This window comes from Paenarthrobacter sp. AB444 (genome assembly GCF_028736865.1).
GTDB lineage: Bacteria > Actinomycetota > Actinomycetes > Actinomycetales > Micrococcaceae > Arthrobacter > Arthrobacter nicotinovorans_B.
In genome coordinates, this window is sequence record NZ_JAQZBY010000002.1 from 56,494 (window position 1) to 112,765 (window position 56,272).

Consider the following 56,272-nt stretch of genomic DNA (forward strand, 5'->3'; position numbering starts at 1 on the left):
CCAGCCTTCCGGGGTGCCGAGCTTCGCGCCGCTGCACTGCACGGACAGGCTGCGGAGGCGGTCGCCGTGCTTGATGCCGAGCTGCAGGCCGGTGGCCCCGCCCAGTGAAACGCCCGCGTAATGGAACCTTGCGCCGGGGCTTACGGAATCGACAAGATCGACGACGGCGTCCGCCAGTTCCGCGACATCAAAACCTTCCGTGGCGGCCGGCGAGATGCCGTGGCCGGGCAGGTCCCAGCCGATGACGTCGTACTCGTCGCCGAGGAGGGCGGCGGTTTCGGACCACAGCACCGTGGAGGTACCCAGAGACGGGCCCACCACCAGGAGCGGCTTGGCTCCGAGTTCGCGCTGCGGGGACAGCAGCACAGCCTTGACGGTTGGCTTAGCCACGATGGGCTCCCTTCGTTGAAGCGGTGAATTCGGGGTAAGCGGCGAGTATGCGACGGCTTATTTCCGCGGCCTCGCCGAGGTAGCTCGCGGGGTCCAGCAGGGCGTCGAGTTCACGGTCGGAGAGGGTTTCGTCCGGGACGGCCTCGCGCAGGAGCTTGCTGTACGTGTCCGCCTGCTCAGCTGCCGGAGCTGCCAGGGTTTGATCGACGACGGCCTGCAGCTTCTGCTCTCCGTCCTCGCCGAGGAGAGGTGCGAGGGCGGCCGCCACACCTTCGCTAAGGAGCAGCGGACCCGAGATCTCCAGGTTCCGGCGCATGGCCTCGGGGAACACCCGGAGTCCTTCTGTGAGTTCCCGGAGTTGGAGCGCGGCACCCAGAGCCAACGCAAGCAGCCGACGCAACGCGGGCCACTCCGTGTGCCAGGCACCGTCCGGCCGCTCGTCGTTGAAGCTCGCAGCGGCCAGGTGGAGCTGGGAAGCAAGACCCGGCGCCTGGAGTGCCGCACTGCGGATGAGCACGGACAGCACGGGGTTCTGCTTCTGCGGCATGGCCGAGGAAACCCCGCGTCCGGCAGCCAGGGGTTCCCCGAGTTCGCCAACTTCCGGGCGGCTCAGGAACACCAGGTCCGAGGCGATCTTGCCGAAGGCATCCAGCAGGGATGCCAGGGAATCGCCCAGGGACGTGACGGCCAGTCGGTTGGTGTGCCACGGAGCCGGAGCCGCAGCCAAGCCGAGCTTGGAAGCCAGCGCATCCGCCAGCGTGAACGGCGTGGAGTCAGAGCCTGCAGTCAGTTTGGACCCGGAGGCCAACGTTCCACTGGCACCGCCGAACTGGACCGGCAACTCAACTGACTCCAGACGCGCGGCAGAAGCAGCCACTCCTTGGAACCATTGCGCGGCCTTGAGCCCGAAGGTGTACGGAAGGGCATGCTGCGTCAGGCTCCTGCCCACGCACAGCGTGTCCGCATGCTGTTCGGCCAAGCCGGCGAGCGCCGTCGTCGTGCTCTTCACTTCAGTGAGCAACGCCGAAACCGTGCGGCCGGCCAGCAGCATGAGCGCGGAGTCCAGGACATCCTGGCTGGTGAGAGAGGTGTGGACGGCTTTGCCCGCGCCGATCCCGGTTGCATCCAGGCTGCGCACGCGGGCCCGGAGTTCACCGAGCAGCGGGATCACCGGGTTGGCGCCGCCTTGGGCGCGTTCGGCGATGACGGCGAGGTCGTAGTGACCGGGGTCGGCGGCTTCGGCCACCACAGCGGCAGCCCCTTGGGGGGCCAGCCCGGCTTCCTCGAGGACGGCCGCCCAGGCGGCTTCGACGTCGAGGATCGCCGCGATCACGGCACGGTCGCCCGTCAGTGCGGTCACCTTAGGTGAGGCAGTAACGGGGCTGAGGAGGCCGAAGTCGCCGTCGGTCATGATGCTGCCGACTCCTCGGACGCCAGATCCAGCGAACCGTCCTGCTGGAAGTCCAGGAACACGGTCTCGTCCTGACCTTGGAGGCGAATGTCCCAGGTGAGTCCGCCGTCGGGATCGCGGCGTGCGATCAGGGTCTTGCGGCGCTCGGGGTCGAGGGAGCTGAGCAAAGGATCGTTGGCCAGCGCTTCCTCGTTTTCGGGCAGGTACACGCGGGTGAAGAGGCGGTTCATGAGGCCACGGGCGAAGACTGCCACGGAGATGAACGGCGCCGCTCCAGCCTTGAGCGGTCCCGGGTTCACCGTGGTGAAGGTGTAGACGCCCGAGTTGCCCACGGCGCCACGGCCCCAACCGGTGAAGGTGTAGCCGTCGCGGACCAGGGAGCCGGTGCGCTGGACGATGTTGCCCTCGGAGTCCGGCTGCCAGATTTCCAGGATCGCGTCCGGGATGGTGTGGCCCGCGCCGTCGTACACCGTGCCCTGGAGGCGGATGCTTCCGGGGCTGCCCGGTGCCAGGAGCTCGTTGTCCTTGTTAAAGGGGAGGGCGTAGCCGTAGAAGGGTCCGACGGTCTGGCCCGGTGTGGGTGTCAGCTTGCTCATGTGCTTACTCCTCGTCCCCGGCGTCGCCGAATGCTTCGTTCTCGGTCCAGGTCCTCTTGGAGCCGGTCAGGATGATGTCCCACTTGTAGCCGAGGGCCCATTCGGGGCTGGTCAGCTCGTGGTCGTACTGCGCCACCAGGCGGTCGCGGGCGTCCTGGTCCACGATCGACTGGTAGATGGGGTCCAGCGGGAAGAGCTGGTCGCCCGGGAAGTACATCTGGGTGACGATGCGCTGGGTGAACTCCGAGCCGAACATGGAGAAGTGGATGTGGGCCGGGCGCCAGGCGTTGAGGTGGTTCTTCCACGGGTACGCGCCCGGCTTGATGGTGGTGAAGGAGTAGGAGCCGTCGGCGCCCGTGATGCAGCGTCCGACGCCGGTGAAGTTCGGGTCGAGCGGTGCGGGGTGCTGGTCGCGCTTGTGGATGTATCGTCCGGAGGCGTTGGCCTGCCAGATTTCCACGAGCTGCCCGGCAACCGGACGACCGTCACCATCAAGGACGCGCCCGGAGACGATGATGCGTTCACCCTGGGGCTCGCCGTTGTGCTGGATGGTCAAGTCCGATTCCAGTGCGTGCACGTCCTGGTGCCCGAATGCCGGCGAGTAGAGCTCGATGGTTTCCGGGTCCGCGTGGTGCAGGCTCTTGGTGGGGTGGCGCAGGATGGAGCTGCGGTAGGGCGCGTAGTCCAGGCGCGGCATGGTTTCCGGTGCCTTGCCGTTCTTCAGTGCCTCGGCATAACGGTCGCCGATCGCCTTGATCTCTGCGCTGAGGTCCGCCTGCGTTTCCACTTTCTTGGACTCATGCGCGGCGTGCGGCTCAGCTGGCGGCACGAGTTCCTCGGATTCGAGAGCTTGTGCGGTGTTATCTTGCGGCACAACCGGCTCCTTTCTATGGATTCTTCTACTGGATCGGGCGGCTATGCCCGGTGGAGTGAGTCGTATTGGACGGCGTGGCGGACGGGTGCGTTCGGGGCTCCGTAGCCGTCGTAGTTGCCGCGGCGCTCCACCATTTCGAAGAACACACTGCCGACTGTGGCGGTGTAGAAGTGGAGGAATTCGCCTTTGGCGTCCCGGTCATACAGGAGGTTGAGCTCCTGGAGAGTGTCCAGGAAGCCGGGTTCAAGATCGAACCGCGCATCCAGGTCCTCGTAGTAGTTGGCCGGAATCTGCAGGAACTCGAGGCCACGCTCCTGTGCTGACCGGGCTGTTGCCACGAGGTCGTCCACTGCGAACGCGATGTGTTCCTGGTACGTTTTGCGTGCCTTTTCGGCCTGCTGCGCCGGAGCGAGGTTCAGCACCAGCCGGACTGCGCCGTTGCTGGTCTGCATGACCTGCGAGCGCACCAGGCCGCTGGGGCTGGGCACCTCGGCGAACGGCTGCGGTTCCAGGGCCAGCGCGCTGGTGTAGAAGAGGACGGCTTCGTCGAAGTGCTGCCATGGCTGGGCGAGGTTCACATGGTCGATGACGGCGTTCTGCTGTGCGCGCGGGTGCTCCAGCCCTTCGCCGAATTCGTGCGTCCAGGCAGCCGTGCCGTCCGGATTTCCCTGGCAGAGGAAAATCTCGGTGGAGTCCGGCGCGGAAATGCCCTGGAACACTTCCTCGTCCGCCTGCACCTTGCGGGCGACCACGGGGGCCTTGAGCTGCTGGGCGCGGGCGGAGGCAATTGCTGGAGAGTCGACGTCGAACCCCAAAGCGGCAATAGCCGGTTCCGTGTGCGAGGCCGCTTGCTCGTTGATGATCACTCGTGCCTGGCCCATGGTCCACAGCTGGACGTCCTTGGTGCGGTGCCGGCCTTCGAATTCGAAGCCGAGCTGACCAAGGAGCTTCTCCAGCTGGACCGTGTCATCGGCCTTGACCTCGGCGAAGTTGAACCCGGCGGGCTCGTTCACCTTGGGCAGCGTGGCCAGTTCCATGGGATAACGACGGCGGGAGTTCTGTTGGGTCTCGGCCGTGCCTGCCGCCGGGCTGCTGGCCAGCCATTTGGCGCTCTGTTCTTCCAGCCAGATGAGCGAACGCATCGCATCCACGGCCGTCCGCTCCACGTCCGACTGGCGGAACACATCATTGAAGACCTCCAAGGAGACGGGTCCGGTGTAGCCTGCGCGGACCACGTGCCCCATGAACTTGGCGAGCTCGAACTGGCCCTCCCCGGGGAAAACCCGGTAGTGGCGGCTCCAAGACAGCACGTCCATGCTCAGCTTGGGGGCGTCGGCTACCTGGACGAAGAAGATCTTCTCCGCGTTGATATCCTCGATCGGCGCCGTGTCCCAGTCGCGGGAGAGGATGTGGAACGAGTCCAGGCACGTCCCCAGGTTTGGGTGGTCCACCATCTCCACCAGGCGGTAAGCGTGCTCGTAGTCGTTGACGTACTTGCCCCAGGCCAAAGCCTCATAGGCAACCTTGACGCCGTGGTCCCCGGCCAGTTCGGCGAGTTCGGCCAGCTGTGCGGCCCGAAGCTCATCATCATCGATAGTGGCCGTGGCAACGTTGGAACAAACCAGGATGGTGTCCATGCCCAGGCGGGCCATGAGCTTGAACTTGGCTTCCGCGCGCTTGAGGTTGGCTTTCAGCAGGTCCGGTGTGACGCCGTCGAAATCGCGGAACGGCTGGTACAGATCAAGGCCGAGACCCAGGTCCGCCGCCATCTTGCGAACGTCTTCCGGGCTGAGCGGAGACGTGACGAGGTCCTGTTCGAAGATCTCGATGCCGTCGAAGCCCGCGATGGCGCAGGCCTGCATCTTCTCCCTCAGGGTTCCGGACAGGCAGACGGTGGCGATTCCGGTACGCATCAGTGGGCCGCCTTTTCGAGGGGGCCGGCGGTGAGCGAGGCTGCGGCTTCTTCCAGTGCGATCAGCTCCAGGAAGTGCGTGCGCATGCGGTCCCGGTCGGCGTTGCTTCCGGTGAAGAGCTTGAAGGCGTCGGCCGCCTGGCCAACTGCCATCCGGCCGCCGTCGAGCACTGCGCAACCCTTGGCGCGCGCTTCGCGGACCAGTTGAGTCTCGATGGGACGGTAGACGATGTCCGCCACCCAATGGCGGGTTTCCAGGAGTCCGATATCGAGGGGGAGGCCAGGGTGCGCGGCCATGCCGACCGGCGTGCAGTGCACCAGTCCGTCGGCAAGGGGCATCAGCTCCGGCAACTCCCCCAGGCCCCGCGGCGTGACGGCAGTGTCAGGGAAGAGACTTGAAAGTTCCGCGGCCCGTTCACTCGCCCGGTCGGCGTCCATGTCAACGAGGTCGAGATGTTTGGTGCCCGCCTTGAGCAGCGCGTAGGCGACGGCGGAACCCGCACCTCCTGCACCCAGCTGGACGACGCGATCGAGTTTGACTCCGGGCAGGCCGTCGGCGAGCGCCGAACCGAAGCCGGAAAAGTCTGTGTTGTGGCCGATGAAGCGGCCGTCCTGGATCAGGACCGTGTTCACGGCACCCAGGCGGGCGGCGTCGTCGGAAATTTCGTCAAGGTGCCCCAGCACCAACTGCTTGCAGGGGTGCGTGATGTTGAGGCCGTTGAAGCCCATCCGCTGGGCTGCTGTGAGGAGATCCCCGACGGCGGTGGCCGGCAATGCGAGTTCCAGCAGGTCGATGGGGCGGTACAGCAAGCGAAGGCCCTGCACATCGGCCTCGCGTTCATGCATGGGCGGAGTGAGCGAGGGCATGACGCCTTCACCAATCAGGCCCACCAGAACGGATTCGGCTCGGTTGCTCATCCTCAAGCTCCTTTTACTTCAGTCCCGCGGGTGGCGTTTCAGGGACGCTTCGCCCGCGGTGTTATCCAGATTACTACAGTTGTTCATATTCCGCACGCTTGTTCTTATCGCGAACATTTGGCGCACACCCCCTACCCAACCAGGGGACAGCAAACGCTCCAATGGGCGCCCATTGCGACACCTGCTGTCCCCTAGTTGGGTCAGCGCTGGGGCAGGCGGGCCGCGAGTTCAGCCGCGGCTTCCTGGAGCGTGGGCACATGGGCAACGAGTTCCTCCATGGTCAGGCGGAACACCGGCACCGCCGTCGCGAGCGAGGCGAAGGCATGGCCCTGCGAGTTGAGGACCGGCACGGCGACGGCGCGCATGCCGATCTCGTTTTCCTCGTCCATCACGGCATACCCCTGGCGACGGACTTGCTCGATCTCCTCGCGGAACTTGTCACGGTCCGTGATGGAGTGCTCGGTCAGAGCGTCGAGGGGAAGTTCCTCAAGGAGCCGCTTGCGCTCCAGCTCGGTTTCGAATGCCACGATCGCCTTGCCCACCGACGTTGTGTGCAAGGCACCAAGATGCCCGGGGTCACTGGTCACGCGGAAGGTCTTGGGGCCATCCACCTTGTTGACCGTTAGGTGATGGTCGCCGTCGCGGACCGAGAGAATGGTTGCCTCATGAGTACGCTCCGTGACCCGCTGCAATACCGGGAGAGCCGTGGCAGCGAAGCCGTGGTGATTGGAAACCCTCTGACCGAGCTGGAAAACCCGCAAACCCAGGTGGTAGCGCCGGCCATCAGGCTCGTAATCCACGAAGCCATCGCGGGTCAGTGAACCCAGCAGGCGATAGGTGGTACTGAAAGGCAAGTTCGCGCTGCGGGCGAGGTCGGCCGCACTTGCCCCCTTTGGCTCGTTGCCGAGCAGCACCAACAGACTCAGGGCTTTGCCGACCATGTCGGTCTTTGTGTCCTCTTTCACACTCATGCTTCGATGCTCTCACATGGTGAGAGCTATTTCTAGATGGTGGCGACAAGTATTGACAAGTGACCCCTCTCACAGCCACTATTGCTGTATTGCACAAGTAACTCTCACCATGTGGTTACTTTCGGAGTAGGCCAGCCGCACCTCGCTCGCCACTCCCTCCAGCTTCACCCGCGACACCGTTGTCACAGAAGGAACCCTCCCATGAGCCAAACAATGCCGTCAGCGACGCCCGGCACTGCATCAACAACGGGTACTCCCAAGAAAGCCGCCTTGGCCAGCTTCCTTGGCAGCGCCGTTGAGTACTACGACTTCTTCATCTTCGGATCCGCCGCAGCGCTGATCTTCCCGCACGTCTTCTTCCCGGACGCAGACGCCAACGCAGCCATCATGTCGTTCGCGACCTTCGGCTTCGCCTATGTCGCACGTCCCGTGGGCGCCATCATCCTGGGCCACTTCGGTGACCGGATCGGGCGCCAAAAGGTCCTCATGTTCACCCTGGTGCTCATGGGTGCAGCCACCTTCGTCATCGGCTGCCTGCCGGACTTCAAGACCATCGGCTGGTGGGCTCCGGTCCTGCTGGTCCTCGCCCGCCTGGCGCAGGGTCTCTCCGCCGCCGGCGAGCAAGCCGGCGCGTCGTCGATGACGCTGGAGCACGCTCCGGACAACCGCCGCTCCTTCTTTACTTCCTGGACACTGACCGGCACCCAGGGCGGTCAGATCCTGGCCGCGCTTGTCTTCATCCCGGTAGTGGCACTGCCCGACGAGATCAAGTACGGCATCGGCTGGCGTATCCCGTTCTGGCTGAGCGCGGTAGTGGTCATGGTGGCGTACTTCATCCGCCGCACCCTGCACGAGCCGCCGGCATTCGCCGAGGCCAAGAAGAACAACCAGATCGCCAAGCTTCCCATCGCCGATCTCCTGAAGCTGCACTGGCGCGACGTTCTCCGTGTTGTCTGCTGTGCTTTCATCGCGGCCGTCAGTACCGTCTTCGGCACCCTGGCCATCAAGTACGCCCAGGATGTAGCCCACGTCAACAGCACCATCACCCTGTGGTTGGTCGTTGTAGCCAACGTTGTGGCCCTCGGCACCCAGCCCCTGTTCGGCATGCTCGCGGACAGGATCGGCCGCAAGCCCGTCTTCATCTACGGAGCCGTGGCCAGCGCCATCATGACACCGGTGTTCCTGCTGACCCTTGAAGGCGGCAACGTGCCGCTGATGTTCCTGGTCTCGGTAGTGTTCTTCTCCTTCGGCTACGCAGCGGCCAACGCCGTCTGGCCTTCCTTCTACGGTGAAATGTTCAGCACCAAGGTCCGTTTCTCCGGTCTGGCCATCGGCACGCAGCTGGGCTTCCTGATGGCAGGCTTCGCACCGGCCATCGTCACGGCGATGGGTGGCACGAAGGCCGGAGGCTGGGTCCAGATCTCCATCTTCAGCGGAGTGATCTGCCTGATCGCGGCGATCTCTGCCCTGACCGCCCGCGAGTCGGCCAAGATCCCGACGGCAGAGCTCGGCCTGCACAAGTAGGCCTGGGTTTCACGAAGAGGAGCGCTCCTTCCCGGTTCCTGGAGCGCACACCTTCCCAGGGCACCCTGGTGACGACAAACGGAAAGCCCGGCATGTTCCCCGACATGCCGGGCTTTCCGCTGCCCATGGGTTCTTCCGGTCAGTAGCTGCCTACCGAGGATCCAGCACCACGGACTGGAAACTTCCCTGGCCCGTTCCCGTGTACAGGAGGAGCACCCCGTTGCCGGCAACACCCACCACCGACGGATTGCCCGTTCCAGTGAAGGCGTTACCCAAAGCCGCGAACGAGCTGAGGGTGTTCCACCCGCTTCCCAGGGCCACCCGTGCCAGGAAGCCGCCACTGCCGTTGCCCGGGTAGAGCCACAACGTCCCGTCAGTTCCCCGGGCCATGATGTCCTCCCGGCCGTCGCCATTGAAGTCCCCGCCCTGGACAACGGAATCGAAGATGTCCCACCCCGTGCCGATCTGCTTCCACGGAAGGAACCCACCCGAACCGTTACCCGGATAGATCCACAAGCTGCCATTGGCCGCCCGGGCCACGAGGTCGGCTTTCCCGTCACCATTGAAGTCACCCGGAGCGAGCAACTCATTGAACCCCTGCCAACCCACACCGATCTGCTTCCGCGGCAGGAACTGGCCGTGGCCGTCGGTCGGATACATCCACAGCACCCCGTCGGCCGTCCTCGCGACAAGATCCGGGTGACCATCGCCGTCGAAATCCCCGGCGCTCAGGACGGTGTTAAAGGCATTCCAGCCCGTTCCGACCAGAACGCGCGGGCGGAAGCCGCCCGAACCGTTCCCCGGATAAAGCCACAACGCGCCATCGGTGCCACGGGCCAGAATGTCCGCGACAGCATCGCCGTCGAAATCCCCTGCTTCCCAGACCTGGCTGAACTGGTTCCAGCCGGCGCCGATGGCCAAGCGGTCGGCAAAGCCGGAGCCGTTGCCTGGGTAGAGGCGCATGGTTCCGGTCGACGTCACTGTCAGGACGTCGGATTTCTTGTCGCCCGTGAAGTCTTGTCCGCTGACGATGTCGCCCACCGTGTTCCAACCGCTTCCGAGTGTGGTGCGAGGCACGAAGCCGCCCCAACCGTTGCCGGGGTATTGGTAGAGGGTGCCGTCGCTTGTCCGCGCAAGGAGCCCGAAGGAGCCATCGGACGTGATGCTGGTGAAGCCGTTCCACCCCGAGCCGATCTGCGACCATGCACGGAAGCCGCCCTGGCCATCGCCCGGGTACAGCCAGAGGCTGCCATCGGACTTGGTCGCCATAACGTCGAGTCGCGCGTCGCCGTCGAAATCGCCGACGGCGATGATGTTCGTGAAGCTCTGCCAGCCGGATCCGATTTGCCGTTTGGCGAGGAAACCGCCGTTGCCGTCGCCCGGGTACAGCCACAAGACGCCGTCGCTGGTGCGGGCCAAGATGTCACTTCGTCCGTCTCCATCGAAGTCCGAAAAGCCGGTGATGGCGTCGAAGATGTTCCAGCCGGAGCCCACCTGACGGGGGTTGTCGAGCCTGTTGCCCGGCAAGCCGGAGTACAGCATCAAGGAGCCGTCGGGTTCACGGGAGAGGACGTCGGAGAGCCCGTCGCCGTCGAAGTCGCCCGCCGAAAAACGGATCTTGGCTGTGAGCCGCGCGTCCGCAGTAATGGTGACGGTGGCCGACGTCGACGACACCGCATTAATGGTCACCTGCGTGCCGGTGTAGGTGGTGAAGGTGCTGCCCGCCTGCCACGCGTGGTTGCTGGCGTACCAAGGCTCCGGAAACGGCTTGGTAGACGGCATCAGGATCAAGGAAGAAGCAATGGTGGCGCCGCCGCGCTGGGCAATTTTGACCCCCATGTTGCCCGGCTTGCCGGCAGTGCCCAGGTAATTGTCGTAGCCGGCCGGTTCCCGCAGCTCCAGGTAATAGACCTCTTTGCTGACGGGATCGGTGAATTTGACCGCGCGCTGCGCTTCGGTGCCGCCCCACGGCTTGAGTGTGTAACTCTTGGAGCCTGTCGCGACCCCCACATCACGGATCTCATCGCCCCGGCCAAGTCCCGCGTAGTCCCAGAACGTGGAGCTGACAACGGGCAAGGAATACTGGGCGGCACCCATGATGTCGGTAGTGTCGCCGTACTCACGGATATAGCAGGACGGATCCGTGAATTGGCCATTGCTGTTGACCCCGACGTCGGACACCCCGCTGCCGCACTGAAGCGCATCCGCGTGCATCAAACCGATGACGTGCCCGAACTCGTGGGCCATCACGTTGTTCGTGAAGTTGCTGACCTGCGGCAGGAGGACGCGACCGCTGTAGCTGCCGCTGCTGTATCCCGCGCCGAGCGCGTTGCCCGACAGAGTGGACGTCGGAATGAAGATGACCAACGCCGTGTACGGGCTGGCTGACCAGTTCAGCTCGCTCGTGATGGTGGAGATGATGGTGCTGTAGCTGTCCGAGGAGCGGGCTTTCGACTGGTGGCCGGCGACTTCGCTGGTCACGGTCATGGACAGCTTGCCGGCCGTCATCGCGTTCCAGTAGTTGCTGGTGGACGCTACAGCTTTCTCGGCGTCCGTCATGGAAACCGGGTTGGTATTGTCCGCCAGCTTCGCAGTGACCAACCGGACGCTGATATTGCCGCCGGGGCCGGCTGCCGCAGCCCCGTCACGGAGCAGGGAATCGACGCCGGCCTCACCCTTGGTGGGTTGCTTGGCTTCCGGAAGGGGTGTCTCGAAGACATGCTCCGAGTGCGGAGTGCCCTCAACGAATTGGACGTTCGGATTATCGGGCCCGGGAAGGGGTACGGCTGTTGCCGGGGCTTGGACAAAAAACAGGCCGGTGGCGAAGACCACCAAGCCTGTGGACAGCGCAACGGATCGCTGCAATACACCCATTGGATCTCCTGGGAGGACGGAGCCTATGGTCGCTGGGCTCTCAACAACCGAGATCAGGCTACAGCCGTGAGGGCACTGGCCTACGGAAACACGCGACACAGCGCCCATGGAAGAAACGCAAGCATCCCGGAATGCTAACCGGACCCTAACCACTGCGAAATACCGTGGCAACATTGCCGCGCCACACTGGAATGGCCGGCAAGTGCAGGCACCAGCTCCAGCCAGGAGGACACAATGTTGAAGGAAGTTACCACTCACACCACACGAATACGCGCGATCAGCCAGCTCCACCGCGGAGACGAAATCGAAGCTCGCCTCTCAGTGGGACCCGACTACGACGACGTGGTGATACGCCGCGGACGCGTCCAGGAAACGGCCCCGGGTATCGGAGTCGTCTGGATCATGGATTACGCCTCCGGGATGAGAAAAGCCATCAATACCGACGAATGCACTGTGTGGCGCGTCGCCTGAAGCAGGATTTCCCTGGATCACGGCTGGACGCCCGCCGCCCCTCAGCCGCCGGCTACGGACTGGACAATCAAAACCTCCTGGCCCGCTGCAACCTCCGTATCAAGACCATTCAAACGCCGGACCTCGTCGCCGTTCACGTAAATATTCACGAAACGGCGGAGTGCTCCGGTTTCATCACGCAAACGCCTGGCCAGCACCGGATAATCTCCGGTCACCGAGTCCAACAACTGTCCAACGGTCACAGCGCCGTCGGCGGACGCAGTCAGATAGGACTGTCCGCCGACGAGCGGCTGCAGGACACCAGGCAACAGGACCGTAAAGTCAGCCACAACGGGCCTAACCAGGTACCGGGGCGCTGGCTGCCGCGGGCTCTGCGGTCGCGCTTCCGCCCACGCTGCCAACCACGACGGCGGCGCGCACGCAGAGCACGTCCGGCAAATGCGAGGCCACTTCCGTGAAGGTCCCGCCTTCGTCGGCGCTGGCGTAGACGGAACCGCTGCGGGTTCCGAAGTACACCCCCACCGGCTCGGCAGTATCTACGGATGCTGCATCCCGGAGAACGGCGTTGTATTCGTGATCCGGCAGGCCCGCGTGCAGTTCCGTCCAGCTATTTCCGGCGTCACCGGTCCGGTGGACGCTCAGTCGGCTGCCCGGAGGGATGCGTTCACCGTCAGCCTTCAACGGAATGACCCAAGCCGTCCCTTCACGGCGCGGATGGGTCAGCATGACGAACCCGAAATCGGCAGGCAGACCCTCCGCGATGGAATCCCAGTTCTCCCCGTCATCGTCCGTACGGTACACGCCGTGATGGTTCTGCGCGTACAAACGGCCTTCGACGGCGGCATCGGCCGCAATCTTGTGGACGCACTGGCCGAACTCCGGGTTGGGATCGGGCATGAAGTAGGCCGAAATTCCTTTGTTGCGGGGCTCCCAGGAGGTACCGCCGTCGAGAGATCTGTAGACGCCACCCGTGCTCATGGCGATGTGGACTTTCTCGCCGGACTCATCCACCACGATCGAGTGCGCCGCCGCGCCGCCGTAGCCGGCACCCCACTCACTGCGGTGGGGGTGGTCCCACAATCCGCGGTTCAACTCAAAGTGCTCGCCGCCGTCGGTCGATTTCCAGACAGAAATGGGCTCGCAGCCTGCCCAAACCACGCCGGGGCGGGACTCGGCGTCGGGATGGATCTGCCAGACCCGTTCCAGGGCGGCATCGGTGCCATCCGGAAACTTGATGGCTCCTTGCTCGGGCTCGGTCCACGTCGAGCCAAGGTCGTCTGAATGCGCCACAGTGGGTCCCCAGTGCTCTGACCGTACCCCCACCATGATCCGTGTTTTGCCGTCCCGTGTATCTATCCCGATGCTGGGTATTTCACTCATCAGGAAGTGCGGGCCGGAGAGGGACCAATCTTTTCGGTCCGGGCTGGTTGCCAGCCACAGGCCTTTCTTGGTCCCGATCGCCAGGACATAACTTTCTGCGGTTGCCATGTGACCCATCGAACCATCGCCGGGTGGGCGGGGCAATGGGTTTTGTGGCGTATGTGGAAAGCATCCGCGACACCGCCATCCGGTGCCGCGGATGCTGCAGCCTCTTACGCCTCCAGAGTTACAGTCGTCGCTCCCGGTTCCCGGGCGGCCTGCAGCTCCAGCAGTTCAGTGCGGAGCTGTGGGTCCAATGCAGCGTCCAGCACCGTCAAGGCAATCACCAACGCACCGTCCACCACGGCGTCGTCGGCTTCGGGCGTGATGGCGTCGGCCGTGAAGTCCGGGTGGTGCGGGACGGCCGTGCTGTTGCGGACCACCACCATGCCGTGGACGGAAGGGAGCACCTGCGACACATTCCCCATGTCCGAGGAGCCGCCACCGAAGACCGGCGTGTGGTCAACCGGACGTCCGAGGCTTTCCATGTTGGCGTCCCACAGGCCGCCGAGTCCGGCGTGGGTGTCGATCGGAGCATAGGGGTGTTCGGTCTGGCGGTGCGTCCAGGTGCATCCCGTGGCGATCGCCGCGCCTTCGAAGCATGCGAGGACCCGGCGCTTGAGGTTCCGCCACACGTCGACGTCCCCTGCACGCACTTCCACCTGCACCGTGGAGTCTCCGGCAATGACGTTGGTTGCCCCGCCTCCGTGCGAAATGAAGGCATTGATATTCGCATTTTCCGGAAGGTGCTGACGCAGAACGGCCAGGTTCATCAATGCCAGGCTTGCGGCGGCACCGGCGTTGATGGCCTTGTCCGGGGCGCCGGCGGCGTGGGCTTCACTTCCTTTGTAGTTCACCTCGAACCGCTCCACGGCGGCCATGCTGAACGCCGTGGCACTGCGCTCCGTCCCGGTCATGCCATGCACCATCAGCGAAAAGGCGGCGTCCTCCCACGCACCGGCCTGCAGGAGGGAGACCTTGCCCCCACCGTGCTCTTCGGCTGGGGTACCCAGCACCTTGATACGCAGCCCGGCGGCATCGGCCACGGGTTTGAGCGCCAAGGCTGCTCCGACGCCCGCCGCCGCGATGATGTTGTGCCCACAAGCGTGCCCTACCTCAGGAAGGGCGTCGTATTCGGCGCAGATCACAACGGTCAATTCGCCGGAACCGTACGTGGCCTCGATCGCCGTCGGAATTCCGTAAGCACGTTCGGTGACGTCGAAACCGCCGTCACGCAGGACAACGGCCACGGCCGCCGCGGACTCGTGTTCCTCCCAGGAGATCTCGGCCAGCGCGTGCACTTTGTGGCTAAGTTCCAGGATGGAGGGCACGACGGCGGACGCGGCCTCGCGTACGGCGTCGCGCAAGGTTTCCCTGGACGTGATGTCGATGGATATGGTCATGGTTTTTCCTTCTTTGGTGGTCGTAGGGATTCAGAAGCTGAGGGTGTTCACTGGACTGGTTCGAGTGCGGCGTCGGCCACGGGGTCCTCGCGGTCCAGGGCGGGTGTTTCCGGCGCAGCTTTTGCCTGCCGGATGAAAAGCACCACCACGGCGAAGAGGACACAGAGGCCGGCGCAAATCCACCAGACCGCGTGGAAGGAGGACTGCGTGGAAACGCGGGTTCCCGATGCCGCAGGGGTGGACAGGGCGGACATCAACAGGGCAAAGAGTGCACCGGCCACTCCCCCTGCGGCGGTTCGGGCCGTGTTGTACAGGCCGGAAGCGATGCCGACGGAGTCGGAGGCCGCACGCTGCACCACCAGGGTGGGAAGGGTTCCGCTGACCACACCTGTGCCGAGACCGGCCACTACCAACCACACCGTGAAAGTCACCAGGCTGCCGGGTGCCAGAATCATGAGCACGTAGGCCACGGCTCCGAGGAGGCCGCCGAAGGCAACGGTTCGTGTGCCGCCCAGGATGCGGGATACCCGGTCCGCGAACGTTGCTCCAAGGAAGGCCGCCAGCGCCATGATGCTGAGCAGGATTCCCGCAGCGGACGCAGCCGCGCCGAAACCAAATCCAAGGGTCGCTGGGTCCGAACGGAGGTAGACGGAAATGGGTGCCTGCGCACCAAACAATTGGGCACCGAACAGGAAGGCAACAAGGATGGGCAGGCCGATACCGCCCCGAAGCAGCATGGTGAGGTCCACCAGCGGGTGCTCCACCCGGCGCGCGGAGACCACCCAGGCCACGAGCAGGACCGCACCCACCAGCATTGACGCACCCACGGCCAGCGGAGGCCACGTGGCGAGGTTGGACGCGCCGCCAAGAACCGCTACCAAGCCGCCGCCTAGCAGGACAGCTCCAAGGTAATCCACCTTTCCCTTGCTGCGGATCGGGGATTCCTTGACGAAGACGGCGATGCCCGGGATGCACAGTCCCATGAAGATTGCGGGGAGCAACAGGGTCAAGGACAGGCTGCCGACGGCGTCCAGGACAATACCGGACAGGAGACCGCCGATCGTGGCGCCGAGGGTCAGGGCAGCCACAAGCCTGCCGATGCTCCTGCCCGAACGCGCGGAGTCGCGCTGGTGGACGATGGCAAATTCAAGCGGCAGGAAGACGGCAAGGGGAGCCTGGATGGCCCTGCCCACCAGGAACAGTTCGTAGTTCGGCGCGAAAGCAACCAGGACGGACGCCGCTGCAACGATTGCGGTGGCGATCATAAGGACGCGTTTGTGGCCGTGGATATCACCGAGCTTGGACAGGAGGGGGACAACCAAGACCGTCGCCAGCAAGTACGCGGCGCTGATCCAGTTGAGCGAGGCTGCCGAGACACCATGGTGTTCGCCGATCGAGGAAAACAAGGGACTCAACCAGCCCTGCAGGATGCCGCTGCCAAGCTCCATGACGACCAGGAATCCAACGGCTCCGGCAGCTGTGGATTTCTGCGCAGTTGTACGCATGTGCGCTCCGATGTGATGAGAAGTGAACGGGATCACACCATGATCAAAGCGCCATGTTTCTATTAGATGAAATTGAAGCTTTCCATGGATTATCTTGCTCCTATGCAGGAAAACGTGCTGGATCCCCTTGAAGAGCGGATCATCCATGCTTTGCAGATCGAGGGCCGGGCATCGTGGGCCGAGCTCGCACCCCTCCTGGGTGCGGATGCCGTGACGCTTTCCCGACGCTGGGAATCCCTCCGCGAACGGGGAGTGGCCTGGGTCACCGGGATTTTCACCGAAGGGGCCAGCGCCTTGGTGGATATCACCTGCATGCCCCAGCACACCGCGAAAGTGGCACAGGAGCTCACCAAAATCCCGGCTGTCATGACGCTCGACCATACTTCGGGCGGACGGGACCTGCTGGCCACCGTACTCGCCGAGAACCCACTGGCGATTTGGGATGTGGTGACCAACCGGATCGGTGCCCTTGATGGCGTCCGGAACACGCAGACACATCTGGTTACCGAAATGATCATGGAAGCATCGGCTTGGAGGTTGCGTGCACTCACCCCCGCTGAAGCCGCCAAGGTGGCCAAGCCCAAGGCGCCGCGGGCCAGGGCGCCCCGAACCGTCCATCCCGACGTCGAACACGCACTCCGGCACTGTCTGTTGGAGGACGGACGCCGGCCCGTCAGCCGCATCGCCGCTGAACATGGGCTCAGTGAACAACGGGTCGCGGACGGACTGGCCAGGATGCGGGCAGACGGGCGGCTGCGACTACGCACAGACGTGGCGCGCAGTGTCACGGGATGGCCCGTCTACGCTTGGTACTTTGTGCGCACCGCAGCCAAGCACATCCAGCAAATGCGCGGGCTCATGGCCCAAATTCCCGAGGCCCGGACAGCCCTTGCCGTCGCCAGTCAGTACAACCTTGTTGTGGCGGTCTGGCTGCGCGAGATGACCGACGTCATGCGCTTTGAGGCAGCGCTTGAAGCTGCCGTTCCGAGCGCCAGGATCGTCGACCGGAGCGTCGTTTTCCGGATGAGCAAGCATCTGGGCCACGTCATCGACGACCAAGGCCGGGCGACCCTCGGCTTCGTCCACCCCTTCTCCCCCTAACGGGTTGTGCGGTTAAGTAGAGCTAAACCGAAGGGAGCAGCCCGTGCTGGACATACGCCGCTTGCATATCCTCAAGACCCTAGAGCTTGAGGGCACCATGACAGCAGCTGCAGCCAAGCTTCACATGACCACCTCTGCTGTCAGCCAGCAGCTGGCGGTGTTGGAAAGGGAGGCTGGGCTGGCCCTGCTGGTGCGGACCGGCCGGAAGGTCCGGCTGACCGAAGCGGGTGCGTTGCTGGTGGAGCATTTCGCCCGCATCGCCTCTGAGGTTGAAGCCGCTGAAGCCACCTTGAAGAAGTTCCAGACGGACGTCCGCGGACGATTGGCGATCAGCGCCTTCCCGAGCTTTTGCAGCATGGTCCTTCCATCGGCTGCCATGTCGCTCCAAGCCACCTACCCCGGGCTGGACCTCACGGTATCGGATCTTGAACCATTCGAGAGCGTGGCCCAACTCCGGGCCGGAAACATTGATATCGCGGTGGTCGATGACCTCCACGAAATCCAGGACGAGGGCTTGGTGAAGACCGTCCTGGCGCGGGATGAGATCATTTTGGTCCTCCCCCGCGACCGTGCCGCACCGGAGCCTGGTACCCCTGTAAAGCTCACCGGCTACGCCCACGATAGTTGGGTCCTGGACCAGGAAGGCAGTGTCTTTGAACAGTTCGTGCTTCAGACCTGCCGCGAGGCGGGCTTCACCCCCAAGGTCATCGCCCATTGCCGGAACCTGATGGCCACCTTGGGCTTGGTCCGCGGTGGGCTAGGGGTTGCCCTGATGAGCGAACTCAATCTTGGCCGGGAAACGGAGGACCTCCTGGTACGCCGCGTTGATCCCAGCTGCGGCCGCAACATCATCGTCCTGTACCGTGCCGCGAGCCAGGCCTCGCCGGCCATTGCCGCCGTCCTCGAGGAACTCAGGATAGCCACCAACGCGCGGCCGACGGCGTAATCGTTAAGCCCAGCTTGAAGGTCCCTTCACTTATTTCCGATGGACGCGAGCGCCGACGGCCCCCAGAGTTGAAAGGGAACCCGCCCCCTGCTCCCTTGGAGGATCCCATGGCATTGAGCGCCCTCGACCTGTTTTCCATCGGCATCGGCCCGTCGTCGTCCCACACCGTGGGACCCATGCGCGCGGCCCACACCTTCGTCCAGGGACTGGAGCAGGAGGGAAAGCTCGACGCCGTTGATCGCGTTTACGCCGGATTGTTCGGTTCGTTGGGGGCTACTGGAAAGGGACACGGATCGGACAAGGCCGTGATCCTTGGATTCATGGGTGAGCTCCCGGAGAGCGTGGACCCCATGGCTACCGACGACATGGTTGCCGAGGCTACGGGGGCGAAGAAGATCCTCTTGGGCGGGCGCCGGATGGTTTCCTTCAATCGGGCAAAAGACGTGGTGCTGCATATGCGCCAATCGCTTCCCGCTCACCCCAATGGCATGCGCTTCCAGGCCTTCGACGGGGAAGGAAACCTCCTCTCCGAGCGCGTGTTCTACTCCGTGGGCGGCGGTTTCGTGGTGGATGAGGGCGCCGTGGGAAAGGCGGACCAGGACACGGTCAGCCTGCGCTACCCCTTCAGCAATGCCGAAGAGCTGCTTGCGCACTGTGACCGCGAGGGCTTGTCCATCAGCGACATCATGCTCGCCAACGAGAACGCCTGGCGCAGCGAAGAGGTCACCCGGGCTGAACTGCTCCGCATTTGGGAGACGATGAAGGAGTGCGTCTCGCGCGGCTGCAGCCGCACGGAAGAGCACCTGCCCGGCAACCTGATGGTCCGCCGTCGTGCTCCCCGCCTGTATGCCGACCTGCAAACCAAAGACGACGCGAACGATCCTTTGCGCGCCGTGGACTGGGTGAATCTGTTCGCGTTGGCCGTGAACGAAGAGAACGCCACGGGCGGGCGCATTGTCACCGCACCCACCAACGGTGCTGCCGGAATCATCCCCGCGGTCCTTCACTACTACATGAAGTTCACGCCGGGTGCCTCTGAAGAGCAGGTCGTCCGGTTCTTGCTGACGGCGGCAGCCATCGGTGTCCTCTTCAAGACGAACGCCTCGATCTCGGGTGCCGAGGTGGGCTGCCAGGGTGAGGTCGGGTCCGCGTGCTCCATGGCCGCCGGGGCACTGTGCGAAATCCTGGGCGGAACACCGCAGCAGGTTGAAAACGCCGCCGAAATCGGGATCGAGCACAACCTCGGCCTGACGTGCGACCCCGTGGGCGGACTGGTCCAAATCCCCTGCATCGAACGCAACGCCATGGCCAGCAACAAGGCCATCAACGCCGCACGGATCAGCCTTCGCGGAGACGGAATCCATCACGTCTCGTTGGACACCGCCATCAAGACCATGCGGGAGACCGGCGCTGACATGAAGAGCAAGTACAAGGAAACCTCCCGCGGCGGCCTGGCGGTCAACGTCATCGCGTGCTGAGGCAGCCCGGCGACGGGACGGTTCAGGCGTGTGCCGTCTCCGGATCCAGGGGGCTTGCTGCAATAAACGCGCGGTTCCGTCCGGCTGCCTTGGCTTGGTACAGAGCGCCGTCAGCGGTGTAAATCAGCTGTGCCAGCGCATGTCCCGCAATCGGGGTGGATGAGATTCCGTAACTGACGGTGGGGAAGGCAAGTCCATCCGGGGCTTGCGCAGCTGCCAGCCGAGTGCTGATCTCGGTGGTGATGGTCTCGGCGCTGACTTCGTCGGCGCCGGGAAGGAGGATGACAAATTCCTCCCCGCCGTATCTGGCCACCAAATCGGTCTTGCGCAGGGTCCCCTTGCACGCAGCCGCGAAGGCCCTGATTGCTGCGTCCCCCGCGGCGTGGCCGTGGGTATCGTTGACCGCCTTGAAATGATCAAGATCAGCCAGGATTACGGCGGCAGACAACCCTGCCCTGTGCAGCCCTGCGAGTTCCCGCTCGGCCAACTCCATGAACGCTTGGCGATTCAGCAAACCGGTCATTCCGTCGCGCATTGCCCGCTCGTTGAGCACCGTAATGAGCTGATGGTTATTGAGCGCAGTCATGCTGAATGAAACCAGGACCAACAGCATGATCAGCAGCAAGCACGTCACCGCCGGGGCAAAGAGCGTGCTGAGGATTTCGCTGTCCGGCCCCTCAACGGCGTATGCCACAATCCGGCAACCGAAGTAAGCCACAAGGGCGACCGCGACGACCAACAATGGTTTGTGGGCTTGGGAAGCCTGTGACTTCAACAGCGCGAGTTCGCGCGCGGCCAGCGCCATCCCGACCCCCATCATGGCGAAGTAGACCAGCACGCCCCGCCACTCGCCGTCGGGGTTCACCTCAGAGAAAGCTGCGACGGCGGTGACCGCCGGGGCGGCCAAAAGCAGCCACAGCGGCGACTTCAAACTTCTGAGGGATCGGAACCCCGCCCACACGCCAAATGCTCCCGCCACCAACAATGCGTTGCCGAAAGGGACGGCCGCCCTGCTCCATTCGGTTTCCTTTAACAAGTACGCCCCAATGCCGGCCAGCCAACATCCGAGGGCCGCAGACCAGTAGGAACTGTAAAGAGAGCGGGTTCTCCGGTACGACCCCAAGAAAAGCACCCACAATGTCAGCGTGACCACGGCCAACGCCAATTTCAAGCTAAATAAATCCAACATGGATCCCCCCATTCATCGGCCAGCCTAAAGGCCAAGTGAAGAATGGGCGAAACACGACGCGGCGGAAAGTCGGACCAATCGTTTGCCTTTTTGAATCCACACGTTAACCGGACCCGGACGACCGCCCTTGCGCTCGTGGAGTTGCCGTTTGAGTAGAATGCGCCCATGGCACAGGTCATTGTCTATGGACACAGAAGCTCAATCGAACAACGCCGCGAGGCCCTTTCCTCTGCGATTCATGGGGCAATAGTGACGACCCTCGACTATCCACCTGAAAAGAAGTTTCAACGTTTCATTTCACTCTCGGACGTTGACTTCATCCACCCCGACGACCGGGGCGGAGACTACACAATCATCGAGATCTCCATGTTCGAGGGCAGAACAGAGCAGGCAAAACGCAACCTCATCGCGGACCTGTTCGCACGGATCGAATCCGAAGCAGGAATCAAGCCGCACAGCGTGGAGATAACCATCACGGAGACTCCGCGGGTGAACTGGGGGATCCGTGGTGTCAATGCCGCGGAGCTGTCGCTCAATTACCAGGTCAACGTTTAGCAGGCCCTCCGCTCAGCCCATGTAGTCCTCATCAGAGACGTGCTCGAGCCAGGTGACGACGTCGCCGTTCTTGTCCGCTTCCTGCATCGCGACGTGTGCCATGAACCGGTCAGGGGTGGCACCGTGCCAGTGCTCCTCGCCGGGTTCGATGTAGACCACATCGCCGGGACGGATCTGTTGAATCCCGCCGTCCCGCGTAGCCACCAGCCCTATGCCGTCGGTGACGTACAGCGTCTGGCCTTTGGGGTGATGATGCCAGGCAGTCCGGGCGCCCGGAGCGAACCGGACGTGGGCGCAACCCACAGCTGATTGCTCATCCGGGGTCCTGATGCTGTCGATCTGCACAGTTCCGGTGAACCATTCCCCGGGTCCAGCGGCTGTCTGGCCACCGCTTTTCGTGTACTTCATGATTGCTCCTTAGCGGGTGCTGGCCTTTTCGACGACATTCTCCGTGGCTGCCCATGACGCCAGCAGCTTCAGGCCTTCTTCGCTGGCACTTCCGGGAACTGCCGGGTAGACGGTGACGTGAAGTCCGGTGTCCTCGTCGAGTTCAAGTTGTTGATACGTCAGTTCCAGGGGACCGACCACGGGGTGGTGGAAGTTCTTCATCCCCGATCTGTGGCGCCTGACGTTGTGCGCGGCCCACAAAGTGCGGAACTCCTCGCTCCGCATGGACAATTCGCCCACGAGCTCGGTGATGGCTTTGTCGTGTGGGAAGCGGCCTGCGTTGCGGCGAAGGATCTCCACATTGGTGTTGGCTGCGCGGTTCCAATCCGGGTAGAACTCCCGCCCCCTGGGATCCAGGAAGATGAACCGGGAATGGTTCGCCGGCCCGGCACTGCTCCGGAAAAGGTCGAAGTACATGGCATAACCCAAGGCGTTCGCCGCGACCACATCCATACGGTGGTTCGAAATAAGAGCCGGCGCGCCCGTGATGGAGTCCAAAAAGTACTGCAGCGCAGGATCGACAGTGTGGACGGCCTTCTTCACCTTGGTCCGGGCTCCCCTGTTCGCTGTCCGGGCAAGGTCATAAAGGTGCTCGGTCTCCGCACGGTCCAGCTGCAACGCCCCGGCGATGGCATCCAACACGCTGTCCGAAACACCGGAGAGGTTTCCCCGTTCCAGGCGGATGTAGTAGTCGACGCTGACGCCAGCCAGACGTGCCGCTTCATCACGGCGAAGGCCCGTGACCCGGCGCCGGATCCCGAAAACTTCGATGCCTGCCTGCTCAGGGGTGATGCGTGCGCGGCGGGACATCAGGAACTCCCGCACTTCCGACCGATTGTCCATGCCCACCACGTTACGACGTCGCCGACCCGTGGTGAGAGGTTCTGTTGGAACCTGTATAACCGGAGCCTCCCACCTGTCCCCAAGGCCATGGTCCGATGAATCCAGTCGTTCACCTGAGAGGCCAATCCATGTCAGCAGATACACCCACGGTGGTGCCCGTAGAAGTGCCCGGAAACCCCGTAAGCAATAACCCGGTGAGCCGTTGGGGAGGTGTTTTCGCCATGTCCTTCGGGGCCTTCGCCGTCGTCGCCTCCGAATTCATGCCCGTCAGCCTCCTGACTCCCATGGCCCGGGATCTTCAGGTTTCCGAAGGGCTGGTGGGACAGGGAATCGCGATATCGGGCCTGTTCGCCGTCCTCACAAGTCTTTCGATTTCCACGCTGACCGGAAGGATGAACCGGCGCACGCTGCTGATCGGCCTGGCCGCCCTGATGGGTGCCTCGGGAGCCCTGATAGCGCTGGCGCCAGGCTACTTGCCCTTCATGGTGGGCCGGGCAGCCATTGGGGTGGTCATCGGCGGATTCTGGTCAATGTCCGCGGCCACGGCGATACGGGTGGTGGCTCCGTCGCGGGTTCCCCGTGCTCTGGCGATAGTCAACGGAGGCAACGCCCTGGCCACCGTTCTGGCAGCGCCTCTTGGCAGCTACTTGGGCTCCTTCATCGGATGGCGGGGAGCGTTTCTCTGTCTCGTGCCAGTCTCCGCGGCATGTGTGGTGTGGCTCTGGATGTCCCTGCCGTCCTTGGAAGCACCGACCACCAGGACCAAAGCCCGCGACACCCTCGCGATCTTCAACGCTTTCAAGAACCGGACTGTCGCGTGGGGCATGGCCGCCTGCGGGACTTTCTTCATGGGGCAGTTCATCCTGTTCACCTACATCAGGCCCTTCCTGGAAACCGTCACCCATGTGGAAGTGGCCGTTGTTTCCATTGTTCTCCTCGTCATGGGTGTGTCCGGATTTGCCGGGACACTCCTCATCGGCCGTTTCCTGGGACCCGGGCTGCAGCGGACGCTCATGGTGATTCCCGCCGTCATGGCCCTCATTGCGGTTGCCCTCGTACCGCTGGGTGCGGTGTTCGCCGTCGTCGTTCTTTTGCTGGCCCTTTGGGGCCTGTTGGGTACCTCGGCTCCGGTGGGCTGGTGGAGCTGGGTAGCGCAAGCGATGCCCCACAACGCCGAACAAGGCGGCGGGCTCATGGTGGCCGTGGTCCAGACCTGCATCGCCCTGGGTTCCACTCTTGGCGGGATCCTGTTCGACTCGCTCGGCTTTGAAAGCACATTCCTTGCCAGTGCCGTGGTGCTGGTGGTGGCGGCGTTCCTTGCGTCTAGGCTGAACATGGCACCAACTCCCAACCGAGGATGACGGAGACAACCATGACAGAAGCAAGCATCGAAGCCCGCGCGGAACAACTGAAGGCCCTTCATGAGGCACCTGAAATCCTGAGTGTCGTTAATGTTTGGGACGCCGTCAGTGCAACCGCCGTGGCCGCGCTCCCCCAGACAAAGGCCATTGCCACGGCAGGACACTCCATCGCTGCCGCCTTTGGATACAAGGATGGAACCATGCCGTTGGATGTGGCGCTGAGCGGTGTGGAGAGGATCGTCAACGCTGTTGACCTCCCGGTCACTGCAGATCTCGACGACGGATATGAGGACCCGGCGGAAACCATCCGTCGCGCTATTGGCATCGGAGTGGTGGGCGCCAATGTCGAGGACCGCCTGCGGCCGTTCGACGAAGCAGTTGCCCGCGTGAAGGCGATCATTGACGCCGCCAACGCCGAGGGCATTGCCTTCCAGCTGAACGCCCGGACTGACGCCATCGTCCGCGGCGGTGACCGTCCGGTCAAGGAAAGCATCGACGACGCCATCGCGCGGGGCCGGGCCTTCCTCGACGCCGGTGCCGCTCTGGTTTTCGTCCCCGGCGCACTGAACCGTGAGACCATCGAGCCCCTCGTTGAAGGCCTCGGCCGCGGCAAGCTCTCGGTGATCGGCGCTCCCGGAGCGTTGCCCGGAGCCGAACTTCAAGAACTCGGCGTAGCGCGTGTGTCCTACGGGCCGTTCACGCAGCGGGTCGCCCTGCGCGCCCTCCAGGACCTCGCCACCAACCTGTACGGTTCCGGCGTCATCCCGAAGGACACCCCTGCGCTGAACTAGGGCAAAGCGTCCCGGCCCACTCGCAGCGGGTGGGCCGGGACTGCCCTCCAACAAGGTCTTTCAGTGCTGCCGGAGTGATCCTAAAATTGTTGTGCTGATGGCAGCAGAACCTGGCGGAAGGGGCGTGGTTGCCATGACCAAGGGTCCATTCCGGCACGACAAACCGGATCACCAAAGTGAAAGCAAAGAACACAGAACCCGCTTCGGGGAGTGGCTCAGGCGCGAAGACTCAGGCGTGGAAGGAACCGCCAGCAGTATCTTCATCCGCCGCCATGATGATCACCACCCGCCGGAACGCACATGCATCCAGGGGCATGAGATCGCGCCGGGGGAAACGCACTGCTCCCATGGACACCCAGTAGGCTGACAGTCCCAGGGGACCCGTCACGAAGTCGACCTCGTATCAAAGGCCGCCGCCGATTCCCGCAGGAGGCGGGCCACGGTGTCCAAGGGAAGGCTTGTTGGCCGCCGTCGGTCGAACCGGCGAAGGGCAATGTGCCTGGTCCCCAGTCCCGGGACATCCAGAATGTCCACCTGATCCTGGACCACGCCCGTCAGAGCCAAGGTGGGAACGATCGCAACGCCCTCGCCCGCGGCTACCAACGCCAGGGCGGTAAGCGTGTCCTGGTACTGGTGAATCGTCTCGATCTGGACTCCTGTGGAATGGCGGAGGCGCCCGAGGACGGCAATGTTGGCCGCTGATGGCTCGACCCCCAGCCACGGGAGGGGCAAACGGCTGAGGTCCAGGTTGTCGGTGGTCAGCAGCGACCCTGCCGGAACCACCAGCTTCCATGGCTCATCCAGCAGGGGTTCTTCCACCATTCCAGCGGCAAGGGGACGCTGGTTCGAGGTGGTGGAATCGTGTTCGACCACCACTGCATCCAGCTGGCGTTGACGGAACAGCCGCATAAGCGCCGGGAAGGCGTCCTCAACCAGCTGGATCTGGAGCTGGGGGTACTGGATGCGCCATTCGGGAAGCCGCGGGATCACCACAGTCCGCATGAAGCTGGTGAATCCGCCCACCCGCACCACGCCGGCAACCTCAGCCTGTCCCTGCACGCGGGACCGCGCCACATTCAGTGCGCGCTCTATCTCCTCCCCTGCCTCTGCCATCGCCAGCCCGGCGGGCGTCAGGACCGAGCCTTTGGGCGTTCGGAGAAGCAGCGCCTGGCCTGCTTCGCTCTCCAATTTGGTGAGTTGCTGCGACACCGCCGACGGCGTAATCCGCAGCTCATCGGCAGCCGCGAGGACCCCGCCGGTACGGGCGACGGCGAGGAGAACCAGCAGGCGACGAGGGTCCATTTCCATGTTCAGCGATTCTAAATACGGCCTTCAGAATAATGCAATTGAACTAAAGGTAGCTTTCCCTCAGAATTTAGGCATAGCCGCTCTTCGCTCTGAGGATACGGTCTCTGTAAACAGCAGAAAACACCCCTGAAGTTATTCGTCATTCGGCCTGCCTCCGAGCTGGCTGCCTGGACATGAGAGAGGACACCCGATGGAGCTGCTCTGGGAAATTACCGGTTGGGCCGGTGCTGCAGCGATGCTTTGCGCCTACATGACGGTGTCCATGGGCTGGATCAAGCCGGGCACCACGTTCCAGGCCGCGAACCTTTTTGGCTCCTGCGCCTTCATCATCAACGGCACGCTCCACGGAGCCTGGCCCTCGGTGGCCACCAACGTGGCGTGGTTCCTCATCTCGGCGGTCGCCCTGCTGAGGATGCGCAACCAGCAACCTGACGCAGTCGTCGAGGCGGAACCGATCGTCGTCCCGGCCTACGTCACGACGGACACGGGCACGCCGCCTGTCATCCCGCACCCCGCTCCTGTCGCCAACTGCGCGTAACCTGCTCGTCCAGGGGCGCGGCGAACACACAAGGTAACCTCCCGCCGTCGTCGTAAGAACCAGCGCATAGGCTGGGCCTTAAGCGCCGCCCGACAGAGAAGGAAGCCATGCCTACCCCAGACCGCCCGCTCCGCAAGCTTGGATTCCTTACCATCGGGCTGTTTGACCCGGCGGATCCTGCTGCGGGCCACCGCTCAACCTTGGACATTATTGAACTCGGCGAGCGCCTGGGATTCGACAGTGCCTGGTTGCGCCACCGCCACCTGCAGTTCGGCATCTCGTCGCCCGTCGCGGTGATGGCGGCGGCCAGCCAGCGGACGTCCCGGATTGAACTGGGCACGGCAGTAACGCCGTTGGGCTGGGAAAACCCTTTGCGGCTTGCCGAAGACCTGGCCACGGTGGACCTGCTCAGCGGGGGTCGGGTCAACCCGGGCGTCAGCGTAGGTGAACCGATGCACTATGACACCGTCAAACACGAGCTGTATCCGGATTCGGCAGATACCGAGGACTTCAGTTACGCGCGCGTGGACCGCTTTGCCCGGCTGGTCGCGGGCGAAAAAGTTCGGGAGTTTTCGGGTAAGCAGGGCGTTGTGGAGGAGTTCTCAAACCGCGTGGAACCGCACTCTGCCGGGTTGCGGGAACGGCTCTGGTACGGAGCAGCGAGCCTGAAGTCTGCAACGTGGGCCGGAGAGAACGGCTTCAACCTGCTCTCCAGCAGCGTCGTCTTCCCCGGACCGGATGAAGAACCGGACTTCGCCGCCGTACAGCAACGCCAGATCCGGGCGTTCAGGGACGCCGCAGCAACGGCGGGCCGCAGCCCGGCCCGGGTTTCACAGGGCCTGGTGGTGATCCCCACGGATTCGGCATCAAGCACTCAGCGGGAAAAGTACCAGCGTTACGTTGACGAGCGAACACCCCGCACCAGCGCACCTCAGGGACCAAAACGCATGATGTTCGCTCAGGACCTCATCGGCAGCAGCGAAGAAATCGCCGGGCAACTCTACGCGCACCTGGGCTTCCAGGAGGTGGACGAGGTGGCGTTCGCATTGCCGTTCAGCTTTGAGCACGAGGACTACGTACAGATCCTCACGGACATCGCAGAAATGTTGGGGCCGGCACTGGGGTGGACACCCGCGAAGTAAGGACAGTCAGTCCACGAACTCCGACTGGGTCTGGATGAAGTCCCAATCGGCCGAGGTCAATACGCCGCTCACTTTGTCCGGGTGGGGTCCGCCGGCCTCGGCGATGTGTTGCAGGACCTGCAGTGGCAGTTCTTCCACCCGCAGGTTCTCGCGCAGCCATTCCTTGCTGTCCAGGTGCAGATCAAGCCACCACATGTAGATTTCCACCGCGGGACCACCTTCCGTCGGATCCGTCGAATTAACGGTAGGCCGGGGCCGTGGCGTCTTCAAGGGTCCACCGATAAGGCTTGTAAGCAGCCGGATGTAGGGCCAATCTAGTCCTAAGGGCACTCCGGCACGCCGTTTCCGGCTGCCGGCCGCCCGTCGCACGAGGGACCCGCGATGGACTGTGACATCGAGCTGGAAATCGATACCGGCTCTGCACGCGGCGAATATACGGTGCACGTGGTTCGCGCACCGGCGGGCGGGCACGCGTCCGGCATCTTCGCCCTGGACGTGGACGGGATCATCGACCGGCTTCCGCAGCTTGAAGCGACAGTTCTGGCGTCCGCCGTCGCCGCCCGCCGCACGCTTCCGGTAGCGGAAGTGGCAGTCCGCGAAGTCGGCCAGGAACTGTTCCAAGCGCTCTTCACCCGGGAGGTCTACGGGACCTACCGGGCCAGTTTGGGTGCTGCCCAGCACGCGGGCCAGCAGCTCAGGGTTGTCCTCCGGCTGGCGGCCCCCGAGTTGGCGACGATGCCGTGGGAAACCCTGTTCGACCCCGAAACCGAGACCTACCTTTGCCAGACCGAGCCCTTGCTGCGGCATGTGCCCGCCCCCGACTACAACCTCAATCCCTTAGATGTGGCCCCGCCGTTGCGCATCCTGGGCATCGTGGCCTCACCCCGGGATCTGCCGGCCTTGGATGTCGCGGCCGAAAAGGAACATCTGGGCAGGGCACTTGCAGGACCGGCGTCGGAGGGCCGTGTTGAATTGGTGTGGACCAGGAGCGGCACGTGGGATGACGTGCAATCGATGCTCCTCGCAGGCCCCTGGCATGTAGTCCACTTCGTTGGCCACGGCGACTATGACTCCCGGACGGACGAGGGCCGCATCGCCCTGGTGGGGCAGGACGGCCGCGCCGCAATGGTCCGCGCCGTGCGTTTGATGGCGTTGCTGAGCGTAGCCGCCCCGCGCCCGCGGCTCGTGGTGCTGAACTCGTGCTCCTCGGGCGAAATGGGCCAGGCCGACCTCTTCTCCGGTACCGCCTCGGCCCTGGTCCGCAGCGGAATCGGTGCGGTCGCCGCGATGCAATTCGCCATCAGCGACTCGGCCGCGATCGCGTTCTCCCACGGCTTCTACGCCGCGATCGCCAACGGCCGCACGGTTGACGAGGCCGCCCGCATCGGCCGGATCTCAGTGATGGCCAGCCCGGACGGCACACTCGAATGGGTCACCCCGGCCCTTTACGTCCGGGGCGGATCCACGCAACTTTTCACGTTGAAGGGCTCCCCGCGCGTCCTGGCTTCAGTTGAAGGTACGACGGCGGCCGCGGCCTCGGGCGGTCAGGCTGCTGCAGGTACACAAGCGAACACAGACCAAGCCATGAAACGCGCCCAGTTGAGGGCGTTGTATGTGCAGGCAACTGCGGAACTGCGTGCGCGGCGATTCGACCAGGCCGTGGAACTGTTTGAGGACCTCCTGACATTGGAACCCGGCTACCGGGACGCAGCAAACCAACGAGACGCTGCCCGCAAACACCTGGAACTTGCCCGTATCTACCGCGAGGCCCGCCAGGCGGAAGAATCCGGCGACTGGTTGGCGGCTGCGGACGGTTTCGCCCTGGTCTTGGACGATCCCGAGTATCCCGATGCCGCGGCCCGGAAACAGGACTGCGAAAGAAAGCAACGCCTCGCCGATCTGGAGGGCGAACTGCGGTACCACTCCTCCCAGGGTTCGTGGCAGGCAGTTCTCGATGTCTCCCGTGAGCTGTCTTCACTGGACCCGGCTGCGGCCGATCCCGGTGGGCTGGCAACTGCAGCACGGGCCGAAATCGAGAAGACCAAGCCAAAAGAAGCCCCCGCTCCGGCGAACTCCGGAACAGAGCAGGGCTCGTACACGGCCGTCTACCAGCCACCGCCACCGCCCCGAACGGCCCCTTCGGGCGCACAACCGGCGTCCAACCCGAGCCCCACCCCACCGCGTGCCGCGCCGCTCGCTGGTGTCCCGGCGTCGAACGTTGGCGGTTCCGGCCCCACCGTCGCCCCGCCGCGACCGGCCGCCTCCATGCCGCAGCCGTTCAAGACCGTTCCTCTCGCCTGGGGCGGAGCCGCGCTGGCGGTGGCCGGCGGCCTGGGAGTGGGCTTTGCCGTCTACTTCCTGTGGCTCGATGACAACTACTGGTACGAGAGTGGCGGCGATGCCTCCCTCCGGATTGTCTACGGTCTGGTGGCCCCCTTGGGATACCTGCTGCTCGCCGTCGCAGGCCTTCCCGACCGCTCCGTCATGGGCAGGCTTGTGATGGCCGGAGTGGTCGTCTCCGGTGCGGTCTTTGGGTTGTCGGGTCTGAACTACGCCGTGGAACTGACAAGCGTCGTGTTCAGTTTCGTGCACGCCGGCTTCGGTTTGTGGGCGGGAATCCTGGCCCTGCGCACCGGGCAATCCAGGCTGATGGGATGGCTGCTGCTGTATGCCACCGTGTCCGTACCGCTGGTCTGGGTCCAGGACAAAGGCGTGTTCCTGGAGTCCTGGTACCGGACCCACGCGTACTTTGCCCTGATACAGCTTGCAGTGCTTTGCGCGGCAGGTGTGGGGTTCCTGGTCGAAGCGCGCCGCCTCGGTGCTCGTTCAGCAGAAAGGACCGGCAAATGAGCAGGCTGGTTGAGTTCACCACCGACGACGGCGGCACGGTAGTTGTGGAGGTGGCCAGCGGGGCCGGGAGCCTGGTGACCAGGGGTGGCGACCACGCGGCCGATCATTCGGGGGTTTTCGCGAGGGCCCAGCAGACGTTCCAACGGGCGCTTGAGCAGGTCCGGCCGGCAGTGCAGGGTGTGATCGACGAACTCCTGAGCCTCGAAAACCGCCCGGATGAGCTCAGTGTGGAGTTCGGGATCGACCTGCATGCCGAGGCCGGGGCGTTCATAGCGTCGGCCAGCACTGCATCCAACTTCAAGGTGCGGCTGACGTGGAACAAGCCCGCCCCAACCGCGCCGCCCAACTAGGGGACAGCAAACGTCCCAATGAGGCTTGGGTGGAGCGTTATCTGTCCCCCAGTTGGGTAGCAAACGGCCTGTTCAACAGCCCCCTGCGGCGCAACAATAAGGGTATGGCTGAAGAGGATTTCAGCGGCCCCATTCCCTTGGTGGTGGGAGTCCTTCCGGACCAGCACGTGGAGGTGCTGCAGACAGCCCGGACCCTCGCCGAAAAACTCGGTGTGCCACTGGTGTGCGCCTACGTCGACGAGGCCAGTTACCTGGTGGAGTGGGATCCGTCCCGTGAGACCCACCGGATGTCGCTGCACCCGGAAAAGGACGACGCCGAGGTGGACGCCGTCCGGGGAGACCTGGGGAAGGTCATCGCCGAAGCCATGGACGGCGGTACGGCCGATTGGACCCTGCGGTTGTTGGCCGGCGACCCCGCCCGGGCACTGGGCCGGCTGGCCTCGGACATCAACGCCTCCATGATCATTGTGGGCTCGCCGGAGCCGGGCCTGGGACACCGCATTTCCGAGGCTCTCAACGGCTCGGTGGCTGCGTGGCTCAGCCATCACCAGCGCCGGCCGGTCCTGATTGTGCCCCAGAAAAAGCGCCAGGAAGCGGCCCGGAAAAACTAAAGCGAAAGTACTTATTCAAGGTGGTGGCAATGGGCTCCGATGCCACGTAGAGTGATGAGTGCAGGAAGCGAAAGCGCCTGTCCAAAGACCGCTCCGGAGTGCGTATCCCCCAATAACGCACTCCGGAGCTCTTTGTTTTAACCTCGGTTTTGGCCTGTGCCGCCCCCACCTTCTTTGACCCACGAAACGGCCCCGACACGCCTTGTTACAGGCGTGTCGGGGCCGTTGTGGTTTTCAATGTGGGTCGCGACGGTACAAGCTCACGACGCCGGCACCCGGCTTGGGTGCCGGCAGGTCACCTGACGAAGGTGTACAGCAAGGCCGCCATCCCGAAGCCCACCAGGGACAGCACGGTTTCAAGGACGGTCCAGGTCTTCAGGGTGTCCTTCACGGACATGTTGAAGTACTTGGAGATGATCCAGAATCCGCCGTCGTTGACGTGGCTGGCGATGATCGAGCCCGAGGAAATGGCCACCACGATCAACGCGAGCTGCGGCTGGGAGTATCCCGAGGCCAGGCTTGGCGCGAGGATGCCACCGGTCGTCACGATCGCCACTGTGGCCGAGCCCTGGGCTATACGCATGCCGGCACTGATGACGAACGCGGAGAGGATGATGGGCAGGCCCGCCTGGGACAGTGAATCAGCCACGGCCTTGCCGACGCCAGTGGCAGACAGGACCGCTCCGAAGAACGCACCTGCACCAACCACCAACAGGATCATGCCCACCGGACGCAGCGAGGAACCCGTGATTTCGCTGAGCTCAGCAGAGGTCATGCCGCGGCGGATACCCAGCAGCCACATGGCGAGCAGCACGGCCACGGTCAGTGCGATGGCCGGGTTGCCGAAGAACTGGAGGATGTCCCGGAAGGTTCCAGCCGGCGCGAAGATGTTGCCGAACGTGCCGCCGAGGATAAGGATCATGGGCAGGCCGATCGCCAGCAGCACCAGGCCGATGGAGGGCTCATGACCACGCGCGGTGTCGGCTTCGGGGACGATCCGGTCTTCCGGAACGGACACCATCACGCGCTTGCCGATGTACGTGCCCCACAAAATACCGGATGCGAACCAGGCCGGAATACCGCAGATGAGGCCCATGAGGATGATCCAGCCGAGGTCCACGTGGAACAAGCCTGCGGCAGCAACCGGACCGGGGTGAGGGGGAAGGAAAGCGTGCGTCACGGACAAACCGGCCAGCAACGGCAGGGCATACAAGGCAAGCGACTTGCCGCCACGGATGGCAGCGACGTAGACCAGGGGCGCCAGCACGAAGATGCCGATGTCGAAGAACACCGGGATACCCAGCACGAAGCCGGTGATGCCCATCGCGAGCGGAGTGCCCTTCTCGCCGAAGATCTTCACCAGCCTGCCAAGCAGCACTTCGGCACCACCGGACCGCTCGAGGATGGCCCCGAGGACGGTACCAAGGCCGATGATCACGGTGATGTGGCCAAGGATTCCGGCGAAGCCCTTCTCAATCAGGGCGTCGCTGCTCTTGGTGGCCGAACCCACCAGGGCCTCCACCGAGATACCGCCTACCAGTGCCACGATCACACCGGTTCCCACCAGGGCGATGAACGGCTCGAGCTTGACCTTGATGATCAGGAACAGCAGCAACGCGATGCCCGCGCCTGCCAGGAGGAGCAGGCCGGCGGTGTCGTGCCGCAGCCATTCAAGGAATTCATTCATGGGCGTTTCTTTCTTGGTGAGTCCTACTTGAGGGTGCTGGTGAAGGCTGCGGCACGTGCCGCGATGTCTGCCCAATCGCCGGCAGCGACTGCCGCGGGCGGGACCACGCTGGTGCCGCAGCAGACTGCGGCAGCACCGGCGTCGAGGTAGCTCTTGGCGTTGGAGGCGTCGATGCCCCCGGAAGGAAGCAGGCGGATGCCCGGGTAGGGCCCCTGCAGATCCTTCAGATACGCCGGTCCGAGCTGTCGGGCGGGGAAAATCTTGACGACGTCCGAGCCGAGGTCCAGCGCCTGAGCCACTTCCGTGGGCGTCATCGCGCCGAGGCTGAACGGGATGCCGGCCGCCGCGGCAACCGCCGCGACTTCAGGCCGGAGTCCGGGCGTCACCAGGAACCGGGCACCGGCGTCGATGGCTGCGCGCGCCTGGTCCGCAGTCATCACCGTGCCGATTCCGACGGCGGCACCATGGTCCGCTGCGGTCTCCGCCGCGCGCCGGACATGCTTGAGCGCATCGGGCGTGGTGAACGTAAGCTCCACGCTGCGGATGCCGCCCTCGGCCAACGCCAGGCACAGGTCCGCGGCGTCGGTGATGGAGGGAGCCCGGACCACTGCAAGCGTGCGGTCGGTTTCGAGCTGCTGGACGAATTCCTGGGGGGTCATTGTTGTCCTTCTCTGGTGAGGCCATCACTGTGGCGGCGGAGGGCACGGCCGGCGCGCGCTCCGGTGGGCTGGCCGCCGTCGATCGCTGCCGTGCCGTTGACGAACACGTACTGGATGCCGCTGGCGGCTTGGCGGGGATTCTGGAACGTGGCGGTATCGCGGATGGTTTCGGGATCGAAAAGTACGACGTCGGCGGCGAACCCCTCGCGGACCAGTCCCCTGTTGTGGAGCTTGAGTCGCGCGGCGGGCCGGCCACTGAGGTGGTGGACCATTTCTTCGAGGCTGAGGAGACCTAGGTCGCGGGAGTAGTGGCCGAGGTAGCGCGGGAACGTGCCCCAGGCGCGGGGATGCGGCTTGGCACCGACCAGGAGCCCGTCGCTGCCACCCGTGTGGGTGCGGTGCTTCATGATGGCCTGGACGTTTTCCTCATGGCCAACGTGCTGCAGGATGCCTGTGCCGAGGCGGTCTTCGGTGAGGATCTGAGTGAAGACATCAAACGCCTCTTGGCCGCTTTCAGCCGCAATATCCTTGATGGTCTTGCCCACGAATCCCGTAAGCGCCGGGTTCTGGACGCCGCTGATTTCCAGGGTGTCCCATTCGGCCACTACGCCGTGGCAGCCGTCGGAACCGTAGATCTCGACGGCTTCCCGGATACGGGCGCGGGTTTCGGGGTCGGCCAGGCGGGCCAGGGTGGCTTCGGTTCCGCCGGATGACGCCCAGCTCGGGAGGATCGCCGAAAGGGTGGTGGCGCCGGGAAGGTAGGGGTACGTGTCCAGGGTGATGTCGACGCCCTGCTCCAGCGCTTCGTCGATGAGGTCCAGGAGTTCCCCGGCGCGGCCCTTGTTTTCGGCGAAGTTCATGGTGGCGTGGGACAAGTGCAGGGCGCAGCCGGTATCGCGGCTCAAGGAGATCATCTCGGCGTACGCACCTAGGGCGCCCTTGCCGTAGGAACGGTGGTGGGGTGCGTAGAAGCCGCCAAGTTCGCCAACGACGCGGCACAGTCCGGCGAGTTCCTCGGTCTGCGCGTACATTCCCGGCGTGTAGGTCAGCCCCGAACTCATGCCCACGGCGCCTTCCTCCATGGCGGTCCGGATGACGTCCTGCATCTGCTGCTGTTGCTCCGGCGTCGGGTCACCCTCGGCGAAGCCCATCACCATCGCGCGGACGGTTCCCTGCGGCACGAGGTACGCGGCGTTGGTGGCAATGCGGCCGGTCACGCCATCGGGCCCCTCGTCCTCGGTGTCCAGTCGATCGAGGTACTCCCCCACGGTCCGCCAGTTCCAGTCAAAGTCCGCAGGATTGTCATTCCAACCCGCGATCTTCTCCCGGACACCGGCAAGCGTGGCTTCATCCACTGGGGCATAGGAAAGCCCGTCCTGGCCGAGCAGTTCCGTGGTGACGCCCTGGCTGAGCTTCGCGTAGTGGTTCTTGTTGACCAACAGTTGCAGGTCCGAGTGCGCGTGCATGTCGATGAACCCAGGGCTCAGGACCAAGCCCGTGGCATCGATGACGCGGTCCGCGTCTCCTGCGGTGAGGCTACCGGCGTCGACGACGGCGGCAATCACCGCGCCGTCCAACAGGACGTCGGCGGCACGGCGGTCCGCTCCGGTTCCGTCCACCAGGGTGGCGTTGCTGATGAGGGTCTTCATGGGGAGTCCTAGAAGAAGGTATGGATGAGGTCGACGACGGTCTGGTCACTGTTGGTGTCGGCAAGGACCGGGATGACGGTCCACTTGTCGAACGCCGTGCACGGGTGGGACAGGCCCAGCCGGACCACGTCGCCGGGACGGACTGTGGTGGTGCGCGGGTCGAAGGTCATGAAGGAGTGCTGGTCGTTGACGGAAGTGATCTCCGCTCCGGCCAGTGGTTCCATGGCTCCGCCGAGGAACGGACCGAGGAGTTGCGGCTCGGGAAGACCTTCGTCGAAGGGGAGGTCGCGCTTGCCGGCGTCGAGGATCGCCAGTCCCGGCTCAGGCTGCGAGACAACCCGCGCCCAGCCGTACATTCCGGCGTGGAACGGCTGATCGCCGACGCGGGAGAACGGCGAGATTCCGCGGTAGAAGCCGTCGTCGTGGATGATGTAGGCGCCGCTGCGGATCATCAAATCCACTGACGGTCCTCCGGTTTCGGCTCCCGTGCTGATGGCCGGGGCGAGAACGGTGACGACGTCGTCGAAGTAGGCGCTGCCGCCGGCGGTGATGAACACGGAACCCGAGCCGTACAAGCCGGCTGCCAGGAGTTCCTCGTGAAGCAGCCGTATGTCGGTGAGATACCCGCGGACAGCGGCCAGGCCGGCGTCGTCCGCTGTGTGCGCGAGCGAGCCTTCATAGCCGCTGACCCCCACCAGACGGAGGTGCTCGGCGGCATGCACGGCACGGGCAACGTCCATCGCGGCGTCCACGCCACGGGCACCCGTCCGGCCACCGTGCGCGCCGAGTTCCACCAAGACATCCAGCACCGCCCCGGTTCCCGCAAGCGTCCGCTCGATCAAGGCGACAGTCTCGACGGAGTCTACCCACGACAGGATGGTGGAGTCCTGGTCGGCGACCCACTGGATCGCCTGCGGATCGGTAAGGCTGTTGGCGAGTTGCAGGTTCTGAACACCGAACTCCCGGGCCACCCGGAGCTGCGCGAAGTTGGCCAGCGTGATGCCCCACGCCCCGCGGTTGAGCTGCTCCGACCAGAGTTGCGGCGACATCGTGGTCTTGCCGTGGGGAGCGAGCAGTACGCCCCTTTCGGCGCACCACTGCGCCAGCCGATCCGCGTTGGCGACGAGCGCCTGCGCATCGAGCGTGAGCAGCGGTGTCTGGAGGTCCGCGAGCGTGTGCTTTTCGCGGAGGAATTCTGCGTGCGTGGTCCCCTTGGCGTTGGCGGGAATGGCCTTGTGATGCCAGTCGAGCCGGCGGTCGGCCAAGGTTGCCACGGCGGTTGCCGAGATGGCTTTGGAAGTGTCCACGCGTTGATTCCCTTCGCGGTGCTGCGGCGTTGAAGCTGCGTTGTGGGCTGCTTATGCTTGCGTTGCGTATTTTGCAACGCTGGTTGCAAGCCTGATCGTGATATGTCTAACATGGTGGCAGATCGAGAGTCAAGGCCGCTGCGAAGCGCGCGAACCATGGGAGAACGAGTGCTTTCAGCTGTATGTGTCGGCGAAACGATGGCGATGCTGACCCCCGCCCAAGCCGTTCCCCTGCACATGGCCTCCGAGCTTCACTGCGGGATCGGCGGTGCGGAATCCAACGTCGCCATGGGCCTTGCCGCCATGGGCCTGGAGACCCACTGGGTCAGCCGCGTCGGGCACGACGGCTTCGGCACCCGCATCCTCAACGACCTCCGCGACCACGGCGTGGGAGTCACCGGAGTGGAGGTCGACGCCGATCGGCCCACCGGCCTCTACGTCAAGGTGCCGGCCCAGGAGTCGGACCCCGACGGCGGCAGTTCGGTCCTGTACTACCGGCAAGGATCAGCGGCTTCGGCCATGGGACCGGACACTCTTTCGAACCCTGCAGTCTCCTCGCTGCTGGACAACGCATCGCTGATCCACTTGAGCGGGATCACCGCCGCACTGTCCCCCGATTGCCTTTCCCTGCTCGAAGAGTTGCTCACCGCGCCCCGCGACGGACGCCTCATCAGTTTCGACGTCAACTGGCGGGCAGCGCTCTGGGCAGGACAGGATCGCGCCGTCCTGCAGCGGCTGGCGAACCTGGCCGACGTCGTACTGGTTGGAAAAGACGAGGCCGAGCACGCGTTCGGAACCACCGACGAAGCCGAACTCCGCCGGCTCATGCCGGAGCCCGGTGTGCTGGTGATCAAGAACGAAGCCATCAGTGCCATTGCGCTGGACAAAGCCGGCACCCGGGAAGAGGTCCCCGCGCTGTCCGTCGCCGTCGTCGAACCTGTTGGCGCCGGTGACTCGTTCGCCGCCGGTTACCTCAGCGGCCTGCTGTACGGTCTGGGCCAGAAGGAGAGCCTCCGCCGCGGCCACGTTGCCGCCGCCTGCACACTGACGGTCCACGGCGATCGGGGTCCGTTGCCTCCGGCGGATGAACTTGCGGCCATCCTCGATTCCTCCGATGACGCTTGGGCTGCTATCCATGTTGAAGACGGACATTTCAACACCACCCGGAGCGTGACACCTTGAGCCAGAGCCTGATGCGGGCCATCGACCTGCTTGGCGAACTCGCCGCCAAACCAGCAACCCTGGACGAACTCTCGTCCAAGGCCTCCGTGCACAAGACCACCGTGATGCGGCTCCTGCACGCCCTTGAGGAGAAGCGGCTCGTGGTGCGGGACGAGGACCAGCGGTTCATGCTCGGCTCGAAGCTCTTCGAACTGTCCTCCTTGGCGCTGGAACAACGCGACATCCGCAAGGTGGCACACCCGCATCTCGCTGATCTCAACGGCAAGACCGGACACACCATCCACCTTGCCGCCTTTGAAGGAAACGAGGTGGTCTATATCGACAAGTTCGAGTCCCACCACCCCGTCCGCATGTACTCGCGCATCGGCCTGACTGCATCGTTGCACTCGGCCGCCGTGTCCAAGGTCCTCCTCGCCGACATGCCGCGCAGCCGGCAGGAAAAGATCGCCGCGGGGTTGGACTACGTCAAAGTTACCGAGAACACCCTGACCTCGCCCTCTGCCCTCCTGGCGGAGCTGGAGCTGGTCAAGGAACAAGGCTGGGCGCACGATAACGCCGAGCACGAAGCCTTCGTGCACTGCATCGCGGCCCCCATCCGCGATGCCAGCGGCGCCGTCGTGGCCGCAGCCTCTTGTTCGGTACCGGTAGTGATGCTCAGCTATGAAGGATTGCTGGAGCTGCTGCCCGACCTCAAAGCCAGCACCGAGGCCATCTCCAACGACCTCGGCTGGATCAGCCACGAAAGGAAACCCGCATGAGCGAGAAGACCGTAGTACTTACCGAAAACGCCCCCGCCCCGGCACACGTATTTTCCCAGGGCATCAAGAAGGGCGGCATGTTCCAGGTGTCCGGCCAGGGCCCCATGGACCCGGCCACCAACCAGTACATCGGCGAGGGCGACGTCCGCGTCCAGACCCGCCGCACCCTGGAAAACGTCAAGGCCATCCTCGAAGCCGGCGGATCCTCCGTGGAGGACGTGCTGATGTTCCGTGTCTACCTCACCACCCGCGACGACTTCGCCGCCATGAACGAGGTCTACGGCGAATTCATCAAGGAAAACGTCCCCAGCGGCCTGCTGCCCAGCCGCACCACGGTGTTCGTGGACCTGCCGCACGAGGTCATGCTGGTGGAAATCGACGCCCTGGCCGTCACCGCCTAACGCCCACTCACATCCCACCCGCTTGAGCCGGACGCTCACTCACATCCCACCTGCTTGAGCCGAACGCTCGCTCATGTGGAAAACGCGCCCGACGGCGGCACTCACCAGGAGTGCCGCCGTCGAGCCGTTAAGAGGCGGTCACCCGGGAAGGTGCTTCTGCCTTCTGGAAGCGGAGCTTCCACGGGGTGAGCGCCGACTCAAGTTGCTCGCGCAGATCCATCTTGGAGGCCCCTTCCACCCGCTCCTCAAAGTGGATTGGAACCTCCATGATTTTGAGCCCGTGCCGGGCTGCCCGGTAGTTCATCTCGACCTGGAATGAGTAGCCGTCGCTTTGGATGGACGCTACATCTATCCGGCGCAGGGCAGATGCCGTCCAGGCCTTATACCCGGCGGTCGCATCTTTGACTTTCAAGCCCAGGATCGCGCCCACGTAGAAGTTCGCCCAAGCCGAGAGCGCCTTCCGGTGCCAGGGCCATTCCGCAGCAGTGGAACCGCCGTGGACGTAGCGCGAACCGATGACGAGCGCGGCGTCGGAAGTGCTGATCCGGTCGAGCATGACGGGAATAGCGGACACCGGGTGGGACAAGTCGGCGTCCATTTGGATGATGACGTCGGCATCCACGTCCAGTGCTTGGGTCATTCCGGCCACGTACGCCCGTCCCAGCCCGTTCTTTTCCTTTCGGTGCAGAACGGACACCGCGCCCTGGGAATCTGCTGCCAGCTGGTCCGCCACCGTACCTGTTCCGTCGGGTGAATTGTCGTCAACAACCAGGACGTGGAGTTGTGGAATAGCCAGTGCTTGAAGTTGCGCGACGAGCACCGGCAGGTTCTCCCGCTCGTTATAGGTAGGCACAACAACAGTTATTTGCGGATGTACAGCAGTCAAGACGTGGGTCCCCAATTCAGTATTCGATGATCACCGGGGCTCAGCGCAGTGTGAGCAGCCCCGGGCAGGGCCAGTCTATTGAGCCAAGCTGAAGAGTCCCGTGCCGCCACGACCCACTTTGAGCCCCGGGAAGCGCCAACACCCCGTATTTTCCAGCGATTTCAGCGGCCTCCCGATCCACAGCAGGTGGCGGAGGTACGTACTAGTGACCAGCCTGCAGGCGCTTCGGGGCAAGCGTTGGTGGAACCGCCGGAACCCGCTGCCGTTTGGCGTACACCCTGGCCCGCTGGCTGGACAGTGCCAGGAGGACGAGGATGTCAGTAGCCAGGCCGGAGAGGCCGGCTTCCAGGGTGATGTTGGCGCTTCCCGTGAAGTAGTCGATGGCCTGCACCACCACGGAGATGGAACTCAACCCCATGGCGATCACGCGCGCCCCGTTGCTGCCGAGGAAAATCCGCCAAGCCAGGAAAATCTCACCCAGCCCAAACAGCAGGACCACCACGGCAATAAAGGTGACCACCGCCGTCGTGGTTTGTGGGTCAAGGGGGTCGCCATCGGTGGTGAGTTCCGTGAACACCTCGGAGGAGGTCAAGAGCGTCATGGCGAGGACGAAGGCCGCGATGGACCTGGCCACCACCAACGCGGCTCCCATCATGGTGGGGGCCGGCCGTCGGTCGCGGCTGTCCGTTGGGCGGGATGGCTGGTTCGCCGGGACCGCCACCCGGCACGCGTCGATGATGGGGAGGTCGCCGTCGGTGGAAATCGAGTCCCCGCCGCCGTTGCGTGAGTGGTAGCCGGTGGAGAAGTCCTTGATCACTTGGACCGTCACAGCAGGCTCGGCGTCGGACACTGTCCGAACAATGTGGTCGCGCTCAACGTCCGTGTTCTGTTCGATCTTGTGCGTGATCTGGAGGGTGAAGAGTGAGAAGCCGACGCTGCGGTCGTAGGTTCCGGCGGCGAGCCAGTCCACTTTGTGCCCACCGGGAAGGAGCCAGCCGTCGGGGCAACGCCAGAAACGGACGTGATGGCGTTTGCCCGGGTTGTTGTCCACTTCCTGCTGGTAGGCGAAATCCTGTTGCCGGTCGAAGAGGTAGAGCGGGCTGACCGGAGCCTCGGAGTAGCTGCGCCGGAAAATGGTGGAGCTGATGATGCGGCGGCTGCTGCCGAGGGTGACGTCGTCAGCTTGCGTCCAACCCGCGGCCCGCATGATGGCATGAACTTGCGATTCGTGGCCGAGCAACGCAACGTTCACGGGGTCACCCAGCAGCCCGTCGCTGGTCCTGGCCCGCCCGATGAAGTAGCCGGGAACGTAGATCGTGGTGAGGATGCGGTGGAGCCGGGGCAGAAGAAGATAGGCAAGGAATGCCCAGAAGAAGAAGTAGAACCACAACTGGCCCCACCCCAAGTGGAAGCTCTCGCCCACCAGCAGAAAGGCCAGCCAGACTGACGCGACACCGCCAAGGATAAAGAACGCGTGGTCTAGCCACGTATCGGTCACGTCCTTGGCAGGTGCCTTGTACACGGGCTTACCCTTCGGCGAGGCTGAGTTGTTTGTTCCCGATGAGCCACTGGACGGACTCATGAACAGCCTGCTCCGGTTCATACCGCGGCGCATAGCCCAACAGCGACTTGGCTTTCTCTATGGTCAGGCAGTGATTGCGCGACAAGTGCGCCCAGCTCGCCTCCGCGTGCTCGCGGGGTGTGTTCCGGCGGAATTCCTCCCAGCCCACCGTTTCAAACCGCGGTTCCTGGCCGAACCAGGAAGCAGCAATCCCCGCAAAGCCCCGTACGCTCAAAGCCGTCGGCGCAACGATGTTGAAGTCTTCGCCGGCCGCGGCTTCGCGACGCTGGATCGCCTTCTCGAACGCCTGGGCGACGTCGTCGGCGTGGACGTGGTGCATCAATTCCGTGCCGCTCCCGGGCATTTCCACTGTCTGCCCGGCGGAGATCTTCTGCCAGACAGAGGGATCGAAATTGCCCAACGGTCCCACCGGATGCCAGCCGGGACCCACAATGTGGCCAGGATGCAAGGATGTGGTGACCAGGCCGCCCGACGCCGTCTCCTCCTTCAGCATGCGGGCAATGTCGCGCTTCTGGATACCGTAGTCGTCCGTGGGTTCCAAGGCGGATTGAGAGCCCTCCGCTATTGGCAACTTGATGCTGGCGCCATACCGCCAAATGGATCCACAGTGGAGGAGATGTCCCACCCCCCCACGGAGCCGACCTACCAGCGCTGTGGCGGAGTCGAGCGTGAAGCACAGCAGATCAACCACGACGTCGGCACCCAGTCCCGCTATGTGGTCGCCGAAGGTGCCTGCCAGGTCCTCGTGCGTACGGTCCGCTGTCACCTGGCGGACCTGCTGCCACTCGGGGGAATCCGTGTACGGCGCCCTGGTCCCCCGGCTGACGCTGATCACCTCGTGCCCACCACGAACAAGCCTGGGCACCAGGAACGAGCCGATGTGGCCACTGCCGCCGATGACAACGATTTTCATGGCTTCCCTTCATCTCCGGGGTAGAGCTGGGAGTTCCAGAGTAGCCGGGGTTGCCGCTTCAGAGCAGGGCTATGGCATTCGCCGGCGAACCAGTGCCTCCAACGATGTTGAGCGGTTTGATGCTGACGAAGGCTTCCCACGTGCCCGTCGTGCGCATGTGCCGGGCCAAGGGTCCGAGCTTCCACAGTTCGCCAAGCGGCATGCCCAGCTTGGCCAGGAGTTGCTGGTGCATCATCCCGTTGTCATTGGGAGCCGATTCCAGGAAGGGGCTGTCCGGCACAGCCGGCAGGCACTCGAAGGCGAAGTTGTCGGCAGCCAGAACCGAGAGCCGGTTGTCCCAGGCCCAGGCCACGAACTCTTCGCTTTGCGCAATTCCGGTTGCTTTCCGGCTGGTCCGGACTTCTTGCTTCCCAAAGTCCGGCAGCCCGAGGAACCACTCGCACCAGCCCGTATGCAGCATGAGGATGTCCCCCGGTTCCAACGTGAGCGACTGCGCCTCAACAGCGGCTTGGATCAGCTCCAAGCCAAGGGGTTCACCGGCTTCGTGGTCGATCGGCGCCCCGGCAGCAGTTCGGTAGCCTTCAAGGTCCACCAGCACACCCCTGCCGACGATGGGTTGCTCTGCCCACTCCTGGATGCCCAGCTCTGCAGTACCTTCGCAGACCAAGCCGTCCGGGGTGCCGTTGTAGAAGCCCACGTCATCCGCCCGGCGGTGCCTGAGTCCGTCGATCTGGGTGGAACCTTGCAGGTAGTAGCCGTCCAGGTAGTCGTCACGGTGGGCCGGATGTGCCGAGTAGATGATGTGCCGTGGAGCGCCGCGCTTGAGGGACATGCCGGGGTCGAACGCATCTGCCGCGTAGTCCAGCCCAAAGACCCCACCGGTGCGGATGCAGTCCTTGGCCGAGAGCACGGCCTCAGGGGTGATGAACGACGGCGTTCCGCGGTCCTTGTCGGGGAACAGGTTCCAGGAAGTGCCGGCAAGTTGCCCCTCCCGCTGGAGCAGTTGGGCATATGAAGGGTAGTTCATCGCGTGGTCGCTTCCTGTTTCACGTCCGCACGCTGCGGGCTTTTGTAGCTGAGCAGGAACCCGGCCACGGCGCACACCGAAGCCGCAATGCACATGCCGGGCTTGAAGAACTCGTTGAGGAACGCCAACCAACTGCCCTGGCCCACAACCAGGCCGAGGGCCTGGCCGGCCACGAACAACACCCCTCCTGCCAGAAGCAGCCCGAGGGTAATGACGAAGACTGCCTGGACGGATCGTCGCAGCTGTTGCATGGGAATTTCCTTAGATGGGAAGGACGCCCAGGATGATCAGCACACCGATACCCAACAAAGGCAGGGCATAGTGCGTGAGGAGCCTGGAGAAGGTCTTGATGGGATTGACGTCCGCGATGCCGCACGCCACGTACAACGGTGCCCCGCCCGGCGGGACCGCAGCTTCGCAGGAGGAGAAAACCAGTACCGCCACAGCCGCCGTCGTTGCCGGAACACCGGCGGCCACAAGCGTAGCGACGCCGACAGTTCCGACGGCGGCCATCGTCGCCGTCGCGGACAGCGGCGCAGCGACGGCGATGACGATCAGCCCGATCAGGATGGCAAGGAGCCACAAAGGCAGATTCATCTGGCCAAGCAACGCCGTCATCTGCTTCGGCAGCCCGGTGGCGGCCAAGGCGTTGGCACCGGCAAACGCGAACACCACGGTAATGCCCACGACGCCGAACCGCGGCGCTGAATTCTGCAGGAGGTTCCACCAGGCCCGCCCGTTCCGGGGGAGGGACTTACGGCCCAACAAGGCGCCGGTGATGATGAGCACCACGGGAATCCACACAATAATGCTGAGGGATTTGGTGACGTCCCCTCCTGTCCAGTCGGACAACGCCGAGGCGATGGCGCCGGAGGTGATGATCAGGGGAATTGCCACCACTACAAAGAGGAGCAGCGTTGCCCAGCCCTGGCCGAAAGCCGTGCGGACAGCCAGGCGGTGGGCAGGATCCAGTGGCGCCATTCCGCTCTTGCGAACCAACAGCCACGTGACAATCAGCCGGTGCAGGAAGCACCACAAACCGCCAATCAACAAGGGCAGCACGAGGTCGTTCACCTTCAGCAAAGGTCCCACCGTGGCGGATCCCACCAGCACGAACATGGACGCACTGAATGGGAACGTGATGCCCATGCCCGCGTTGCCGGCAACAAGTGTCGCTGCTGATGGCTTATCCAGCTTGGACTTTTCCATCCACGGAATGGTCACCGAGCCCACGGTGGCGGCAATGGCCGCTTGGTTGTGGACCACACCGCCAAGCCCGGCGGACGCAACCGTGGACACCCAGGCCGGGCCGCCCCTTACCCCGCCGATCAGTGAGTTCAACAGATCGATCAGCTTGTCGAGTACGCCGGTTTTGTCCAACAGGTAGCCCATGAACACGAAGGCCATGGTGGCGTAGACAATCTCATCGGTGACGGCCGAATAGAGCGACGACCAGCCAACCTGTGCCGCGGCAGCGCCGGTGAACGGCAACACCACCAGAAAACCGATGATCATGGCTTCCCCGACGCTGCGCTTGAACAGCGTAGTCCAGAGCAGGATCGCGGCGAGGTAGGCTCCGAGGGCCCAAATGCCGATCATGGTGCTGCTCCTGACAGGGATCGCGTTTCCGCTGAGTACTTCATTGTTTCTCTAGTCCCGATTCTTCCTGCTGTATCCGTGAGCGCAATACTGCGGCTCAGCCCACTGCCGCCACCGGCTCTGCCGCTTCGCTGGCTATCCGTGACAAAGCCGCGGCCGCCGCCGTCGTCATCTCGGCCGGGACTTTCAGGTCGTCCGCAAGGAAGTCCGCGGTGTCCTGCATTTCCTTCGACCGGCGCTGGGCGTGCTTGGCGGTGCCCACCAGGAAGCGGTCGATGACGGCTTGGCCGTCGCCGGCCAACTGGCGCGCGATCTGCTCCCGAATCCACTCTTCCAGTCCGGCTGCCCGGCCTGCGGTGACGGCCTCGACCACCACCGAAGCCAGCCCCTTCATCAGTACGCTCCGCAAAAGCTTATGCGCCATCGCAGCGCCCGGTTCGCCGTCGGCAATTTCGACGTCGGCACCCAGCGGAGCGAGCAGCGCGGCAACCGCCTCGGAACCGGGGCCGCTGACCATCAGCGGGGTCCTGGCGCCCTGGGTGGGCACCGGGCCAAGAATCGCGACGTCGGCAAAGTCCGCCTCCGAGGGGATCCGGCTCAATTCCTGCATCACGTGAGGCGAGGAGGAGGTGAGGTCCGCATAGCAACTGCCCTTGGCCAGCAACGGAAGGCATTCCGCTGCGACCGCCGGGGCTGCCGCGGCTCCGGTCAGGACAAGGACGACGTCGGCTCCCAGGCATGCTTCAGCGGCAGTGGACGCGCGGACAACTCCGGCGGGGGTGGTGGGTGCCACCGGGTCGAAACCCTTGACCTGGTGGCCGGCGGCAACCAGTGCCGACGCGTAGGTGGCTCCGGCTTCTCCGAGGCCAATAACGGTGCAAACTGTCATGATCTTGTCTTTCGTTCGGGGTTCAGGGCTGGAGCTTCAGCGGGCACGGCGACAGGGACCTGCCGGGCCGGGAGGTTCGGCCAGGCAGGTCAAGCCGTGGTGCGGTGCCTTATTTTTGGCGGGTACCGATGATCGCGGCGCGGCGGTTGCTTTCGTCGGCGAAGACGGCTTCGGCAGCATCGGCGACGGCGGCTGCCTGCTCGCGGGGAATGACCACCACGCCGTCGGAGTCGCCGATGATGATGTCTCCGGGCAACACGGGAACGCCGCCGAAGGAGACAGGGGTGCCAAGTCTCGAAGGACCGTTCTTGTAGGGGCCGGCCGGCGTGACGGCTCGGGCGAAGACGGGCATCCCGATCTCGCCCAAGGCCTCGGCGTCCCTTGCAGCGCCGTCGATGGCAAAGCCTGCGATCCCCAGGTTAATGGCCCGCTCGCCGATCAGTTCGCCAAGAAGGGCCCTGGATTCATCTCCTCCACCGGCAACCACAATGACGTCGCCGGCTTGGGCCAGCTGGAGGGCCCGGTGGATGCCTTGGTTGTCTCCGGGTCGGGTCCAGACGGTGAAGGCCGGTCCGGCCAGGCGTGCGCCGGACCAGATTGCCTGGATGGCCGAGTCGGCGACCCCCAGGCGGTCCATGGCATCGCCGATGTTGGCTGCAGGCAATTTCGCGAGGCGGCCAAGAACGTCCTGGTCGGGGCGGGGGAAGTTCGTATCGAGGTCTTCGAGGACGGGAGTGGACATGGTGTCTTCTTTCTAAATGGTGCCGGGAACCGGCTAGTCCTTCTTCTGGACCATCGGCAGGACCTTCTTGAAGCCGTCTTCCTGGGAGGCCCAGAACTGCTTGTAGTCCGCGCCGTTCAGGTAGCTCGTCTCGAGGCCCAGGTCCTTCATCTTTTGGACCACAGTGGGATCCTCGATCGCCTTCTGCAGGGCTGCTTCGATCTTCTTGGCGACGGCGTCGGGCAGGCCTGCCGGTGCGGAGTAGCCACGGACCGTGCCTGCTTCAATCTCGTAGCCGGATTCCTTGAACGTGGGGACGTCCGGCAGGGACGGAGCGCGTTCCGCGGTCATGACGCCGAGCACCCGGGCCTTGCCCTGCTTCGACAGGTCGGTCACATCGCTGACGTTGGCCACCAGGATGTCCACGTGCCTGCCCAGGAAGGCAGTGGTTGCCTGGGACGCACCCTCGGAGAAGTGCACGGGGGCGAACTCGGCTCCCGTGGTTTCCTGCATCTGCGCGAGCGCGAAGTGCTCGCCGGTCTGCAGGCCCGTAGTGCTGGCCGTCATGGACTTGGGCTTTGCCTTCGCGGCGTCAAGGAGTTCCTTGAGCGTTTTGTAGGGGCTGTCCGGCTGGACCGCGATCACGGTGGGGTCGATCACCTGGCGGCCCAGCGGCTGGAAGCTTTCCCGGGTGTACTTGGCACCACGGGCCGGGTCCAACGGGGAAACAACCACGGACGGGGAACCGGTGGCGCCGATGGTGTAGCCGTCCGGCTTGGCACTGGTCAGCTGCGTGTAGCCGATCTGGCCACCGGCACCAGGCTTGTTGATGACCTCGACGTTGGTACCAAGTTCCTTTTCAAGGATCGGTTGGACCAGTCGGGCCGCAGTGTCCACGGCTCCACCGGAGGAGAAGGAAACGATCAGGTCGATCGACTTTCCCTTCTTGGGGAAATCGTCTGCTGTGTTGTTCGCGGCACCGGCGTTGGCACCACAGCCCGTGAGGGCCATCAGGGTTACGGCAGCGAAAGCTGCGATCATGCGCGTACGGGGCATGGTTCTTCTCCTTTGAAGTATGGGTTGGGGGGTGAGTGGTTGCGGTTTAGGTTTCCGGGTCCTCGGTAAGCGCCTTCGGCTTGCGCAGCTTCAGGAGCGGGCTCAGGACGATCAGCAACCCGATGCCGATGAGCACCACCGAGATGGGACGGTTGAGGAAGATTCCAAAGTCGCCCTGGGAGATCTCCAGCGACTCACGCAGCGAGCGCTCCATAAGGGGACCCAGGACAAGCGTCAGGACCATGGGGGCCAGGGGGATGTCGAGATGCCGCAGGGCAAGGCCGAGCAAGCCGAAGGCGATCATTACAAAGACATCGAAGACGTTGAAGTTGATCGTGTAGGCGCCGATCACCATGAAGAGCAGGATCAGTGCGGTCAGGATCGGTGCAGGCACCCGGAGGATCGAGGTCCACAGGCCTACCAACGGAACGTTCAGGAGCAGCAGCAACAGGTTGCCGATGAAGAGGCTGGCGATGATGGCCCAGGCGATCTCGGAGTGCTCGGTGAAGAGGGTCGGCCCCGGAGTCAGTCCCTGCTGGAGGAAGGCGCCCATCAGAACTGCGATGGTCGGCGAAGCGGGGATACCCAGGGTAAAGAGGGGAATCAGTGCCGCGTTGGCGTGGGCGTTGTTGGCGGTCTCAGGGCCAGCGACACCCTCAATGGCACCCTTGCCCAGTTCGTTGCGGTACTTGGAGAACTTCTTTTCCGCACCGTAGGCCAGCAAGGAGGACACCGAGCCGGTCATGCCCGGGATCAGTCCCAGCCCGAATCCGATGCCGGTTCCGCGTGCCATCGATGGTGTGCTGCGGCGCCACTCGGTCCGGTTCGGGAGCAAGGAGCGCAGCCCCGGAGCGTGCACCACCGACGTGCTGGTGTCCTTGCGGTAGGAAAGGATCTCGGACAGGCCGAAGACACCGACGATCACGGCTACGAAACTGACGCCGTCCAAGAGGTTGTCCGAGCCGAAGGTGAAGCGGGGTGCGCCTGCCACGGGGTCGATGCCGATCATGGAGATCAGCAGGCCCAGGGCACCGGAGATCAGCGCTTTGACCATGGACTTTCCGGCGAGCGCCACGAGCAGCGAGATTCCCACCACCATGAGGGCGAAGAACTCCGGCGGCCCGACCAGCAGGCCCATCTCGCCCAGTGGCTTGGCTGCGGCCACGAGGCCCAGCGTGGCTATGGTTCCGCCCACGAAGGACCCGACGGCGGCGATGGTCAGTGCCGCTCCGGCCTTGCCGATCTTGGTCATCGCATAACCGTCGATCGTGGTGATCGCCGAGGCCGCTTCCCCGGGAGTGTTCAGCAGGACGCTGGTGATGGTTCCGCCGTACGCCGTCCCATAGAAGATGGCACAGAGCATGATGATGGCGCCGGTCGCGTCCAGGTTCATGGTCAGCGGGATGAGGAGGGCGACGCCGGCCACCGGCCCGATTCCGGGCAGCACGCCAATGATGGTGCCCAGGAGGCATCCGAGGAAGGCAAAAATCAGGTTCTGCCACGTCATGGCGGCAGCGAAGCCGCCCATGAGTTCGTTGAGTGTATCCACGGCTAGAGTCCGATCGAGTTCAAAAGGGGAATGCCCGCCGTCGGCAGGGAGACGTTAAGTCCGTAGTTGAAGGCATAGAACGCTCCGAAACTGCCGGCCACCGCAATGATCAGTGAGGAAACCCAGCCTCGGCGTCCGCGAATCTTCAGGTGGTAGAGCAGGAAGAGGAACATGCTCAGCTGGAATCCAAGCAGGTCGAGCACTGCGGCAAGGACCGCAAGGCTTACGACGACGGCGATCACCAGACGCCCGTCCACACCCTCCGGCGTTTCGCTGGGGCTCCGGAGCTCCTGGAGGAGCCACAGGACAGACATGGCCACCAGCAGGACGCCCATGGCGAAGGGGAACATTCCCGGCCCGGGGCCGAGGGTTGTCCAGAGGCCCAGCTCAATGGAGCTGACGAGTACGTAGACGCCCACTACGACGAAAGCGCCGATACCCGTGAGCACCGACTTCGCTATGCGCCCCTTGAGCCGGGGCTCGGCAATAAGTGACTCCGTTGTCATGGTTTCCTTCTTGCGATTGGTGTTGCTTACATTCTGCGGATCTAGATTTCACAGAATGAAAGAGTATTGCGTATGGAGAAATAGTGACAGGAGACACATGGCCTGTCAAGCGCAAGCAACTTACATAGAATGGAAGGATGACCCTGAGCTCCACGCACTCAGCCACAGCATCCGAGGACAGCCCCAAGGCCGCCAACATGCGTTCCCTCTCCAGGGCCATGGAGGTTTTCGCCGAGCTGCAGCGGGCCGAACGTCCCCAGCGACTAAGCGATCTCGCCAGGAACTGCGGCATGAGCCTTCCCACCACGCTGCGCATACTGCGCGTCCTTCAGGATTTCGGCATGGTGAGCCAGACCGACAAGTCGTACCGCGTTGGCCCGGCAGTCCTTCCCGCGGCCCGCAGCTATCTGGAAAACGATCCCTTGGTGGTCGCTGCACGACCGATCCTCCAGCAGGTTGCCTCGCAAACTGGACTTACAGCCTCGCTGTACACCCGGCTCGGCTTCGAACGCATCCTTGTAGCCCGCGTCGACGGCGAATCACCGCTTCGCTACGACCTTCCCCTGGGTAAACGCCTCCCGCTGACGGTGGGCGCTGCAGGGAAGATCCTTCTGGCATCAGCCTCGGAGACTGAACTGGAGCAAGCGACGGCAGCTGCAATCGGCGCGGGCCACGAGAAGGACACCTTCACCATTGAAGAACTCCGCAGGCGGTTGCCGGAAGAAGGCAGCGACTACGCCTACTCCGAAGACGAACGTGCCACCGGCGTCCTTTCCATAGCCATTGCCGTTCCGCATCGGAGTGGCCGGCCCAGTGAGTCCATTGCCCTGACAAGCCCCGTGGAGTCGGCCACGGAACCGGCGTTGCGTGCCGCGGTGCCGGAGCTCAGGCGGGCGGCAGGGCGTCTGTCAGAGGTGTTGGAAGGCTCTGTCTACTAGCAGGCTGGCGGGCAATGAAGCCTGAGAACGCATGACTCACTTCTCCTTGAGGTCGACAAACAGCTGCCAAGGATGCTTAGCATGATTACGCCGGGTACTCCCGGGTACGTGACCTGTTGAATGACCCCTCGGACGGTCGGCGCTGATGCGGCGGCCACGTAAAGGAGAATGCTGTGCGGGAGCCTGTAGTCAACGAGAGCGCGGCAGAAGTCAGCGCTGGTCCAGCCGAAACACAGGTGGAAACGCAGGATGAACCCCAGGAAACCGAGGAAACGGCCACAGAGTCACCTGAGATCACGTTTGACGAGCAGTTCTACCCTGCCCGCCCCAAAGCGCTCCGGCCGATCGCCCGCCGTCGTCAATTTTTTGCCGCGCGTCCCTCGCTGGAATTCGACGGCCTCAACAAGACGTATGTCGACTGGCTGAGAAACCAGTCCATGCTCGGCGACGCCAACACCATGGCGCGGCAGCTTTCGGGCCAAGCCAGCATGTGGCAGAACTCGTATGCCAGGCCCAATCCCCGGGCCGCCGTGGAACGCGCACCAGTCTGGTTCACCGCCTATCCCCTGTCCTTCATCACCAAGGGCGGGCAGTCGTTCCTGTCGGCACTTGGCGATCCGGAGCTGTGGGACGCGTTCAGCCAGATTGGCATCCGCGGGCTTCACACTGGGCCGGTGAAGCTCGCCGGCGGTATCCGTGGATGGTCGCAAACCCCCAGCGTCGACGGGCATTTTGACCGCATCAGCATGGCGATCGACCCCGCTTTCGGTACCGAGGAAGAGTTCCGCCAGATGTGCGAGGTCGCCGTGGAGCACGGTGGCACGATCATCGACGACATTGTTCCCGGCCACACCGGCAAGGGCGCCGACTTCAGGTTGGCCGAAATGAACTTCCGGGACTACCCCGGGATTTACCACATGGTGGACATCCCGGAGGAAGACTGGCATTTGTTGCCGGACGTCCCCGAGAACGAGGACTCGGTCAACATCAGCCCGGAGGCAGAACGGGCCCTTCAACAGGCGGGCTACATCATCGGCCGGCTGCAACGTGTGATCTTCTACGAGCCCGGTGTCAAGGAAACCAACTGGAGCGCCACCAAGGCGATCATCGACACCACCGGCAAGGCGCGCCGCTGGGTGTATCTCCACTACTTCAAGGCAGGCCAGCCGTCCATCAACTGGCTTGACCCCACTTTCGCCGGCATGCGCCTGGTGGTCGGCGATGCCCTGCACTCCCTGCTGGATCTGGGCACGGGAGCGCTGAGGCTGGACGCCAATGGCTTCCTTGGCGTCGAAAAGAGCGCCGAGGAAGAACCGGGCTGGTCCGAGGGCCACCCGTTGTCCGAGGCAGCCAACCAGCTGATTGGGTCCATGATCCGCAAGGTGGGTGGGTTCTCTTTCCAGGAACTCAACCTCACCATTGACGACATCAAGGCACAATCGGAGTCGGGCGCGGACCTTTCCTACGACTTTGTTACCAGGCCCGCTTACCACTACGCCTTGGTGACCGGTGATACCGAGTTCCTGCGCCTGACCCTGAAGCTCGCCATGGAGATCGGGGTAGACCAGGCGTCCTTGGTCCACGCGCTCCAAAACCACGATGAGCTGACCTACGAACTCCTGCACTTCGCAGCCGGCCACCGGGACGACATCTTCGAACTGGGCGGGGAGGAACTCACCGGCGCCGAAGTGGCCGAAAAGGTCCAGGACACCATGCGCGAACGGCTCACTGGTGAAAACGGCCCCTACAACGCCGTCTTCACCACCAACGGCATCGCCTGCACCACCGTCAGCTTCCTCATGGCTGCGCTGGGTATCAAGGACCCGAACGCCATGACGCCCGAGCAGGAAGCCCAGGTGTTGGACGCCCATGTCCTCCTGTCCATGTACAACGCGCTGCAGCCGGGCGTCTTTGCACTTTCGGGTTGGGACCTCACCGGAGTCACCGCCCTGGACCGGGCGACCGTCGGCGAGCTGACTTCCCAAGGCGATACCCGTTGGATCAACCGCGGAGCCCACGACCTCATGGGCACCAGCCCTGATGCAAAGACCTCCTTGGCCGGCATGCCCCGGGCCCGCAGCCTCTACGGCGCCTTGCCGGAGCAGCTCAAGGACGAGAACTCCTACGCCCGCCGCCTCCAAAAGATCCTTACGGTCCGGGAAGAGTCCGGGATCGCCACCAGCACCCTGCTGGATGTCCCGGACGTGTCCAACCGCGGCCTGCTGGTGTTGGTCAACCAGCTCGCAGACGGAGCTGTGCAAGTGACGGTCCTGAACTTCTCCGACCAGGACATCGCCGGCAGCATCCAGTCCGCCTACCTGGTACCGGGCGCGACAGTCCAGGATCTGTTCAGCGGCGAGGACGTGGGCCAAGTGGACGATCTTGGCAGCTTCTTCCTGGAGCTCGGCCCCTTCCAGGGCACGGCGCTGCTGTTGAAGGACCCGGTTTCGGAGGACGAGGCCACCGAGTAGAGCCCTGACGCTCCGCTTTTAGGACAGCGGACCCCAGCTCTGGACCAGAAACGGCGAACCGTCGGGAGAGCACTCGCCCACGTCTGTGCCCTCCGGGGAAAGTCCTCCGCCGAAGGAGAATTGCTGGCCAATGCTGATCGACGTTCCGTCCGGCAAGACCACCCCGGATCCGGTCACCTTGGTGCCGTGCGGGAAGATCAGGCCGCCGGAGTGCCCGTCCGGGAAGATGCCGGCAAAGCACCCTCCGCTGTTCAGGCCAAGCTTGCCCTTGTTGAGGGCCTGCATGAAGATGTTGACGCCTTCATCCGTGGAGACAGCCGCCTTGTTGCCGTTGCCGCCGACGACGATTTCGGCAGCCCCCGTTGCCGCTTTGGCGCCAACGATTTCGGGTAGTCGTGGAGCCCCGGACGAATCCGTCTCCGGTGCGGCAGCGGACTGCGTAGCGGCCGGTCGGGCCTGCTCAGCGGGTGGCGACGGCAGGGAGGAAGCCACGACAACACCAGCCGTAACTGCTGCAGCCGCCAACCCAAACCCCGCTGCCAGTCGCCAACGTCGCTGCTGTGGCCGCTTGTGGAATTGCTCAACGGATCCACCGACAGCCAGTTGCACCGCGTCGGTGGACATGATGGCGAGGCTCTTTTCCCGGCTTCGGGCCAGTTCCTCTTCCGTAACCGCGGCGGCGGGATCGGCTGCAGCCAGGCGTTGCAGGTCCAATGATTTCTTAGTGCTCATTGCCGACACCTTCCACAATGTTGTCCGCCGCAAGCAGTTGGCCGAGTTCCTTGCGGGCCCTGTGCAGGCGCATCCGGACTGCCGTGGCAGTGACGTGGAGCAGCTCCGCCACTTCGGCTGATGACAAGCCATCCCAATACGTCAGAAGGAGGACTTCCCGGTCCTGCGGCCTGAGCTTGTCCAGCGCTTCCTGCACGGCCCCCTCACCGGAATCCGGTGTTGAGGTCCTCTGCCGCTGAAGCTCCTGCGCGAGGTTGAGGGACCGAAGGTGGGTGCGGTTGTGGTTTCGGAGGACATTCCGGGCTATGCCAAACAGCAGCAGCACGGATAGTTCGTGGTCCCGGGACTTTTCCCAGGCGATCCGGAAAACCTCGGCACACAGGTCCTCGGCCTCGGTTGCTCCCTCGGTGCGACGCCGAAAGTAGCGGTAGATCTTGTCGTGACCGGCCGCGTGGGACGCCAGGAAACGCTGCTCCCTCGCTTGGTCCACGCGATCCCCTCGCTCCGTCTTCACGCTCATACCCGGTTAATGTCCGGCAGTCAGAGAAATGTAACGGAACTTTCAGGAAAAGCGCACGACGTCGACACTCGCCGCCTGCGCAAGGCGGCCGGCCGCCGTCGTGCTTTGGCGTTAGTCGCCTACGGCGTCGCGGCCGCGGCGGACGATCAGCGGATCGGCGTCGTAAACCACCGTGGTGTCCTTGTCGGCGTAGTCGAACTGGTTGAGGAAGAAACGCATGGCGTTGATGCGGCCGCGCTTCTTGTCGTTGGACTTGATGGTGATCCACGGAGCGTGGTCTGAATCCGTATGCAGGAACGTCTGTTCTTTTGCTTCGGTGTACTCGTCCCAACGATCCAGCGAGGCCAGGTCCATGGGTGAGAGTTTCCAGCGCCGAACGGGGTCGATCTGCCGGATTGCGAAGCGGGTACGTTGCTCCTGACGGGTCACCGAGAACCAGAATTTGGTCACGTGGATTCCGGCGTCCACCAGCATTTTTTCGAACACCGGCGCTTGACCCATGAAGGTGTCGTATTCCTCCTCGGTGCAGAAACCCATCACGCGTTCCACGTTGGCCCGGTTGTACCAGGAGCGGTCGAACATCACGATCTCGCCGGCAGTGGGAAGGTGCTGGATATAGCGCTGGAAATACCACTGGCCCTGCTCGCGGTCGGAGGGCTTGGCCAGCGCAACGGTCCGGGCCGAGCGCGGATCCAGATGTTCCGTGAAGCGTTTGATGGTTCCGCCCTTGCCCGCGGCGTCCCTGCCCTCGAACACGATGACGTGCTTCAGGCCCAGATCCTGGCCCCAGTACTGGAACTTCAACAACTCAATCTGGAGGCGGTACTTCTCGATCTCATACTCGTCACGGGTCATCCGCTCTTCGTAGGGGTATCCGTCGCTCCAGGTCTCCACGGCCGATCCACCGGGATCGATGAGTTCAGGGTCTTCCCCTTGGCCTCCGCTGATGGTGTAGCCAAGTTCAACCAAGTGGTCGATGGTCTCGCGCAGGTTGTCCCTGACCCACCAGTTGTCCAGCGATGTGGACAGGGGATTTGCCTCCGTCATGCGGTCCTCCTGCTCAGCGATGTTCTCGCAGAACGCTAACAACGCTTGGTGACGGGAGGGTGAACAAGCCGGCCCTTAGCTCCGGGAGGCCGGAACATCGATCCAGTAGCGGCGAAAGAGGCGTCCCTTCTCGTCCGTTCGCTTATCTTCGAGCACACCGCCCGCACGCTCGATGGTCCGGGCCGAGGCCACGTTCGCGTCATCGCAGGTCAGTAGAACACGGTCCGGTTCTTCCCGGCCCTCCAATTGTGAACACAGTTCCTGCAGAGCCCACGATGCAGCGCCGCGGCCACGATCCGAGGGCCGTACTCCGTAACCGATGTGGCCCCCCGAATTCAGCAGCGCTGGAGTGAGGTGGTGACGAAACGCGATGGCACCCACGTAGCGCGGCCCCTCGGTGATCCAGAGGTAGGTG

55 protein-coding genes (2 of these 55 running past the window's edge) are annotated in these 56,272 nt (G+C 63.9%); 18 read left to right on the plus strand and 37 right to left on the minus strand.

Annotated elements, in window-relative coordinates:
- The 7 genes from PQ627_RS03605 to PQ627_RS03635 form a co-directional block, all read right to left on the minus strand.
- Positions 1-390, minus strand: partial view of an alpha/beta fold hydrolase gene (locus PQ627_RS03605; protein WP_274258469.1) — the start only. The gene continues 414 nt to the left of window position 1, outside the view; only the first 390 of its 804 coding nucleotides appear in the window; it begins with the start codon at positions 388-390; its stop codon lies beyond the left edge, outside the window.
- Positions 383-1,801: a lyase family protein gene (locus tag PQ627_RS03610; RefSeq protein WP_274258471.1), complete on the minus strand. Its 1,419-nt coding sequence runs from the start codon at positions 1,799-1,801 to the stop codon at positions 383-385. The genes PQ627_RS03605 and PQ627_RS03610 overlap by 8 nt, the downstream gene beginning before the upstream one ends.
- Positions 1,798-2,397 (minus strand): protocatechuate 3,4-dioxygenase subunit alpha, encoded by a 600-nt coding sequence (pcaG, locus tag PQ627_RS03615; RefSeq protein ID WP_262276545.1) that lies wholly within the window; start codon positions 2,395-2,397, stop codon positions 1,798-1,800. Before pcaG ends, PQ627_RS03610 begins: the two co-directional genes overlap by 4 nt.
- Before the next feature lie 4 nt (positions 2,398-2,401).
- On the minus strand, positions 2,402-3,271 hold the full coding sequence (gene pcaH / locus PQ627_RS03620) for a protocatechuate 3,4-dioxygenase subunit beta (RefSeq protein ID WP_274258474.1): 870 nt from the start codon (positions 3,269-3,271) through the stop codon (positions 2,402-2,404).
- Positions 3,272-3,312: 41 nt separating this feature from the next.
- Positions 3,313-5,184 (minus strand): bifunctional sugar phosphate isomerase/epimerase/4-hydroxyphenylpyruvate dioxygenase family protein, encoded by a 1,872-nt coding sequence (locus PQ627_RS03625; protein ID WP_274258476.1) that lies wholly within the window; start codon positions 5,182-5,184, stop codon positions 3,313-3,315.
- A complete protein-coding gene (locus PQ627_RS03630; protein ID WP_274258478.1) occupies positions 5,184-6,101 on the minus strand; it encodes a shikimate dehydrogenase in 918 nt (305 codons plus the stop codon). Before PQ627_RS03630 ends, PQ627_RS03625 begins: the two co-directional genes overlap by 1 nt.
- Positions 6,102-6,301: 200 nt before the next feature.
- Complete coding sequence (locus PQ627_RS03635; protein ID WP_274258479.1) at positions 6,302-7,072, minus strand: IclR family transcriptional regulator; 771 nt, start codon at positions 7,070-7,072, stop codon at positions 6,302-6,304.
- Positions 7,073-7,273: 201 nt separating this feature from the next.
- Here PQ627_RS03635 and PQ627_RS03640 point away from each other — a divergent pair, with 201 nt between their 5' ends.
- Complete coding sequence (locus PQ627_RS03640) at positions 7,274-8,596, plus strand: MFS transporter (RefSeq protein ID WP_274258481.1); 1,323 nt, start codon at positions 7,274-7,276, stop codon at positions 8,594-8,596.
- Between the two features lie 150 nt (positions 8,597-8,746).
- On the opposite strand, the gene PQ627_RS03645 is transcribed toward PQ627_RS03640, so the two are convergent.
- Positions 8,747-11,470 (minus strand): FG-GAP-like repeat-containing protein, encoded by a 2,724-nt coding sequence (locus PQ627_RS03645; protein WP_274258483.1) that lies wholly within the window; start codon positions 11,468-11,470, stop codon positions 8,747-8,749.
- 234 nt (positions 11,471-11,704) lie between these two features.
- Here PQ627_RS03645 and PQ627_RS03650 point away from each other — a divergent pair, with 234 nt between their 5' ends.
- A complete protein-coding gene (locus PQ627_RS03650; RefSeq protein ID WP_274258484.1) occupies positions 11,705-11,941 on the plus strand; it encodes a hypothetical protein in 237 nt (78 codons plus the stop codon).
- 41 nt (positions 11,942-11,982) lie between these two features.
- Here the strand turns inward: PQ627_RS03650 and PQ627_RS03655 are convergent, their stop codons facing one another.
- From PQ627_RS03655 to PQ627_RS03670, 4 genes are all read right to left on the minus strand, one after another.
- Entirely contained in the window at positions 11,983-12,270 is a 288-nt protein-coding gene (locus PQ627_RS03655; RefSeq protein WP_144660593.1) for a MoaD/ThiS family protein, read from the minus strand.
- Positions 12,271-12,277: 7 nt separating this feature from the next.
- Entirely contained in the window at positions 12,278-13,438 is a 1,161-nt protein-coding gene (locus PQ627_RS03660) for a WD40/YVTN/BNR-like repeat-containing protein (RefSeq protein ID WP_274258487.1), read from the minus strand.
- Between the two features lie 95 nt (positions 13,439-13,533).
- Positions 13,534-14,763, minus strand: coding sequence for an amidohydrolase (locus tag PQ627_RS03665; RefSeq protein ID WP_274258489.1), 1,230 nt, complete (start codon positions 14,761-14,763; stop codon positions 13,534-13,536).
- 47 nt (positions 14,764-14,810) lie between these two features.
- Positions 14,811-16,268, minus strand: a complete 1,458-nt coding sequence (locus PQ627_RS03670; protein WP_274258491.1) for an MFS transporter — start codon at positions 16,266-16,268, stop codon at positions 14,811-14,813.
- 102 nt (positions 16,269-16,370) lie between these two features.
- Between PQ627_RS03670 and PQ627_RS03675 the strand changes: the two genes are divergently transcribed.
- The 3 genes from PQ627_RS03675 (at position 16,371) to PQ627_RS03685 (ending at position 19,793) form a co-directional block, all read left to right on the plus strand.
- Positions 16,371-17,369: an Lrp/AsnC family transcriptional regulator gene (locus PQ627_RS03675; protein ID WP_274258493.1), complete on the plus strand. Its 999-nt coding sequence runs from the start codon at positions 16,371-16,373 to the stop codon at positions 17,367-17,369.
- Between the two features lie 43 nt (positions 17,370-17,412).
- Positions 17,413-18,315, plus strand: coding sequence for a LysR family transcriptional regulator (locus PQ627_RS03680; RefSeq protein WP_274258495.1), 903 nt, complete (start codon positions 17,413-17,415; stop codon positions 18,313-18,315).
- Positions 18,316-18,422: 107 nt separating this feature from the next.
- Positions 18,423-19,793 carry an L-serine ammonia-lyase gene (locus tag PQ627_RS03685; RefSeq protein WP_274258497.1) on the plus strand — a complete coding sequence of 457 codons (1,371 nt, stop codon included), beginning with the start codon at positions 18,423-18,425 and terminating at the stop codon, positions 19,791-19,793.
- A 22-nt stretch (positions 19,794-19,815) separates the two neighbouring features.
- Here PQ627_RS03685 and PQ627_RS03690 read toward each other — a convergent pair whose 3' ends face one another.
- Positions 19,816-20,772, minus strand: coding sequence for a GGDEF domain-containing protein (locus PQ627_RS03690; RefSeq protein ID WP_274258499.1), 957 nt, complete (start codon positions 20,770-20,772; stop codon positions 19,816-19,818).
- A gap of 375 nt (positions 20,773-21,147) precedes the next feature.
- On the opposite strand from PQ627_RS03690, the gene PQ627_RS03695 reads away from it, so the two are divergent.
- Positions 21,148-21,537, plus strand: a complete 390-nt coding sequence (locus PQ627_RS03695) for a tautomerase family protein (protein WP_274258500.1) — start codon at positions 21,148-21,150, stop codon at positions 21,535-21,537.
- A 12-nt stretch (positions 21,538-21,549) separates the two neighbouring features.
- Here the strand turns inward: PQ627_RS03695 and PQ627_RS03700 are convergent, their stop codons facing one another.
- Both PQ627_RS03700 and PQ627_RS03705 read right to left on the minus strand, forming a co-directional pair.
- Positions 21,550-21,945, minus strand: a complete 396-nt coding sequence (locus PQ627_RS03700) for a (R)-mandelonitrile lyase (protein WP_274258502.1) — start codon at positions 21,943-21,945, stop codon at positions 21,550-21,552.
- 9 nt (positions 21,946-21,954) lie between these two features.
- Complete coding sequence (locus PQ627_RS03705) at positions 21,955-22,827, minus strand: helix-turn-helix transcriptional regulator (RefSeq protein ID WP_274258504.1); 873 nt, start codon at positions 22,825-22,827, stop codon at positions 21,955-21,957.
- 128 nt (positions 22,828-22,955) lie between these two features.
- On the opposite strand from PQ627_RS03705, the gene PQ627_RS03710 reads away from it, so the two are divergent.
- Positions 22,956-24,188 (plus strand): MFS transporter, encoded by a 1,233-nt coding sequence (locus tag PQ627_RS03710; RefSeq protein ID WP_274258506.1) that lies wholly within the window; start codon positions 22,956-22,958, stop codon positions 24,186-24,188.
- Between the two features lie 11 nt (positions 24,189-24,199).
- Positions 24,200-24,979, plus strand: a complete 780-nt coding sequence (locus PQ627_RS03715; protein ID WP_274258508.1) for an isocitrate lyase/PEP mutase family protein — start codon at positions 24,200-24,202, stop codon at positions 24,977-24,979.
- A gap of 229 nt (positions 24,980-25,208) precedes the next feature.
- Here PQ627_RS03715 and PQ627_RS03720 read toward each other — a convergent pair whose 3' ends face one another.
- Complete coding sequence (locus PQ627_RS03720) at positions 25,209-25,367, minus strand: hypothetical protein (protein ID WP_274258510.1); 159 nt, start codon at positions 25,365-25,367, stop codon at positions 25,209-25,211.
- A complete protein-coding gene (locus tag PQ627_RS03725; protein WP_274258512.1) occupies positions 25,364-26,287 on the minus strand; it encodes a LysR family transcriptional regulator in 924 nt (307 codons plus the stop codon). Before PQ627_RS03725 ends, PQ627_RS03720 begins: the two co-directional genes overlap by 4 nt.
- 190 nt (positions 26,288-26,477) lie before the next feature.
- Between PQ627_RS03725 and PQ627_RS03730 the strand changes: the two genes are divergently transcribed.
- Both PQ627_RS03730 and PQ627_RS03735 read left to right on the plus strand, forming a co-directional pair.
- The gene (locus PQ627_RS03730; protein ID WP_274258514.1) at positions 26,478-26,825 is read left to right on the plus strand and encodes a CBU_0592 family membrane protein; all 348 of its coding nucleotides are present in this window, start codon (positions 26,478-26,480) and stop codon (positions 26,823-26,825) included.
- Positions 26,826-26,932: 107 nt separating this feature from the next.
- Entirely contained in the window at positions 26,933-27,967 is a 1,035-nt protein-coding gene (locus PQ627_RS03735) for an LLM class flavin-dependent oxidoreductase (protein WP_274258516.1), read from the plus strand.
- 6 nt (positions 27,968-27,973) lie between these two features.
- On the opposite strand, the gene PQ627_RS03740 is transcribed toward PQ627_RS03735, so the two are convergent.
- Positions 27,974-28,174, minus strand: a complete 201-nt coding sequence (locus PQ627_RS03740) for a hypothetical protein (RefSeq protein WP_144660559.1) — start codon at positions 28,172-28,174, stop codon at positions 27,974-27,976.
- A 174-nt stretch (positions 28,175-28,348) separates the two neighbouring features.
- On the opposite strand from PQ627_RS03740, the gene PQ627_RS03745 reads away from it, so the two are divergent.
- The 3 genes from PQ627_RS03745 to PQ627_RS03755 all read left to right on the plus strand — a co-directional run bounded on the left by PQ627_RS03745 (position 28,349) and on the right by PQ627_RS03755 (position 31,778).
- On the plus strand, positions 28,349-30,817 hold the full coding sequence (locus PQ627_RS03745; RefSeq protein ID WP_274258519.1) for a CHAT domain-containing tetratricopeptide repeat protein: 2,469 nt from the start codon (positions 28,349-28,351) through the stop codon (positions 30,815-30,817).
- The gene (locus tag PQ627_RS03750) at positions 30,814-31,167 is read left to right on the plus strand and encodes a CU044_2847 family protein (protein WP_274258521.1); all 354 of its coding nucleotides are present in this window, start codon (positions 30,814-30,816) and stop codon (positions 31,165-31,167) included. Before PQ627_RS03745 ends, PQ627_RS03750 begins: the two co-directional genes overlap by 4 nt.
- 104 nt (positions 31,168-31,271) lie before the next feature.
- Positions 31,272-31,778 carry a universal stress protein gene (locus PQ627_RS03755; protein WP_144660541.1) on the plus strand — a complete coding sequence of 169 codons (507 nt, stop codon included), beginning with the start codon at positions 31,272-31,274 and terminating at the stop codon, positions 31,776-31,778.
- Positions 31,779-32,073: 295 nt separating this feature from the next.
- Here the strand turns inward: PQ627_RS03755 and PQ627_RS03760 are convergent, their stop codons facing one another.
- From PQ627_RS03760 to PQ627_RS03775, 4 genes are read right to left on the minus strand one after another with little or no spacing between them, the layout of a single operon-like run.
- On the minus strand, positions 32,074-33,465 hold the full coding sequence (locus PQ627_RS03760) for a GntP family permease (RefSeq protein WP_144660539.1): 1,392 nt from the start codon (positions 33,463-33,465) through the stop codon (positions 32,074-32,076).
- A 23-nt stretch (positions 33,466-33,488) separates the two neighbouring features.
- Positions 33,489-34,124 carry a bifunctional 4-hydroxy-2-oxoglutarate aldolase/2-dehydro-3-deoxy-phosphogluconate aldolase gene (locus PQ627_RS03765; RefSeq protein ID WP_274258524.1) on the minus strand — a complete coding sequence of 212 codons (636 nt, stop codon included), beginning with the start codon at positions 34,122-34,124 and terminating at the stop codon, positions 33,489-33,491.
- Positions 34,121-35,773 carry an N-acyl-D-amino-acid deacylase family protein gene (locus tag PQ627_RS03770; protein WP_274258526.1) on the minus strand — a complete coding sequence of 551 codons (1,653 nt, stop codon included), beginning with the start codon at positions 35,771-35,773 and terminating at the stop codon, positions 34,121-34,123. The genes PQ627_RS03765 and PQ627_RS03770 overlap by 4 nt, the downstream gene beginning before the upstream one ends.
- Positions 35,774-35,781: 8 nt before the next feature.
- The gene (locus tag PQ627_RS03775; protein WP_274258527.1) at positions 35,782-37,080 is read right to left on the minus strand and encodes an alanine racemase; all 1,299 of its coding nucleotides are present in this window, start codon (positions 37,078-37,080) and stop codon (positions 35,782-35,784) included.
- A gap of 168 nt (positions 37,081-37,248) precedes the next feature.
- On the opposite strand from PQ627_RS03775, the gene PQ627_RS03780 reads away from it, so the two are divergent.
- The 3 genes from PQ627_RS03780 to PQ627_RS03790 are packed head-to-tail and all read left to right on the plus strand — an operon-like array spanning position 37,249 to position 39,421.
- The gene (locus tag PQ627_RS03780) at positions 37,249-38,262 is read left to right on the plus strand and encodes a sugar kinase (RefSeq protein ID WP_274258529.1); all 1,014 of its coding nucleotides are present in this window, start codon (positions 37,249-37,251) and stop codon (positions 38,260-38,262) included.
- Entirely contained in the window at positions 38,259-39,020 is a 762-nt protein-coding gene (locus PQ627_RS03785) for an IclR family transcriptional regulator (RefSeq protein WP_186313560.1), read from the plus strand. Before PQ627_RS03780 ends, PQ627_RS03785 begins: the two co-directional genes overlap by 4 nt.
- Positions 39,017-39,421 carry a RidA family protein gene (locus PQ627_RS03790; RefSeq protein WP_262276579.1) on the plus strand — a complete coding sequence of 135 codons (405 nt, stop codon included), beginning with the start codon at positions 39,017-39,019 and terminating at the stop codon, positions 39,419-39,421. The genes PQ627_RS03785 and PQ627_RS03790 overlap by 4 nt, the downstream gene beginning before the upstream one ends.
- A gap of 127 nt (positions 39,422-39,548) precedes the next feature.
- Here PQ627_RS03790 and PQ627_RS03795 read toward each other — a convergent pair whose 3' ends face one another.
- From PQ627_RS03795 to PQ627_RS03845, 11 genes are all read right to left on the minus strand, one after another.
- On the minus strand, positions 39,549-40,322 hold the full coding sequence (locus PQ627_RS03795; RefSeq protein ID WP_274258532.1) for a polyprenol monophosphomannose synthase: 774 nt from the start codon (positions 40,320-40,322) through the stop codon (positions 39,549-39,551).
- Positions 40,323-40,509: 187 nt separating this feature from the next.
- Positions 40,510-41,829 (minus strand): LssY C-terminal domain-containing protein, encoded by a 1,320-nt coding sequence (locus PQ627_RS03800; protein WP_274258534.1) that lies wholly within the window; start codon positions 41,827-41,829, stop codon positions 40,510-40,512.
- Between the two features lie 4 nt (positions 41,830-41,833).
- On the minus strand, positions 41,834-42,802 hold the full coding sequence (locus PQ627_RS03805) for an NAD-dependent epimerase/dehydratase family protein (protein ID WP_274258536.1): 969 nt from the start codon (positions 42,800-42,802) through the stop codon (positions 41,834-41,836).
- A 58-nt stretch (positions 42,803-42,860) separates the two neighbouring features.
- Positions 42,861-43,829 carry a cyclase family protein gene (locus tag PQ627_RS03810; protein ID WP_274258538.1) on the minus strand — a complete coding sequence of 323 codons (969 nt, stop codon included), beginning with the start codon at positions 43,827-43,829 and terminating at the stop codon, positions 42,861-42,863.
- On the minus strand, positions 43,826-44,080 hold the full coding sequence (locus tag PQ627_RS03815) for a hypothetical protein (RefSeq protein WP_144660517.1): 255 nt from the start codon (positions 44,078-44,080) through the stop codon (positions 43,826-43,828). The genes PQ627_RS03810 and PQ627_RS03815 overlap by 4 nt, the downstream gene beginning before the upstream one ends.
- Before the next feature lie 10 nt (positions 44,081-44,090).
- The gene (locus PQ627_RS03820; protein ID WP_274258542.1) at positions 44,091-45,428 is read right to left on the minus strand and encodes a TRAP transporter large permease subunit; all 1,338 of its coding nucleotides are present in this window, start codon (positions 45,426-45,428) and stop codon (positions 44,091-44,093) included.
- A gap of 97 nt (positions 45,429-45,525) precedes the next feature.
- Complete coding sequence (locus tag PQ627_RS03825) at positions 45,526-46,317, minus strand: NAD(P)-dependent oxidoreductase (protein ID WP_274258543.1); 792 nt, start codon at positions 46,315-46,317, stop codon at positions 45,526-45,528.
- Positions 46,318-46,426: 109 nt separating this feature from the next.
- Positions 46,427-47,059 carry an RraA family protein gene (locus PQ627_RS03830; RefSeq protein ID WP_262276587.1) on the minus strand — a complete coding sequence of 211 codons (633 nt, stop codon included), beginning with the start codon at positions 47,057-47,059 and terminating at the stop codon, positions 46,427-46,429.
- Positions 47,060-47,092: 33 nt separating this feature from the next.
- On the minus strand, positions 47,093-48,094 hold the full coding sequence (locus tag PQ627_RS03835) for a tripartite tricarboxylate transporter substrate binding protein (RefSeq protein ID WP_262276588.1): 1,002 nt from the start codon (positions 48,092-48,094) through the stop codon (positions 47,093-47,095).
- Between the two features lie 46 nt (positions 48,095-48,140).
- The gene (locus PQ627_RS03840) at positions 48,141-49,643 is read right to left on the minus strand and encodes a tripartite tricarboxylate transporter permease (protein ID WP_144660505.1); all 1,503 of its coding nucleotides are present in this window, start codon (positions 49,641-49,643) and stop codon (positions 48,141-48,143) included.
- Between the two features lie 2 nt (positions 49,644-49,645).
- The gene (locus PQ627_RS03845) at positions 49,646-50,149 is read right to left on the minus strand and encodes a tripartite tricarboxylate transporter TctB family protein (protein ID WP_274258546.1); all 504 of its coding nucleotides are present in this window, start codon (positions 50,147-50,149) and stop codon (positions 49,646-49,648) included.
- A 137-nt stretch (positions 50,150-50,286) separates the two neighbouring features.
- Here PQ627_RS03845 and PQ627_RS03850 point away from each other — a divergent pair, with 137 nt between their 5' ends.
- Positions 50,287-51,087: an IclR family transcriptional regulator gene (locus PQ627_RS03850; RefSeq protein ID WP_274258548.1), complete on the plus strand. Its 801-nt coding sequence runs from the start codon at positions 50,287-50,289 to the stop codon at positions 51,085-51,087.
- 173 nt (positions 51,088-51,260) lie between these two features.
- Positions 51,261-53,558 carry a maltose alpha-D-glucosyltransferase gene (gene treS / locus PQ627_RS03855; RefSeq protein WP_274258550.1) on the plus strand — a complete coding sequence of 766 codons (2,298 nt, stop codon included), beginning with the start codon at positions 51,261-51,263 and terminating at the stop codon, positions 53,556-53,558.
- Between the two features lie 18 nt (positions 53,559-53,576).
- On the opposite strand, the gene PQ627_RS03860 is transcribed toward treS, so the two are convergent.
- The 4 genes from PQ627_RS03860 to PQ627_RS03875 all read right to left on the minus strand — a co-directional run.
- A complete protein-coding gene (locus PQ627_RS03860) occupies positions 53,577-54,290 on the minus strand; it encodes a hypothetical protein (protein ID WP_274258553.1) in 714 nt (237 codons plus the stop codon).
- A complete protein-coding gene (locus tag PQ627_RS03865) occupies positions 54,280-54,810 on the minus strand; it encodes an RNA polymerase sigma factor (RefSeq protein WP_274258555.1) in 531 nt (176 codons plus the stop codon). Before PQ627_RS03865 ends, PQ627_RS03860 begins: the two co-directional genes overlap by 11 nt.
- A gap of 111 nt (positions 54,811-54,921) precedes the next feature.
- Positions 54,922-55,857 (minus strand): polyphosphate kinase 2, encoded by a 936-nt coding sequence (gene ppk2, locus PQ627_RS03870; RefSeq protein WP_144660491.1) that lies wholly within the window; start codon positions 55,855-55,857, stop codon positions 54,922-54,924.
- Positions 55,858-55,932: 75 nt separating this feature from the next.
- Positions 55,933-56,272, minus strand: partial view of a GNAT family N-acetyltransferase gene (locus tag PQ627_RS03875; protein ID WP_274258557.1) — the 3' portion only. The gene runs 197 nt beyond the window's last position; the window shows 340 of its 537 coding nt (coding positions 198-537); its start codon lies beyond the right edge, outside the window; the stop codon is at positions 55,933-55,935.

Excerpts from the sequence above, each read along its gene's own strand:
- PQ627_RS03610 (WP_274258471.1), bottom strand. The coding sequence starts at position 1,801 with ATGACCGACGGCGACTTCGGCCTCCTCAGCCCCGTTACTGCCTCACCT.
- pcaG (WP_262276545.1), bottom strand. The coding sequence starts at position 2,397 with ATGAGCAAGCTGACACCCACACCGGGCCAGACCGTCGGACCCTTCTAC.
- PQ627_RS03625 (WP_274258476.1), bottom strand. The coding sequence starts at position 5,184 with ATGCGTACCGGAATCGCCACCGTCTGCCTGTCCGGAACCCTGAGGGAG.
- PQ627_RS03630 (WP_274258478.1), bottom strand. The coding sequence starts at position 6,101 with ATGAGCAACCGAGCCGAATCCGTTCTGGTGGGCCTGATTGGTGAAGGC.
- PQ627_RS03635 (WP_274258479.1), bottom strand. The coding sequence starts at position 7,072 with ATGAGTGTGAAAGAGGACACAAAGACCGACATGGTCGGCAAAGCCCTG.
- PQ627_RS03640 (WP_274258481.1), top strand. The coding sequence starts at position 7,274 with ATGAGCCAAACAATGCCGTCAGCGACGCCCGGCACTGCATCAACAACG.
- PQ627_RS03645 (WP_274258483.1), bottom strand. The coding sequence starts at position 11,470 with ATGGGTGTATTGCAGCGATCCGTTGCGCTGTCCACAGGCTTGGTGGTC.
- PQ627_RS03650 (WP_274258484.1), top strand. The coding sequence starts at position 11,705 with ATGTTGAAGGAAGTTACCACTCACACCACACGAATACGCGCGATCAGC.
- PQ627_RS03660 (WP_274258487.1), bottom strand. The coding sequence starts at position 13,438 with ATGGGTCACATGGCAACCGCAGAAAGTTATGTCCTGGCGATCGGGACC.
- PQ627_RS03665 (WP_274258489.1), bottom strand. The coding sequence starts at position 14,763 with ATGACCATATCCATCGACATCACGTCCAGGGAAACCTTGCGCGACGCC.
- PQ627_RS03670 (WP_274258491.1), bottom strand. The coding sequence starts at position 16,268 with ATGCGTACAACTGCGCAGAAATCCACAGCTGCCGGAGCCGTTGGATTC.
- PQ627_RS03675 (WP_274258493.1), top strand. The coding sequence starts at position 16,371 with ATGCAGGAAAACGTGCTGGATCCCCTTGAAGAGCGGATCATCCATGCT.
- PQ627_RS03685 (WP_274258497.1), top strand. The coding sequence starts at position 18,423 with ATGGCATTGAGCGCCCTCGACCTGTTTTCCATCGGCATCGGCCCGTCG.
- PQ627_RS03695 (WP_274258500.1), top strand. The coding sequence starts at position 21,148 with ATGGCACAGGTCATTGTCTATGGACACAGAAGCTCAATCGAACAACGC.
- PQ627_RS03700 (WP_274258502.1), bottom strand. The coding sequence starts at position 21,945 with ATGAAGTACACGAAAAGCGGTGGCCAGACAGCCGCTGGACCCGGGGAA.
- PQ627_RS03705 (WP_274258504.1), bottom strand. The coding sequence starts at position 22,827 with ATGGACAATCGGTCGGAAGTGCGGGAGTTCCTGATGTCCCGCCGCGCA.
- PQ627_RS03710 (WP_274258506.1), top strand. The coding sequence starts at position 22,956 with ATGTCAGCAGATACACCCACGGTGGTGCCCGTAGAAGTGCCCGGAAAC.
- PQ627_RS03715 (WP_274258508.1), top strand. The coding sequence starts at position 24,200 with ATGACAGAAGCAAGCATCGAAGCCCGCGCGGAACAACTGAAGGCCCTT.
- PQ627_RS03725 (WP_274258512.1), bottom strand. The coding sequence starts at position 26,287 with ATGGAAATGGACCCTCGTCGCCTGCTGGTTCTCCTCGCCGTCGCCCGT.
- PQ627_RS03730 (WP_274258514.1), top strand. The coding sequence starts at position 26,478 with ATGGAGCTGCTCTGGGAAATTACCGGTTGGGCCGGTGCTGCAGCGATG.
- PQ627_RS03735 (WP_274258516.1), top strand. The coding sequence starts at position 26,933 with ATGCCTACCCCAGACCGCCCGCTCCGCAAGCTTGGATTCCTTACCATC.
- PQ627_RS03745 (WP_274258519.1), top strand. The coding sequence starts at position 28,349 with ATGGACTGTGACATCGAGCTGGAAATCGATACCGGCTCTGCACGCGGC.
- PQ627_RS03750 (WP_274258521.1), top strand. The coding sequence starts at position 30,814 with ATGAGCAGGCTGGTTGAGTTCACCACCGACGACGGCGGCACGGTAGTT.
- PQ627_RS03755 (WP_144660541.1), top strand. The coding sequence starts at position 31,272 with ATGGCTGAAGAGGATTTCAGCGGCCCCATTCCCTTGGTGGTGGGAGTC.
- PQ627_RS03760 (WP_144660539.1), bottom strand. The coding sequence starts at position 33,465 with ATGAATGAATTCCTTGAATGGCTGCGGCACGACACCGCCGGCCTGCTC.
- PQ627_RS03765 (WP_274258524.1), bottom strand. The coding sequence starts at position 34,124 with ATGACCCCCCAGGAATTCGTCCAGCAGCTCGAAACCGACCGCACGCTT.
- PQ627_RS03770 (WP_274258526.1), bottom strand. The coding sequence starts at position 35,773 with ATGAAGACCCTCATCAGCAACGCCACCCTGGTGGACGGAACCGGAGCG.
- PQ627_RS03790 (WP_262276579.1), top strand. The coding sequence starts at position 39,017 with ATGAGCGAGAAGACCGTAGTACTTACCGAAAACGCCCCCGCCCCGGCA.
- PQ627_RS03805 (WP_274258536.1), bottom strand. The coding sequence starts at position 42,802 with ATGAAAATCGTTGTCATCGGCGGCAGTGGCCACATCGGCTCGTTCCTG.
- PQ627_RS03810 (WP_274258538.1), bottom strand. The coding sequence starts at position 43,829 with ATGAACTACCCTTCATATGCCCAACTGCTCCAGCGGGAGGGGCAACTT.
- PQ627_RS03815 (WP_144660517.1), bottom strand. The coding sequence starts at position 44,080 with ATGCAACAGCTGCGACGATCCGTCCAGGCAGTCTTCGTCATTACCCTC.
- PQ627_RS03820 (WP_274258542.1), bottom strand. The coding sequence starts at position 45,428 with ATGATCGGCATTTGGGCCCTCGGAGCCTACCTCGCCGCGATCCTGCTC.
- PQ627_RS03825 (WP_274258543.1), bottom strand. The coding sequence starts at position 46,317 with ATGACAGTTTGCACCGTTATTGGCCTCGGAGAAGCCGGAGCCACCTAC.
- PQ627_RS03830 (WP_262276587.1), bottom strand. The coding sequence starts at position 47,059 with ATGTCCACTCCCGTCCTCGAAGACCTCGATACGAACTTCCCCCGCCCC.
- PQ627_RS03835 (WP_262276588.1), bottom strand. The coding sequence starts at position 48,094 with ATGCCCCGTACGCGCATGATCGCAGCTTTCGCTGCCGTAACCCTGATG.
- PQ627_RS03845 (WP_274258546.1), bottom strand. The coding sequence starts at position 50,149 with ATGACAACGGAGTCACTTATTGCCGAGCCCCGGCTCAAGGGGCGCATA.
- PQ627_RS03850 (WP_274258548.1), top strand. The coding sequence starts at position 50,287 with ATGACCCTGAGCTCCACGCACTCAGCCACAGCATCCGAGGACAGCCCC.
- PQ627_RS03860 (WP_274258553.1), bottom strand. The coding sequence starts at position 54,290 with ATGAGCACTAAGAAATCATTGGACCTGCAACGCCTGGCTGCAGCCGAT.
- PQ627_RS03865 (WP_274258555.1), bottom strand. The coding sequence starts at position 54,810 with ATGAGCGTGAAGACGGAGCGAGGGGATCGCGTGGACCAAGCGAGGGAG.
- ppk2 (WP_144660491.1), bottom strand. The coding sequence starts at position 55,857 with ATGACGGAGGCAAATCCCCTGTCCACATCGCTGGACAACTGGTGGGTC.